The 56,185-nt window shown below is 68.7% G+C and carries 54 protein-coding genes and 2 tRNA genes (2 of these 56 only partly in view); 30 read left to right on the forward strand and 26 right to left on the reverse strand.

Translation table 11 applies throughout. The features are described 5' to 3' along the window. Nucleotides 1–483 carry the end of a tetratricopeptide repeat protein gene (locus K0817_RS09040; RefSeq protein WP_219981132.1) on the forward strand. 483 nt of this gene lie to the left of the window's left edge, so only the last 483 of its 966 coding nucleotides appear in the window; its start codon lies off the left edge, out of view; the stop codon is at nucleotides 481–483. Nucleotides 484–526: 43 nt separating this feature from the next. On the opposite strand, the gene glgB is transcribed toward K0817_RS09040, so the two are convergent. The 3 genes from glgB to glgX all read right to left on the reverse strand — a co-directional run bounded on the left by glgB (nucleotide 527) and on the right by glgX (nucleotide 6,931). After that, a complete protein-coding gene (gene glgB / locus K0817_RS09045; protein WP_219981133.1) occupies nucleotides 527–2,704 on the reverse strand; it encodes a 1,4-alpha-glucan branching protein GlgB in 2,178 nt (725 codons plus the stop codon). Beyond that, on the reverse strand, nucleotides 2,701–4,785 hold the full coding sequence (locus tag K0817_RS09050) for an alpha-1,4-glucan--maltose-1-phosphate maltosyltransferase (protein ID WP_219981134.1): 2,085 nt from the start codon (nucleotides 4,783–4,785) through the stop codon (nucleotides 2,701–2,703). Before K0817_RS09050 ends, glgB begins: the two co-directional genes overlap by 4 nt. 61 nt (nucleotides 4,786–4,846) lie before the next feature. Continuing rightward, on the reverse strand, nucleotides 4,847–6,931 hold the full coding sequence (gene glgX, locus K0817_RS09055; RefSeq protein WP_219981135.1) for a glycogen debranching protein GlgX: 2,085 nt from the start codon (nucleotides 6,929–6,931) through the stop codon (nucleotides 4,847–4,849). Between the two features lie 166 nt (nucleotides 6,932–7,097). Between glgX and K0817_RS09060 the strand changes: the two genes are divergently transcribed. The 4 genes from K0817_RS09060 to K0817_RS09075 are packed head-to-tail and all read left to right on the forward strand — an operon-like array spanning nucleotide 7,098 to nucleotide 12,086. Continuing rightward, entirely contained in the window at nucleotides 7,098–8,282 is a 1,185-nt protein-coding gene (locus K0817_RS09060) for a cysteine desulfurase family protein (protein WP_219981136.1), read from the forward strand. A 9-nt stretch (nucleotides 8,283–8,291) separates the two neighbouring features. Continuing rightward, nucleotides 8,292–9,389 (forward strand): tRNA 2-thiouridine(34) synthase MnmA, encoded by a 1,098-nt coding sequence (mnmA, locus tag K0817_RS09065; protein ID WP_219981137.1) that lies wholly within the window; start codon nucleotides 8,292–8,294, stop codon nucleotides 9,387–9,389. Nucleotides 9,390–9,433: 44 nt separating this feature from the next. Beyond that, nucleotides 9,434–11,767, forward strand: coding sequence for an NAD-dependent DNA ligase LigA (gene ligA / locus K0817_RS09070; RefSeq protein WP_219981138.1), 2,334 nt, complete (start codon nucleotides 9,434–9,436; stop codon nucleotides 11,765–11,767). 1 nt (nucleotide 11,768) lies between these two features. Beyond that, entirely contained in the window at nucleotides 11,769–12,086 is a 318-nt protein-coding gene (locus tag K0817_RS09075) for a YciI family protein (RefSeq protein ID WP_219981139.1), read from the forward strand. A 19-nt stretch (nucleotides 12,087–12,105) separates the two neighbouring features. Here K0817_RS09075 and K0817_RS09080 read toward each other — a convergent pair whose 3' ends face one another. Continuing rightward, nucleotides 12,106–13,809, reverse strand: coding sequence for a long-chain-fatty-acid--CoA ligase (locus K0817_RS09080; RefSeq protein ID WP_219981140.1), 1,704 nt, complete (start codon nucleotides 13,807–13,809; stop codon nucleotides 12,106–12,108). Between the two features lie 66 nt (nucleotides 13,810–13,875). Between K0817_RS09080 and gatC the strand changes: the two genes are divergently transcribed. From gatC to K0817_RS09110, 6 genes are all read left to right on the forward strand, one after another. Next, nucleotides 13,876–14,175: an Asp-tRNA(Asn)/Glu-tRNA(Gln) amidotransferase subunit GatC gene (gatC, locus tag K0817_RS09085; protein WP_219981141.1), complete on the forward strand. Its 300-nt coding sequence runs from the start codon at nucleotides 13,876–13,878 to the stop codon at nucleotides 14,173–14,175. A gap of 9 nt (nucleotides 14,176–14,184) precedes the next feature. After that, a complete protein-coding gene (gatA, locus tag K0817_RS09090; protein WP_219981142.1) occupies nucleotides 14,185–15,705 on the forward strand; it encodes an Asp-tRNA(Asn)/Glu-tRNA(Gln) amidotransferase subunit GatA in 1,521 nt (506 codons plus the stop codon). Further along, a complete protein-coding gene (gene gatB / locus K0817_RS09095; protein WP_219981143.1) occupies nucleotides 15,705–17,234 on the forward strand; it encodes an Asp-tRNA(Asn)/Glu-tRNA(Gln) amidotransferase subunit GatB in 1,530 nt (509 codons plus the stop codon). The genes gatA and gatB overlap by 1 nt, the downstream gene beginning before the upstream one ends. Nucleotides 17,235–17,309: 75 nt before the next feature. Continuing rightward, on the forward strand, nucleotides 17,310–18,602 hold the full coding sequence (gene dinB, locus K0817_RS09100; protein ID WP_219981144.1) for a DNA polymerase IV: 1,293 nt from the start codon (nucleotides 17,310–17,312) through the stop codon (nucleotides 18,600–18,602). A 75-nt stretch (nucleotides 18,603–18,677) separates the two neighbouring features. Beyond that, nucleotides 18,678–18,998: a hypothetical protein gene (locus K0817_RS09105; RefSeq protein WP_219981145.1), complete on the forward strand. Its 321-nt coding sequence runs from the start codon at nucleotides 18,678–18,680 to the stop codon at nucleotides 18,996–18,998. A gap of 22 nt (nucleotides 18,999–19,020) precedes the next feature. Beyond that, the gene (locus K0817_RS09110) at nucleotides 19,021–19,566 is read left to right on the forward strand and encodes a hypothetical protein (protein ID WP_301339843.1); all 546 of its coding nucleotides are present in this window, start codon (nucleotides 19,021–19,023) and stop codon (nucleotides 19,564–19,566) included. A gap of 22 nt (nucleotides 19,567–19,588) precedes the next feature. Here K0817_RS09110 and K0817_RS09115 read toward each other — a convergent pair whose 3' ends face one another. The 6 genes from K0817_RS09115 to K0817_RS09140 form a co-directional block, all read right to left on the reverse strand. Beyond that, a complete protein-coding gene (locus K0817_RS09115; RefSeq protein ID WP_219981147.1) occupies nucleotides 19,589–20,080 on the reverse strand; it encodes a DUF2017 family protein in 492 nt (163 codons plus the stop codon). Then, on the reverse strand, nucleotides 20,077–20,385 hold the full coding sequence (gene clpS, locus K0817_RS09120) for an ATP-dependent Clp protease adapter ClpS (RefSeq protein ID WP_219981148.1): 309 nt from the start codon (nucleotides 20,383–20,385) through the stop codon (nucleotides 20,077–20,079). The genes K0817_RS09115 and clpS overlap by 4 nt, the downstream gene beginning before the upstream one ends. Further along, a complete protein-coding gene (locus tag K0817_RS09125; protein WP_219981149.1) occupies nucleotides 20,376–20,747 on the reverse strand; it encodes a metallopeptidase family protein in 372 nt (123 codons plus the stop codon). Before K0817_RS09125 ends, clpS begins: the two co-directional genes overlap by 10 nt. 34 nt (nucleotides 20,748–20,781) lie before the next feature. Beyond that, nucleotides 20,782–20,857 (reverse strand) — tRNA-His (locus K0817_RS09130). A 37-nt stretch (nucleotides 20,858–20,894) separates the two neighbouring features. Further along, nucleotides 20,895–21,521, reverse strand: coding sequence for an oligoribonuclease (orn, locus tag K0817_RS09135; protein ID WP_219981150.1), 627 nt, complete (start codon nucleotides 21,519–21,521; stop codon nucleotides 20,895–20,897). A 58-nt stretch (nucleotides 21,522–21,579) separates the two neighbouring features. Beyond that, nucleotides 21,580–21,652 (reverse strand) — tRNA-Arg (locus tag K0817_RS09140). 105 nt (nucleotides 21,653–21,757) lie between these two features. On the opposite strand from K0817_RS09140, the gene K0817_RS09145 reads away from it, so the two are divergent. Then, the gene (locus K0817_RS09145) at nucleotides 21,758–21,970 is read left to right on the forward strand and encodes a methyltransferase (RefSeq protein ID WP_219981151.1); all 213 of its coding nucleotides are present in this window, start codon (nucleotides 21,758–21,760) and stop codon (nucleotides 21,968–21,970) included. A gap of 39 nt (nucleotides 21,971–22,009) precedes the next feature. Here the strand turns inward: K0817_RS09145 and K0817_RS09150 are convergent, their stop codons facing one another. Then, nucleotides 22,010–22,624, reverse strand: coding sequence for a YitT family protein (locus K0817_RS09150; protein WP_219981152.1), 615 nt, complete (start codon nucleotides 22,622–22,624; stop codon nucleotides 22,010–22,012). Between the two features lie 61 nt (nucleotides 22,625–22,685). Here K0817_RS09150 and K0817_RS09155 point away from each other — a divergent pair, with 61 nt between their 5' ends. Further along, nucleotides 22,686–24,110: a PLP-dependent aminotransferase family protein gene (locus tag K0817_RS09155; protein WP_219981153.1), complete on the forward strand. Its 1,425-nt coding sequence runs from the start codon at nucleotides 22,686–22,688 to the stop codon at nucleotides 24,108–24,110. A gap of 19 nt (nucleotides 24,111–24,129) precedes the next feature. Here K0817_RS09155 and K0817_RS09160 read toward each other — a convergent pair whose 3' ends face one another. Then, nucleotides 24,130–24,396: a hypothetical protein gene (locus K0817_RS09160; RefSeq protein WP_219981154.1), complete on the reverse strand. Its 267-nt coding sequence runs from the start codon at nucleotides 24,394–24,396 to the stop codon at nucleotides 24,130–24,132. Nucleotides 24,397–24,615: 219 nt separating this feature from the next. Between K0817_RS09160 and K0817_RS09165 the strand changes: the two genes are divergently transcribed. From K0817_RS09165 to K0817_RS09180, 4 genes are all read left to right on the forward strand, one after another. Further along, nucleotides 24,616–25,167, forward strand: coding sequence for a single-stranded DNA-binding protein (locus K0817_RS09165; protein ID WP_219981155.1), 552 nt, complete (start codon nucleotides 24,616–24,618; stop codon nucleotides 25,165–25,167). Between the two features lie 86 nt (nucleotides 25,168–25,253). Beyond that, nucleotides 25,254–25,742 carry a hypothetical protein gene (locus K0817_RS09170; RefSeq protein WP_219981604.1) on the forward strand — a complete coding sequence of 163 codons (489 nt, stop codon included), beginning with the start codon at nucleotides 25,254–25,256 and terminating at the stop codon, nucleotides 25,740–25,742. Nucleotides 25,743–25,803: 61 nt separating this feature from the next. Further along, nucleotides 25,804–27,483: an energy-dependent translational throttle protein EttA gene (gene ettA / locus K0817_RS09175; protein WP_219981156.1), complete on the forward strand. Its 1,680-nt coding sequence runs from the start codon at nucleotides 25,804–25,806 to the stop codon at nucleotides 27,481–27,483. A 49-nt stretch (nucleotides 27,484–27,532) separates the two neighbouring features. Beyond that, a complete protein-coding gene (locus K0817_RS09180) occupies nucleotides 27,533–28,015 on the forward strand; it encodes a thioesterase family protein (RefSeq protein WP_219981605.1) in 483 nt (160 codons plus the stop codon). A gap of 20 nt (nucleotides 28,016–28,035) precedes the next feature. Here the strand turns inward: K0817_RS09180 and K0817_RS09185 are convergent, their stop codons facing one another. Next, the gene (locus tag K0817_RS09185; protein ID WP_219981157.1) at nucleotides 28,036–28,929 is read right to left on the reverse strand and encodes an acyl-CoA thioesterase II; all 894 of its coding nucleotides are present in this window, start codon (nucleotides 28,927–28,929) and stop codon (nucleotides 28,036–28,038) included. A gap of 57 nt (nucleotides 28,930–28,986) precedes the next feature. Here K0817_RS09185 and K0817_RS09190 point away from each other — a divergent pair, with 57 nt between their 5' ends. Further along, nucleotides 28,987–29,658, forward strand: coding sequence for a hypothetical protein (locus tag K0817_RS09190; protein WP_219981158.1), 672 nt, complete (start codon nucleotides 28,987–28,989; stop codon nucleotides 29,656–29,658). A gap of 4 nt (nucleotides 29,659–29,662) precedes the next feature. Here the strand turns inward: K0817_RS09190 and K0817_RS09195 are convergent, their stop codons facing one another. From K0817_RS09195 to pepN, 8 genes are all read right to left on the reverse strand, one after another. Continuing rightward, on the reverse strand, nucleotides 29,663–31,327 hold the full coding sequence (locus K0817_RS09195) for an FAD-binding dehydrogenase (RefSeq protein WP_219981159.1): 1,665 nt from the start codon (nucleotides 31,325–31,327) through the stop codon (nucleotides 29,663–29,665). A 36-nt stretch (nucleotides 31,328–31,363) separates the two neighbouring features. After that, nucleotides 31,364–31,852 (reverse strand): globin, encoded by a 489-nt coding sequence (locus K0817_RS09200; RefSeq protein WP_219981160.1) that lies wholly within the window; start codon nucleotides 31,850–31,852, stop codon nucleotides 31,364–31,366. Next, on the reverse strand, nucleotides 31,849–32,949 hold the full coding sequence (locus K0817_RS09205; protein ID WP_219981161.1) for a mechanosensitive ion channel family protein: 1,101 nt from the start codon (nucleotides 32,947–32,949) through the stop codon (nucleotides 31,849–31,851). Before K0817_RS09205 ends, K0817_RS09200 begins: the two co-directional genes overlap by 4 nt. A gap of 55 nt (nucleotides 32,950–33,004) precedes the next feature. After that, the gene (locus tag K0817_RS09210) at nucleotides 33,005–33,703 is read right to left on the reverse strand and encodes a response regulator transcription factor (protein WP_253735275.1); all 699 of its coding nucleotides are present in this window, start codon (nucleotides 33,701–33,703) and stop codon (nucleotides 33,005–33,007) included. Next, nucleotides 33,700–34,986 carry a sensor histidine kinase gene (locus tag K0817_RS09215; protein ID WP_219981163.1) on the reverse strand — a complete coding sequence of 429 codons (1,287 nt, stop codon included), beginning with the start codon at nucleotides 34,984–34,986 and terminating at the stop codon, nucleotides 33,700–33,702. Before K0817_RS09215 ends, K0817_RS09210 begins: the two co-directional genes overlap by 4 nt. Nucleotides 34,987–34,996: 10 nt before the next feature. Then, nucleotides 34,997–35,803, reverse strand: coding sequence for an ABC transporter permease (locus K0817_RS09220; RefSeq protein WP_219981164.1), 807 nt, complete (start codon nucleotides 35,801–35,803; stop codon nucleotides 34,997–34,999). After that, nucleotides 35,800–36,711, reverse strand: a complete 912-nt coding sequence (locus tag K0817_RS09225; RefSeq protein WP_219981165.1) for an ABC transporter ATP-binding protein — start codon at nucleotides 36,709–36,711, stop codon at nucleotides 35,800–35,802. The genes K0817_RS09220 and K0817_RS09225 overlap by 4 nt, the downstream gene beginning before the upstream one ends. A gap of 81 nt (nucleotides 36,712–36,792) precedes the next feature. Beyond that, nucleotides 36,793–39,339, reverse strand: coding sequence for an aminopeptidase N (gene pepN / locus K0817_RS09230; RefSeq protein WP_219981166.1), 2,547 nt, complete (start codon nucleotides 39,337–39,339; stop codon nucleotides 36,793–36,795). A gap of 166 nt (nucleotides 39,340–39,505) precedes the next feature. On the opposite strand from pepN, the gene K0817_RS09235 reads away from it, so the two are divergent. From K0817_RS09235 to K0817_RS09265, 7 genes are all read left to right on the forward strand, one after another. Further along, nucleotides 39,506–40,684, forward strand: coding sequence for a ferrochelatase (locus K0817_RS09235; protein ID WP_219981606.1), 1,179 nt, complete (start codon nucleotides 39,506–39,508; stop codon nucleotides 40,682–40,684). Between the two features lie 40 nt (nucleotides 40,685–40,724). After that, nucleotides 40,725–41,270: a ribose-5-phosphate isomerase gene (locus K0817_RS09240; RefSeq protein WP_219981167.1), complete on the forward strand. Its 546-nt coding sequence runs from the start codon at nucleotides 40,725–40,727 to the stop codon at nucleotides 41,268–41,270. Nucleotides 41,271–41,276: 6 nt separating this feature from the next. Further along, nucleotides 41,277–42,335 (forward strand): Fpg/Nei family DNA glycosylase, encoded by a 1,059-nt coding sequence (locus K0817_RS09245; RefSeq protein WP_219981168.1) that lies wholly within the window; start codon nucleotides 41,277–41,279, stop codon nucleotides 42,333–42,335. 31 nt (nucleotides 42,336–42,366) lie between these two features. Next, nucleotides 42,367–43,011 (forward strand): FMN-binding negative transcriptional regulator, encoded by a 645-nt coding sequence (locus tag K0817_RS09250; RefSeq protein WP_219981169.1) that lies wholly within the window; start codon nucleotides 42,367–42,369, stop codon nucleotides 43,009–43,011. After that, nucleotides 43,008–44,513, forward strand: coding sequence for an amidohydrolase family protein (locus tag K0817_RS09255; RefSeq protein ID WP_219981170.1), 1,506 nt, complete (start codon nucleotides 43,008–43,010; stop codon nucleotides 44,511–44,513). The genes K0817_RS09250 and K0817_RS09255 overlap by 4 nt, the downstream gene beginning before the upstream one ends. Nucleotides 44,514–44,708: 195 nt before the next feature. Continuing rightward, nucleotides 44,709–46,118, forward strand: coding sequence for a sensor domain-containing protein (locus tag K0817_RS09260; RefSeq protein ID WP_219981171.1), 1,410 nt, complete (start codon nucleotides 44,709–44,711; stop codon nucleotides 46,116–46,118). Nucleotides 46,119–46,138: 20 nt separating this feature from the next. Beyond that, entirely contained in the window at nucleotides 46,139–46,801 is a 663-nt protein-coding gene (locus tag K0817_RS09265; RefSeq protein ID WP_253735276.1) for a response regulator transcription factor, read from the forward strand. 50 nt (nucleotides 46,802–46,851) lie between these two features. Here the strand turns inward: K0817_RS09265 and K0817_RS09270 are convergent, their stop codons facing one another. Then, nucleotides 46,852–47,337 (reverse strand): Dps family protein, encoded by a 486-nt coding sequence (locus K0817_RS09270; RefSeq protein ID WP_219981173.1) that lies wholly within the window; start codon nucleotides 47,335–47,337, stop codon nucleotides 46,852–46,854. A gap of 167 nt (nucleotides 47,338–47,504) precedes the next feature. Between K0817_RS09270 and K0817_RS09275 the strand changes: the two genes are divergently transcribed. The 3 genes from K0817_RS09275 to K0817_RS09285 are packed head-to-tail and all read left to right on the forward strand — an operon-like array spanning nucleotide 47,505 to nucleotide 50,555. Next, nucleotides 47,505–49,652, forward strand: a complete 2,148-nt coding sequence (locus tag K0817_RS09275) for an acyltransferase family protein (RefSeq protein ID WP_219981174.1) — start codon at nucleotides 47,505–47,507, stop codon at nucleotides 49,650–49,652. After that, nucleotides 49,649–50,188 carry a gamma carbonic anhydrase family protein gene (locus tag K0817_RS09280; RefSeq protein ID WP_219981175.1) on the forward strand — a complete coding sequence of 180 codons (540 nt, stop codon included), beginning with the start codon at nucleotides 49,649–49,651 and terminating at the stop codon, nucleotides 50,186–50,188. The genes K0817_RS09275 and K0817_RS09280 overlap by 4 nt, the downstream gene beginning before the upstream one ends. A 4-nt stretch (nucleotides 50,189–50,192) precedes the next feature. After that, complete coding sequence (locus K0817_RS09285) at nucleotides 50,193–50,555, forward strand: hypothetical protein (protein ID WP_219981176.1); 363 nt, start codon at nucleotides 50,193–50,195, stop codon at nucleotides 50,553–50,555. A gap of 6 nt (nucleotides 50,556–50,561) precedes the next feature. On the opposite strand, the gene K0817_RS09290 is transcribed toward K0817_RS09285, so the two are convergent. Beyond that, nucleotides 50,562–51,470 carry an alpha/beta fold hydrolase gene (locus K0817_RS09290; RefSeq protein ID WP_219981177.1) on the reverse strand — a complete coding sequence of 303 codons (909 nt, stop codon included), beginning with the start codon at nucleotides 51,468–51,470 and terminating at the stop codon, nucleotides 50,562–50,564. A 507-nt stretch (nucleotides 51,471–51,977) separates the two neighbouring features. On the opposite strand from K0817_RS09290, the gene K0817_RS09295 reads away from it, so the two are divergent. Next, nucleotides 51,978–52,751 carry a hypothetical protein gene (locus K0817_RS09295; RefSeq protein WP_219981178.1) on the forward strand — a complete coding sequence of 258 codons (774 nt, stop codon included), beginning with the start codon at nucleotides 51,978–51,980 and terminating at the stop codon, nucleotides 52,749–52,751. Between the two features lie 10 nt (nucleotides 52,752–52,761). Here K0817_RS09295 and K0817_RS09300 read toward each other — a convergent pair whose 3' ends face one another. Beyond that, a complete protein-coding gene (locus tag K0817_RS09300; RefSeq protein WP_219981179.1) occupies nucleotides 52,762–52,977 on the reverse strand; it encodes a hypothetical protein in 216 nt (71 codons plus the stop codon). A gap of 957 nt (nucleotides 52,978–53,934) precedes the next feature. Further along, nucleotides 53,935–54,426 carry a hypothetical protein gene (locus K0817_RS09305; RefSeq protein ID WP_219981180.1) on the reverse strand — a complete coding sequence of 164 codons (492 nt, stop codon included), beginning with the start codon at nucleotides 54,424–54,426 and terminating at the stop codon, nucleotides 53,935–53,937. A gap of 80 nt (nucleotides 54,427–54,506) precedes the next feature. Between K0817_RS09305 and K0817_RS09310 the strand changes: the two genes are divergently transcribed. Then, nucleotides 54,507–55,220 carry a DUF4145 domain-containing protein gene (locus K0817_RS09310; protein ID WP_219981181.1) on the forward strand — a complete coding sequence of 238 codons (714 nt, stop codon included), beginning with the start codon at nucleotides 54,507–54,509 and terminating at the stop codon, nucleotides 55,218–55,220. A 473-nt stretch (nucleotides 55,221–55,693) separates the two neighbouring features. On the opposite strand, the gene K0817_RS09315 is transcribed toward K0817_RS09310, so the two are convergent. After that, on the reverse strand, nucleotides 55,694–56,185 hold the 3' portion of the coding sequence (locus K0817_RS09315; RefSeq protein WP_219981182.1) for a hypothetical protein. The gene runs 468 nt beyond the window's last position; the window shows 492 of its 960 coding nt (coding positions 469–960); its start codon lies off the right edge, out of view; the stop codon is at nucleotides 55,694–55,696.

Below are 56,185 nucleotides of genomic sequence, written 5' to 3' on the forward strand. Positions count from 1 at the left end.
GTCACGGGGACGGCGACCCCCGACGCCGCGCCTGCACCGGAGGCCGCGGAGGATCCGGCGGAGCCGCCCCTGCCTCCTCTCCACGCCGAGGCGTTCGCCGCGATCGAGGCGGGGGACTATCCGCGTGCGATCACGGCCTATGAGCGTGCACTGGCCGAGAACCCGCGCGACGAGGAGGCTCGGGCGGGGCTCGGTCAGGTCCGGCTTCTCGACCGTGTCCAGGGCGCAGATCTCGACGCGGCGCGCGCTGCGGCGGCTGCGGCCCCCACCGATGTGACGGCCCAGCTGGCCGTGGCCGACCTGGATCTCGCGGGCGGCCACGTCGAGGACGCCTTCGCACGGCTGCTCGATCTGTTCGGGCTGCTGCCTTCGGACGAGCGTGGGCCGGTGCGTGAGCGACTCCTCGAGTTCTTCGCGCTCGTCGGCGACGCCGATCCTCGCGTGATCACGGCGCGCCGCCGCCTGGCATCCTTGCTGTTCTGACGCCGCCCGGCTCAATTCCCGTGCGGCGCGGGCGGACTCGAACTCAACCGCGCGAAGGCGAGGGGATGTGCGCCTGCGGGTCGTGCCGCAGCCACAGGACCCCGAGCGGCGGCAGCACGAGCGATGCTCTTCCGTCGTCCGCCGCGTGGACGACTCCGAGGTTGCCCACGCCGGAGCCGCCGTACTGCTGAGCGTCGGTGTTGAGGATCTCGTGCCACACACCGGCCTCCGGCAGATCGAGCTCGTACGAGGTCACCGGGGCTCCTGAGAAGTTCGCAGCGACGACGACGGAGTTGCCGTTCCAGTCGCGACGCGCGAAGGCGATCACGTTCGGGTTCCAGCGCGGAGCGCCCAGGCGTGTGAACGCCGCGCCGTCGCTGTCTCGGGACCACAAGGCGGAATGATCGCGGTAGACGCGGTTGAGTACGGCGACGAAGTCGTGCAGCTGCGTGTGGGAGGGCTGATCCAGCAGCCACCAGTCGAGTGAGCGGCCTTCGGACCACTCCGAGAGCTGCCCGAACTCCTGTCCCATGAACAGCAGTTTCTTACCGGGATGGCCCCACATGTAGGCGAGGAACGCGCGCATGTTCGCGAGCTTCTGCCAGTGATCACCCGGCATGCGCGCGAGCAGGCTGCCCTTCCCGTGCACGACCTCGTCGTGGCTGATGGGCAGCAAGAAGTTCTCGCTGAACGCGTAGACGAACGAGAAGGACATCTCGCCTTCGTGGTGCGATCGGTGGATGGGGTCGCGCTGGATGTACTGCAGCGAGTCGTTCATCCAGCCCATGTTCCATTTGAAGCCGAAACCCAGCCCGGCCCGGCTGGTCGGCGCCGTCACGCCCGGGAAGCTGGTGGACTCCTCGGCGATCATCGAGATGCCGGGATACCGCTTGTAGGCGGTCGCGTTCACCTCCTGCAGGAACCGGATGGCCTCGAGATTCTCGCGGCCGCCGTGCACGTTCGGCGCCCATTCGCCGTCTTCCCGCGAGTAGTCGAGATAGAGCATGGACGCCACCGCGTCCACGCGCAGCCCGTCGACATGGAACTCCTCGAACCAGTACAGGGCGTTGGCGACGAGGAAGTTGCGCACCTCGTTGCGGCCGTAATCAAAGATGTACGTACCCCAGTCGCGGTGTTCGCCCCGACGAGGATCCGGATGCTCGTACAGCGGCTCGCCGTCGAAGCGGGCCAGCGCGAAATCGTCTTTCGGGAAATGACCCGGGACCCAGTCCATGATCACGCCGATGCCGGCCTGATGCAGCCGGTCGATGAGGTACCTGAGGTCGTCGGGGTGGCCGAAACGGCTCGTCGGGGCGTAGTAGCCGGTGACCTGGTAGCCCCACGATCCGCCGAAGGGATGCTCAGCCAAGGGCAGGAACTCGACGTGGGTGAACCCCTGCGCGTCGACATAGTCGATCAGCTCTTCTGCGGCATCGCGATAGGAGAGCCCTTGGCGCCACGACCCGAGGTGCAGTTCGTAGACCGACATGGGGCGTGTGACTGACGACGTCCGTGCGCGCTCCGCAAGCCAGGCAGCGTCGCGCCAGGAATGGGAGGCCTTCACCACGACGGATGCTGTCGCCGGCGGTACCTCCGCATGCCGGGCCATCGGGTCGGCCTTCACGACCCACTGTCCGCGCCGGCTCAGCAGCTCGAACTTGTAGCGCGTCCCTTCGCCGATTCCCGGGATGAACAGCTCCCACACCCCGCTGCCCCCCATCGAGCGCATCGCGTGGCCTTGGCCGTCCCAGCCGTTGAAGTCGCCGATCACCCGCACCGCGCGGGCGTTGGGAGCCCACACCGCGAAAGCGGTGCCGGACGAACCGTCGTGCGCCCGCACATGCGCACCCAGCACGCGCCACAGCTCCTCATGACGCCCCTCGCCGATGAGATGCAGGTCGAGCTCGCCGATGGTGGGCGCGTGGCGGTACGGGTCGTCGGCCGTGTGGTCCGGCCCTTCCGGATAGCTCGCCACCAGTTCGTACGGTCGCAGCGATCCCGCTCGCGTCCCCTCCCAGATGCCCGCGTGGACGTGTTCGAGGGGCGCGCGGGTGCCGTCGTCGAAGACCGCCGTGACGCTGCGGGCCAGAGGGCGGCGCGCGCGGATCGTCCAGGTGTGCGTGCCCTCGGCGTCGGTGTCGGGATGGATGCCGAGCACGGCGTGAGGATCGTGGTGCGACCCCGCCGCAACGGCGTCGAGGACCTGCTCGGTGGGTGTCATCGCCGCTCCTTCACGTGCAGGATATGGACGGGTTCGGTGAACGCGTCGAGCATCACGTAATTGTGGTCGGACCAGGTCCAGCGTGCGCCGGTGATCAGATCTTCGACGTCGTACGGCTCGCCGGGCTCGACGCCCCAGACCCGGGTGTCGAGGTGCACCATCGTCTGCCGGACGGAATGGGCGTCGGTGTTGATCACGACGATGATCGTGTCGCTCCGTCCTTCCGGCGAGAGGGCGGCCTCGAGGTGCTTGGCGTACACGAGGATCGCATCGTCGTCGCTCCAATGGATGCTCAGATTGCGCAGCTGGCGAAGGGCGGGGTGTGCCCGCCGGATCTCGTTGAGCCGCGTGAGGAACGGCGCCAGCGAGTCGCCGCGTTCGATCGCCCCCGCCCAATCACGGAACTTGTACTCGTACTTCTCGTTGTCGATGTTCTCTTCCGAGCCCGGACGGGCGACGTTCTCGAAGAGCTCGTATCCGGCGTACACGCCGTACGTGGGAGCGGCGGTGGCCGCGATCGCGGCCCGGATCCGGTATGCGGCGCGGCCGCCGTACTGCAGGTACTCGGTGAGGATGTCGTGGGTGTTCACGAACAGGTTGGGTCGCATGTAGTCCGCGGTCTCATGCGCGATCGACGAGAGGAACTCTTCCAGCTCGGCCTTGGTGTTGCGCCACGTGAAGTACGAGTAGCTCTGCTGGAATCCGACGGCGGCGAGGCTCTGCATGACGGCTGGGCGGGTGAAAGCCTCGGAGAGGAAGATCACGTCGGGACTCTCCGCGTTCACCGTTGCGATGAGCCATTCCCAGAACTGCAGCGGCTTGGTGTGCGGATTGTCGACCCGGAAGATCTTCACGCCCTGGGCCACCCAGTGCCGGACGATCCTGAGGACTTCGGCGTAGATCCCCGCGGGGTCGGTGTCGAAGTTGACGGGGTAGATGTCCTGGTACTTTTTGGGCGGGTTCTCGGCGTAGGCGATCGTCCCGTCGGGGAGCACCGTGAACCACTCCGGATGCTCTGCGACCCAAGGGTGGTCGGGGGAGGCTTGAAGCGCCAGATCGAGTGCGACCTCCATCCCCTCCCTCTCCGCCGCCCGTATGAAGGCGCGGAAGTCCGCCGGACTGCCGAGCTCGGGGTGGATGGCGTCGTGGCCGCCTTCCGGTCCGCCGATGGCGTACGGTGAGCCTGGGTCGCCGGGGAGCGCCTCCAGCGAGTTGTTGCGGCCTTTGCGATTGGTAAGCCCGATCGGGTGGATAGGCGGCAGGTACACCACGTCGAAGCCCATCGCGGCGACGTCGGGCAGCCGCTTCATCGCGGTGCGGAAGGTTCCGCTCTTGACCGAGCCGTCCTTCTTGCGTCGAGCGCCTTCCGAGCGCGGGAACAACTCGTACCACGCACCGACGCCGGCGCGCTCGCGCTCCACCAGCAGCTCGAGGTCCTTCCCGACGGTGACGAGTGACATGACTGGGCGGGACCGGAAGTACTCGGCGATCGCGGGATCTCGCACGATCTCCAAGGCGCCGGCGTCATCGAGCGTCGTCTGGCGAAGCGTGATCGCGGCCGCTGCGAGGCTCCGGCGCTCGGCCGCCGGGCGTTCCTTGTCGGCAGAGGCGGTGTCGAACAGGCGAGCGCCGAGCTCGCGCATGAGTGCGGCATCCACTCCCGCCGCGATCTTGACGTCTGCGGCATGCCGCCAGGTCGCGAAGTCGTCGCCGAATGCTTCGAACCGGAATCGCCACACACCGTGCTCGAGCATCGCGACCTCGGTCTGCCACTGGTCCCAGCCGTCCGCGAGGGGCCGCAGGCGGTGCAGCGACTCTTCGCCGGTCGGCGCGACCAACCGCAGCTGGACCCCGATCCGGTCATGGCCCTCGCGGAAGGCGGTGACGCGGAAGGGCACGGCTTCGCCGGCGAACGCCTTGGGGCGGAAGTCGCCCCAAGGGACCGACGGCGCGAATCTGGCCAACGGAATGCGGCCCGAGGTCGTCTGGGGCTCGGTCAGCGGAGAGCGGGCGTCGCGGACAGGAATGGCCGAGGCGCTCCGCCACAGGCGGGAGCGCGCGGAGCGCGTCGTCGTGACCACGTTTCGAACCTACCTTGCGTCAGGGCGAGGCGACAGGCGCCGCGTCCGGGTCACGGTCCGATCACTCCACGCGGAACAGGCGCATCGAGGTGCCGGCAAGCTCGACGAGGTCGCCGCACGCGTGTTCCGTGCCGGCCTCGGTGGGGCTCTCGTCGGCACTGGACCACAGGGACACGTAGCGCGTCACGCCGTCGATGCGGGGGAGTGTGATGTCGATCGCGCGCTCGTTGCCGTGGACCATCAGCAGCACCCGGTTGAACTGTTCGAGTTCGGGGGTGGATGCCGCCACATACTGCAACGTGCGGTGGGAGGGGTCCGTCCAACGGTCGATCGACATCGTCTGGCCGTGTTCGTCGTACCACTCCATCACCGACGCGGACGGCGTGCGCTCGCCCCATCGCGCGAACCGCATCGGACGCAGCGCCGGGTTCTCGCTCCGCAGGCGGATCAGCCGCTGCACGTGGGCGTGGAGGTGCCGCTGCCACGGAGCGTGTTCCCATGACAGCCACGTGAGAGTGGAGTCGTGGCAGTACGCGTTGTTGTTCCCGCGTTGCGTCCTGCCGAACTCGTCACCGGCCGTGAGCATCGGCACACCCGCCGACAGCAGGAGAGTGCCGAGCAGGTTGCGCATGGCCTTACGGCGCGTCGCGAGGATGGACTCGTCGTCTGTCTCGCCTTCGGCGCCGTGGTTGAACGACCGGTTCGTGTCGGCGCCGTCGCGATTGTGCTCGCCGTTGCCGAGGTTGTGCTTGACGTCGTAGCTGACCAGGTCGCGCAACGTGAAGCCGTCGTGGGCGGTGACGAAATTGACACCGGCCAGCGGGCCGCGCTCGGCGCTGAACGTGTTCGCCGAACCGGCCAGGCGGTGCGCGAAGCCGCCGACGCCGACGGGTGAGGTCGACGCTCGGCGGGCGTAGTCGACGTCGCTCAGCCAGAAGTTGCGGACCCGATCGCGGTAGCGGTCGTTCCACTCCGTCCAGCCGTCGCCGAAGTTGCCGGTCTGCCAGCCGCCCATTCCGACGTCCCACGGTTCGGCGATCTTCTTGACGTCGGCCAGGGCGGGATCGTCGATGATGGCGCGCAGCAGCGGGTGGTCGGGGGTGAAGGTGTGGTCCGCGTCGCGCCCGAGGGTGGCGGCCAGGTCGAAGCGGAAGCCGTCGATCTGCACCTCTTGCGCCCAGTAGCGAAGCGAGTCCAGTACCAGGCGGGCCGCGGCATCCGTCGAGGTGTTCAGCGAGTTGCCGCAGCCCGTGACGTCGATGTATGCGCCGTCATCCGCCTGGCGGTAGTAGGCACGGTTGTCGATGCCGCGCAGGCTCGAGCGCGGGCCGCCGATGCCTTCCTCAGCGGTGTGGTTGTAGACGACGTCGAGGATGACCTCGAGCCCCGCTTCGTGCAGCAGCCGCACCATCCCCTTGAACTCCCGCAGGATCGCCTCGGGACCTTGGCGGCGTGCTTCCTCGGTGGCATAGGCGGCATGCGGTGTGAAGAAGTTGAGGGTGTTGTACCCCCAGTAGTTCGTGAGGCCGTGCTGCAGCAGTCGCGGCTCGGTCGCGAACGCGTGGACGGGGAGGAGCTCGATGCTGGTGACACCCAGTTTCAGGAAGTGCTCCACCATCGCGGGGTGCGCGAGCCCGGCATACGTGCCCCGCAGGGCCCCGGGGACGTCGGGATGGCGCTTCGACAGGCCCTTGAGATGTCCCTCGTACAACACCGTCCGATCCATCGGCACCGCGGGCTTGGTGACCCCGCCCCAGTCGAAGGTGCCCTCCACGACGACCGATCGCCAACCGTCGTACCCGGTGCGGACGAGTCCTCGCGAGTAGGGCTCGAGCAGCAGCGTTCCGCGGTTGAACGTGTTGCCCGGGGCATGCGGGCCGTCCACCCGCACCGCGTACCGGGCGCCGGGGCGCAGGAGTGGCGTCGTGGTGGTCCACACGCCGTCGTCGGCCGGGACGAGGGGGACGGTGCCGGTGATCCAGTCGAGGTCCGTGTCGTCGAAGACCACGAGCTCGACGGATTCCGCCGCGTGCGACCACACCCGCAGCGTGCCGCCGTCGGGGCCGAGTGTGACTCCGAGGTCGTCGAAACGTGCGCTGAGCATGTCTGCGGGCGCGATCGCGAGGGCGGAGTCCGGGCTGACCATGCGGACTACCATAACCATGGAGTGAGTCGGCGACGTTACGGGACCCGGTTCCGGGCGCGTCGGCACTCCGGCCCACCCCGGGGCCACACCGCGGCCAGACCCCGCGCCCCATACCGCGTCCCGCGGGTGGGGCCGGCGCCCCGGCGACGATCGAGGAGGAGAGCGGATGGCCGTGTATCTCGACCACGCCGCGACGACGCCGCTGCGGCCGGAGGCGCGGGCGGCATGGCTCGAAGCCGCTGACGCACTCGGCAACGCGTCGTCGATCCACGGCCCCGGCCAGCACGCCCGACGGCTCCTGGAAGAGGCGCGTGAGCGGCTGGCGGCCGTGCTCGACTGCGATGCGGTCGAAGTGATCTTCACCGCGGGTGGCACCGAGGCGGTGAATCTGGCGATCAAGGGTCTCTGGTGGAGCCGCGACGGGGGAGGGGACGCGATCGTCCTGCCGGATGGCGAGCACCACGCCACGATCGACGCCGTCCAGTGGCTCACGGCTCAGGGCGCCGTGGTCCGGGCCGTGCCGCTGGACGCGCATGGCCGCATCGGCCTCGACCGCTTCGCGGCGGCCCTCCCCGGCGCCGCTGTGGCCACGGCGCTCGTGGCCAACAATGAGGTCGGCACGGTGAACGACGCCGCAGCGCTGTCGGCCGCGGCCGCCGACGCCGGCGTGCCGCTGCACCTCGATGCCGTGGCCGCGTTCGGACACGTGCCGGTGGCGTTCCGAGAATGGCGCGGCGATCGTGCGTCCGCCGGCGGGCTGGGGGCCATGAGCGTCTCGGCGCACAAGGTCGGCGGCCCGGTCGGCGTGGGCGCCCTCGTGGTCTCGCGCGCGGTGAACCCGGCGGCTCTTGTGCACGGCGGGGGCCAGCAGCGGGGCCTGCGTGCCGGCACCCAGGATGTCGCGGGCGCCACTGCGTTCGCCGTGGCCGCCGAGCTTGCCGAGTCCGAACGCGAGGCCGAGGCGCAAAGGCTGGCCGCTCTCCGGGACCGGCTGGTGAGCGGCATCCGCGACAGCGTCTCCGGCGCTGAGCTGCTCGGTGATCCTGTCGAGCGAGTGCCCGGGAATGCCCATGTGCTCTTTCCCGGGGCGTCGGGCGAGACCCTGCTGTTCCTGCTGGATCGGGCCGGCGTCGCGGTCTCGACGGGTTCGGCGTGCCAGGCCGGGATCCCCGAGCCCTCGCATGTGGTGACCGCGATGGGACGAACGGCTGCCGAGGCGCGGCAAGTGCTGCGGTTCACGCTCGGCCGCACCAGTGATGACGAGGACATCGCCACGGTGCTCGCCGCCCTCCCCGAGGCGGTCGAGCGCGCGCGTGCGGCGTCCGGCCCGCGTCCAGGCGCCGGTTCGTAGACTGGACCCATGCGGATCCTTGCGGCCATGAGCGGTGGCGTCGACTCGGCTGTCGCGGCCGCGCGGGCCGTCGAGGCGGGGCATGACGTCGTCGGCGTGCATCTCGCGCTGTCGCGCGCCGGCGGCACGCTGCGCACCGGCAGCCGCGGCTGCTGCACCATCGAGGACGCGATGGATGCGCGACGCGCGGCCGATCGCCTGGGGATCCCCTTCTACGTGTGGGACTTCTCGGAGCGTTTCCGCGACGATGTGATCGACGATTTCATCGCCGAGTACCAGGCGGGTCGGACGCCGAATCCCTGCATGCGCTGCAACGAGAAGATCAAGTTCGCCGCGCTGCTCGAGCGGGCTCTGGAACTCGGTTTCGACGCCGTGTGCACCGGTCACTACGCGACACTCGTCGACGGACCGGAGGGTCTGGAACTGCACCGGGCCTCGGATGCCGCCAAGGACCAGTCGTACGTGCTCGGGGTGCTGACAGCCGAACAGCTGCGGCACACCTACTTCCCGCTCGGCGCGACGCCCTCGAAGGCGGTCGTGCGCGCCGAGGCTGAGGCGCGCGGACTGACGGTCGCCCACAAGCCCGACAGCCACGACATCTGCTTCATCCCCGACGGCGACACGCGCGGGTGGCTCGCAGACAAGGTGGGCGCAGCCCAGGGCGACGTCGTCGATCGTGAGGGAGCGGTGGTCGGAACCCACGAGGGCGCACACGCCTTTACCGTGGGTCAGCGGCGCGGGCTGTCGCTGGGGGTGCCGGCTCGGGATGGCAAGCCACGGTTCGTGCTCGAGGTGCGACCAGTGTCGAACACCGTGGTGGTCGGTCCCAAGGAGGCGCTGGCCACCGCAGAGATCGCGGGGGAGCGCTTCTCGTGGGCGGGGCGTGCACCTGAGTCAGCCGCCTTCGCGTGCCACGTGCAGATCCGCGCGCACGCCGAACCGGTTCCTGCGGCGGCGCGACTGGAGGACGGACTTTTGACCGTGGTGCCCGAGTCACCATTCGACGGGGTCGCGCCGGGACAGACCGCCGTCCTCTACGAAGGCACGCGGGTGATCGGCCAGTTCACGATCGACCGCACGGTCTCCGCCGTCCCGGTAGACGCGTGAATCGAGCCTGAGCGCGCGTCGGAGCCCGCTTCTAGACTGGCGGGGTGACGGATGCCCCACTTCCCGCCGACCCTGGTCTCGAGGGCGCGCGAGCCGAGTCCCTGCAGCTGATCGAGCGCATCATCGAGGCGCGCGACGCCTACTACGGGCGCGACGCCGAGATCGTCGACGACGCCACGTACGACGCCTGGATGCATCGCCTCGAAGAGCTCGAGCGGCTGCACCCCGAACTGCAGGGGCAGGATTCGCCGACGCAGACCGTGGGGGCCGCCGAGAGCTCGATGTTCGCGCCTGTCGAGCACGCCGAGCGCATGTTGAGCCTCGACAACGTCTTCAGCCCGCAAGAGCTGCGGGAGTGGTGCGTCAAAGCTCGGGCCTCCGCGGGCCGCGAGGTGCGGTGGCTCACCGAGCTCAAGATCGACGGCCTCGCCATCAGCCTCCGGTACGAGCGGGGGATCCTCACCTCTGCCGCGACACGCGGCGACGGGCGGATCGGCGAGGATGTCACAACGAACGCGCTCCGGGTCGTAGGCATCCCGCAACGACTGTCGGGCACGGGGCATCCCGACCTCGTCGAGGTGCGCGGAGAGGTCTTCATCCCGGTCGCCGCCTTCGAGAAGCTCAATGCGCTGCAGGCCGACATGCGCGACCGGATCGTCGAAGATGCTCGAGCCCGCGCCCGGGGGTTCGACGAGGCGAAGGCCCGCGTGAGTGCCGAGAGGCGTTTTCCCTCGTTCGCCAACCCGCGCAACGCGGCGTCGGGTGGTTTGCGCCAGCAGCTCGACAAGAAGGACGGGCTCGAGCGCGAGGCGGGCCAGGCGCGACTGGACTCGCTGCGGCTGTTCGTGCACGGGATCGGGGCATGGAGTCGTCCGCCGGTGTCGTCGCAGAGCGAGGTCTACGCGTTGCTAGGCGAGTGGGGACTGCCCACGAGCCCGTACTTCCGCACGTTCGACGACATCGATGGCGTACTCGAGTTCGTCGAGTACTACGGCGAGCATCGCCACGCCGTCGAGCATGAGCTGGACGGCATCGTCGTCAAGGTAGATGAACTCGAGCTGCACGACGAACTGGGCGCCACCAGCCGGGCCCCGCGCTGGGCGATCGCCTACAAGTACCCGCCGGAGCAAGTCAACACGAAGCTGCTCGACATCGTGGTCTCGGTGGGCCGCACCGGCCGCGCGACCCCGTTCGCGGTCATGGCCCCCGCGCGCGTCGCGGGCTCGGTGGTGCGCCAGGCGACGCTGCACAACCAGGACGTCGTGCGGGCCAAGGGCGTCCTCATCGGCGACACCGTCGTGCTGCGCAAAGCCGGAGACGTGATCCCCGAGATCCTCGGTCCCGTGGTCGAGCTGCGGGACGGCACCGAGCGCGAGTTCGTCATGCCGGCCGACTGCCCCGAGTGCGGTTCGCCGCTGGCCCCTGCCAAAGAGGGCGACATCGATCTGCGCTGCCCCAACACGCGTGCCTGCCCGGCGCAGGTCCGCGGCCGGGTGGAGCACATCGGCTCGCGGGGAGCGCTCGACATCGAGGCCCTCGGCGAAGTCACCGCCGCGGCGCTGACGCAGCCCTCGGTGCCCGAGACGCCGCCGCTGGAGACGGAGGCCGCTCTTTTCGAACTGACCCTCGAGCAGCTCGTACCCATCGAAGTGGTGGTGCGCGATGCCGAGACCGGTGAGCCTCGCGTCGACGCGAAGACCGGCGACATCGTGCGCCGGGCCCCGTTCCGACGCAACCCCAGCCCGGCAGAGAAGAAGGCGGGCAACACCGGACCGCAGCCCTCGGCGCAGGCGCTCACCCTGCTCGATCAGCTCGAGCGCGCCAAGACGAAGGAGCTCTGGCGGTTTCTCGTCGCGTTGAACATCCGGCACGTCGGCCCGGTCGCCGCCCGGGCGCTGGCGCAGTGGTTCGGATCGGTCGACGCGATCCGCGCCGCCACCCGCGACGAGCTCGCCGGGGTCGAGGGGGTCGGCGGGATCATCGCAGACTCGCTCACCGACTGGTTCGAAGTCGACTGGCATCGCGAGATTCTCGATCGATGGTCCGCTGCCGGAGCGCAGCTGAGCACCCCTCGTCACCCCGGTCCGGGCGCTGCCGCAGCCTCGGGCGGCGTTCTGGACGGACTCACGATCGTCGCGACCGGGTCACTCGAGGGCTACACGCGTGAGGGCGCCCAGGAGGCGATCCTCAACGCTGGCGGAAAGGCCGCCTCGAGCGTCTCGAAGAAGACGGATTTCGTGGCGGCCGGCCCCGGAGCGGGCTCAAAGCTCGCGAAGGCCGAGGAACTCGGCCTCCGGATCCTCGATGCGGCTCAATTCCATCTCCTGGTGACGCGAGGTCCGGCGGCCCTCGACGGCGGAGAGCCCAACGCGGAGTGACATGGCGGTGTCGCAGTGGCTCTACCGAATCGTCCCGACCCGCGCCGGGATGGTCGCCGACCCAACATCCGACGAGCAACGGATCGTCGGCGCGCACTTCGCCTACCTGCTCGAACTGAAAGAGCGCGGGATCCTGATCCTGGCGGGCCGCACCCAGGAGACCGTCGGGACGTTCGGTCTCGTGATCTTCGAGGCAGACGACAGGGCCGCTGCCCGCACGGTGATGGGCGACGACCCGGCGGTCGCGGCGGGCCTGTTCGCGGCATCCCTCCACCCGTACGCGGTGGCCGTCGCTCGAGACGGGCTCGCGGAACAATGAGCGCGCGAGCGTGGCAGGCCTACGACCCCGTCGTCAGCGTGAGCAGTCGCTCGCGCACCTTACGGCGCAGCACCTTTCCGATCAGGGACTTCGGCAGTTCGTCGACCACAAAGACGCGACGTGGCACCTTGTACGGGGTCAGGATGCCGCGGGCGAACTCGCGCACCGCCTCGACATCCACATCGCCGGCGTCGGGGGCGCACACGATCGCCGCGACGACCTCCTCGCCGGAATGCTCGCTGGGCAGCCCGACGACGGCGACGTCTTCGACCATCGGGTGCTGCCGCAAAGCGCTCTCCACTTCGGTGGGCGCGACGTTGAAGCCGCCGGTGATGATGAGCTCTTTGATGCGATCGACGATCCGCACGAAGCCGGCGTCGTCGATCGTGACGATGTCACCAGTGCGGAACCACCCGTCCGCGAGCACGGCCTCGGTCTCTTCCGGCTTGCCGTAATACCCGCCGAAGACCTGGGGGCCGCGTACCAGGAGCTCGCCACGATCGCCGGGGGCGACATCCTGCGTCGGGTCGTCGGGGTCGACCACGCGGCACTCGGTGCCCGGCAGCGGCAGTCCGACCGTGCCGGGCACGCGATTGTCCGCTACGGGATTGGCCATCAGTACGGGCGAGCATTCGCTCAGTCCGTAGCCCTCGACCAGATATCCGCCGGAGGCCTCCTCGAACGGCACGACGAGCTCGTGCGGCAGCGCCATCGCCCCCGAGATGGCCACCTGCGTGCCGGCCAGTGAGATGCCCTTCTCGCGGGCGGGCTTCAGCAGGCGATCGGCGATCGGCGGGACGAGCGGCAGGAAGGTCGCCGGATGCTTCTTCGTGACCTCCAGCACCATGTCGGGGTCGAAACGGGGGAAAAGAACCAGGCGGGCGCCCATCGACATCGCGAACGTGAGGCACAGAGTGAGGCCGTACGCGTGGAACATCGGCAGCACGGCATACACCACGCATCCGTCGCCGCGCACGATCGAGGGGACCCAGGCACGCGCCTGCGCCGCGTTGGAGAGCAGGTTGCGATGCGTCAGCGATGCTCCCTTCGGGCTGCCGGTCGTGCCGCTGGTGTACTGGATGAGCGCGAGATCGTCCGTCGCGGGCTTCGGATGCGTGGGCGGCAGCGGGGCGGTTCCGACGACGTCCTCCCAAGCGACGGCGCCGGTCACCCGTTCTGTCAGGGCGGCACGCGCCTCGCGGGCCTTGGCGATCGGCAGGCGCAGCGCCGCACGCGTGCGGAAGGGCATCGCCGTAGTGATGTCGACGGTGATGATCGTGGTGACTGCGAGATCGGACGGAAAGTCCTGCACGGTCTTGACGACCTTGCTCCAGACGATCGCGTGCTTCGCGCCGTGGTCCTCGAACTGCTTGCGCAGTTCCCGCGGCGTGTAGAGCGGGTTGTGCTCGATCACCACGGCGCCCAGACGCAGGACGGCGTAGAACGCGACGATGTGCTGCGGACAGTTCGGAAGGATGATGGCGACGGGGTCGCCGGCGCGCACGCCGCGGTCGCGCAGACCCGCGGCGGCCCGCTCGATCTGCTCGTGGAGCGAATGGTACGACGTCGTGCGTCCGAAGAACTGCAGGGCGGCGGCATCCGGATAGTCGCGCGCCGATGCCTCGACGATGTCGACCAGGGAGCCCGATACCGGCGGCAGATCCGCTGGCACCCCCTCGGCGTAGCTGGCGATCCAGGGGCGCGGCGGGTCGTAGGTCGTCACGGGCCAAGCCTACGCCGGGGCCCCCGCGCCCCCGGAGGTGCCTCGCACTCCGAATAGACTGGCGTGGTGTCTGAAATCACCCCTGATCTCGTGCGCCATCTCGGTGTGCTCGCCCGGATCCAGCTCAGCGACGAGGAGGTCGAGCGCCTGACCGGCCAGCTCGACGTCATCGTCGACAACATTGCCAAAGTCTCAGAGGTCGCCACCCCGGACATCGCGGCGACGAGTCACCCGATCGCGCTGCAGAACGTCTTCCGCCCCGACGAGGTGGGCGACCTCCTCACCCCGGCCCAGGTGCTGCAGAATGCGCCCGAAGCCGCGGACGGGCGATTCCGCGTCACCGCGATCCTCGGCGAAGAGCAGTAAGGGGCACCCGTGACCGACCTGACCAAGCTGAGCGCTGCCGCGCTCGCAGACAAGCTCGCCTCGCGCGAGGTCTCCAGCGTGGAGGCGACCCGGGCGCACCTCGACCGCATCGCGGCCGTGGACGGCGACATCCACGCCTTCCTCCACGTGAGCGAGCGGGCACTCGACGTCGCGGCCGGCATCGACACCCGCCGTGCGGCGGGCGAGCAGCTCGGGCCACTGGCCGGCGTGCCGCTGGCGATCAAGGACGTGCTCGTCACGACCGACATGCCGTCGACCAGCGGTTCGAAGATCCTCGAGGGCTACATGTCGCCGTTCGACGCGACGGTCGTGGCGCGCGCCCGCGTGGCCGGACTCGTGCCCCTGGGCAAGACCAACATGGACGAGTTCGCGATGGGCTCGTCGACCGAGCACTCCGCTTACGGGCCCACCCGCAACCCGTGGGATCTCGAGCGCATCCCGGGCGGCTCCGGCGGTGGCTCGGCCGCCGCCGTGGCTGCGTTCGAGGCGCCCCTCGCCCTCGGCTCCGACACCGGCGGCTCGATCCGCCAGCCGGCGCACGTGACCGGGACCGTCGGGATGAAGCCGACCTACGGCGGGGTGAGCCGCTACGGTGCGATCGCACTGGCCTCGTCCCTCGATCAGGTGGGGCCGGTCACCCGCACCGTGCTGGATGCCGGCCTGCTCCATGACGTCATCGGCGGGCATGATCCGCACGATTCGACCTCGCTCGCCGAGGCCTGGCCGTCCTTCGCCGCGGCCGCGCGTGAGGGCGCCACCGGCGACGCGCTCAAGGGCCTGAGGGTCGGCGTCATCAAGGAGCTGCCCGACAGCGGCTTCCAAGCCGGTGTGTCGGAGTCGTTCCGTGCGGCGCTGGACGCGATGCAGGCGCACGGTGCCGAGATCGTCGAGATCAGCGCACCCCACTTCGAGTACGGCGTCGCCGCCTACTACCTCGTTCTGCCCGCCGAGGCATCCAGCAACCTGGCGAAGTTCGACTCCGTGCGCTTCGGAATGCGCGTCGACGTGCCCGGCGGCACGGTCGAGGACGTCATGGCGGCCACGCGTGACGCGGGCTTCGGGGATGAGGTCAAGCGACGCATCATCCTGGGCACCTACGCGCTGTCGGCCGGCTACTACGACGCGTACTACGGCTCGGCCCAGAAGGTGCGCACCCTCATCCAGCGCGACTTCGACGAGGCCTTCGCGCAGGTCGACGTGATCGCCACGCCGTCCGCGCCGACGACCGCGTTCAAGCTCGGTGAGAAGATCGACGATCCACTGCAGATGTACCTCAACGACGTCACGACGATTCCCGCGAACCTCGCGGGCGTTCCCGGGATCTCGATCCCGTCCGGTCTGGCCGCCGAAGACGGACTGCCCGTCGGCATCCAGTTCCTCGCTCCGGCGCGAGAAGACGCGCGTCTGTACCGCGTAGGCGCGGCGCTCGAGGCCGTGCTCCTCGACGAATGGGGTGGACCGCTCCTCGACAGGGCGCCGATGCTCGACTCGATGGGAGGCGCCCGCTGATGGCGAAGGACGCGCTGATGGACTTCGACAAGGCACTCGAGCTGTTCGAGCCCGTGCTCGGCTTCGAGGTTCACGTCGAGCTGAACACCGAGACCAAGATGTTCTCGGCCGCGGCGAACCCGGCGAACTCCGCCAACCATGCTGCCGGGCCGAACACCCTGGTCGCCCCGGTCGACATGGGGCTGCCCGGCGCGCTGCCCGTAGTCAATGAGACGGCCGTGCGCTACTCGATCAGTCTCGGGCTCGCCCTCGGCTGCTCGATCGCGCCGTCGAGCCGGTTTGCCCGAAAGAACTACTTCTACCCCGACCTGGGAAAGAACTACCAGATCTCGCAGTACGACGAGCCGATCGCCTTCGAGGGCCACGTCGACGTCGAACTCGCCGACGGCACGATCGTGCCGGTGCCGATCGAGCGGGCCCATATGGAAGAGGATGCCGGCAAGCTCACCCACGTCGGTGGGGCAACCGGGCGCATCCAGGGCGCGGAATACTCGCTGGTGGACTACAACCGCGCCGGCGTGCCGCTGGTCGAGATCGTCACCAAGCCGATCTACGGCACCGAGCACCGCGCGCCGGACGTCGCCAAGGCCTATGTGCAGACGATCCGCGACATCGTCCTGAGCCTCGGGATCTCGGATGCCCGCATGGAGCGCGGCAACCTGCGCTGCGACGCCAACGTGTCGCTCCGCCCGCGCGGCCAGGAGAAGCTGGGCACGCGCACCGAGACCAAGAACGTCAACTCCATGCGGTCGGTGGAGCGGGCGGTGCGCTACGAGATCCAGCGTCAGGCGGCGATTCTCGCCGCCGGCGGAAAGATCACGCAGGAGACGCGACACTGGCACGAAGACACCGGGACCACCTCGCCGGGGCGCCCGAAGTCCGACGCCGACGACTACCGGTACTTCCCTGAGCCGGATCTGCTTCCCGTCGTCCCCGCGCCGGAGCTCATCGAGCAGCTGCGTGGCGCACTGCCGGAGCCGCCCGCCGCACGTCGTCGCCGTCTGAAGGCCGAATGGGGCTTCACCGACCTCGAGTTCCAGGACGTCGTCAACGGCGGGCTTCTCGCCGAGGTCGAGGCAACCGTCGCCGCGGGTGCCGCGCCGGCGTCCGCCCGCAAATGGTGGACGGGCGAACTCACACGGATCGCGAACGCGACGAGTGCGGAGGGCACCGGACGCGAGGCATCCGATCTCGCTACTCCCGCCCAGGTCGCCGAGCTGCAGTTGCTCATCGACGAGGGGACGCTGACCGACAAGCTCGCGCGTCAGGTGCTTGAGGGCGTGGTTGCGGGCGAGGGCTCACCCAAGGACGTCGTCGCCGCTCGCGGACTGGCGGTCGTTTCGGATGACGGTGCGCTCATCGCCGCGATCGACGAGGCGCTGGCCTCGCAGCCCGACGTGCTCGAGAAGATCCGCGACGGAAAGGTGCAGGCCGCGGGAGCCATCATCGGCGCGGTCATGAAGGCCATGAAGGGTCAGGCCGACGCCGCACGCGTGCGCGAACTGGTTCTGGAGCGCGCGGCGCAATAGTACGGCCTCTCGTGCTCCGGGTCGGCTGACGGCCCGGAGGCGCGGGATGTCGGCGGTGCGACGCAGAATGGATCCATGGGGCGCGGCGACGGATCTGGCCGGCTCGTATCACCCGAAGGTGCCGACGATGCCGGTACCGGGATCCTTCATGTCGACATGGATGCGTTCTACGCATCGGTCGAGCAGCTCGACGACCCATCGCTGCGGGGCAAGGCGATCATCATCGGGGCGCCCGACGGCCGCTCCGTCGTCTCGAGTGCCTCGTACGAGGCGCGCCGGTTCGGCGTCCGTTCGGCGATGCCGGTCGGCCAGGCGCTCCGCCTCTGTCCGCACGCGATCGTGGTGTTGCCGCACTTCGACCGCTACCTGGAGATGTCCGCGATGGTGATGCGGATCTTCCGCGAGATCACGCCGCTGGTGGAGCCGTTGTCGATCGATGAGGCATTCCTCGATGTGCGGGGCGCGCGCAGGCTGTGGGGATCGCCGGGAGAGATCGCGCGGATGCTGCGCGCTCGTGTTGTCGAAGAGACCGGGCTGACCTGCAGCGTGGGCGTGGCGGCGACGAAGCACGTGGCGAAGATGGCGTCGACCATCAGCAAGCCCGATGGGCTGCTCATCGTTCCCGATCGCGAGACGGACGCCTTCCTGCGGCCGCGCCCCGTGCGCGCGCTCTGGGGTGTCGGGCCGAAGACGGCGGAGGCGCTCGAGGGACGCGGCATCCGCACCGTGGCCGACGTGCTCGACACACCACGGAACGTGCTCGACCGGGTTCTCGGCGACGCGATGGGCGAGCGGCTCTGGCAGCTGTCCCGGGGAATCGACCCGCGACCGATCGACACCCACCGTGTGGAGAAGAGCATCGGGCACGAAGAGACCTTCCTCGAAGACATCGCCGACGACTCCATCCTGCGCGCCGAGCTGCGTCGCCTCGCCGATCGCGTCGGAGCGCGGCTTCGAGCGGGGGAGTGGGAGGCGGCGACGATCGCGATCAAAGTGCGGTTCGCGGACTTCACCACCATCACCCGCTCGCAGACCCTGTCAGAGCCGACGGCGGTCGGCCAGCGGATCGGGGATGCCGCGCACGAGTTGTATGGTGCGATCGAACGGCGCCTGCCGGTGCGCCTCATCGGCGTCCGCGCCGAGCGCCTGCGCCCGGCCGGCGGTGGCGCCCCGGCGCTGTGGGACGACGACGAGGAATGGCGCCGCGTCGAGGATGCGCTCGACGGTGCGGCGGCGAAGTTCGGGCGAGGTGCGATCACACGTGCCACGCTGCTCGGCCGCGGGCGCGCCAGTGGCACCCTGCCCTCGAAGCCGCCCGCGCCGCGGGATACGGGAGCACCGACCGGGGCGGAACAGACGCCGGACTGAACAGACGCGGGACTGATTGGACGCGTGGCCGAAGAGAGGCTGGGCAGTCGCGTGCGCGCCCGCTACCGTGGAGCCATGCCCAATATCGCACTCGAACTCGGCAAGCAGTCCGCGACTCTCGGCGTCAAGAGCGCCTACGGGGAGCAGCAGGATGTCGACGGCGTCCGTCTCATTCCCGTCGCACTGACGTGGTCGGGCTTCGGTGGTGGCTCCGACGAGGCGGGGAACGGCGGAGGTGGGGGAGGCGGCTACGCGATCCCGGTCGGCGCCTACATCCGGCGCGGGGACGACGTCCGCTTCGAACCGAACATCGTCGCCCTTCTGGCCGTCGCCGTGCCGTTCGTGTTCTTCGCCGGCCGTGCGCTCAGTCGTGTCATCCGCGCCCTCAAGAAGTAGCCCGGATCCTGTCGCGGCGTCGCTGGAGTCTGCGGCGGGGGACCTCGTCTCGGCGATCACGCGGACCGCAGCATCCAATCCCGTCGTGCTCGTCGATGGTCGCAGCGGAGCCGGCAAGACCTCGCTGGCCCGGGGGCTCGTCACACGATGGCCGCTGCGCGGTCGCGTGCAGCTCGTGGCGCTGGACTCCATCTACCCCGGGTGGGACGGTCTCGATGACGGTGTGAAAGCCGCGCGGGAGCAGATCCTCGTGCCCCACGCCCGCGGCATCGTCGGCGTATGGCAGCGCTGGGACTGGGAGCTTCAGCAGCCCGCCGAAGCCCACGCCGTCGATCCTTCCCTGCCGCTCATCGTGGAGGGAGCCGGGCTTCTGACGCCGGCGACGGCGCGCCTCGGCGACATCCGCGTCTGGCTGGAGTCGCCCGACGGCTCGCGACGACACCGCGCGCTGACGCGCGACGGTGATGCCTACCGGCCGCACTGGGAGCGCTGGGCGAAGCAGGAGCAGCGCCACATCGAGCGCGACGAGCCCACCCGGCTCGCCACACACGTCTTCCGCGTTCCGTGAACGGGAGTGTCGAGTCGGCGAATCACATGTCGCCGTCGAGGGCGGCGACGAGTCCGTCCAGGCGGTATCCGAGCCACTCGTAGATGCCGAAGCGCGGGTCGTCGGGGTCGTAGTCCTGCGGACCGGTGATCTCGAGCCTGGTGGCCAGCACGAGGCGGACGGCCGCCAGCGTGCGCAGCCAGGCCTGCGCCGCGTCGGGATCCAGGCGCACCTCGACAGGTTCCATGAGAGCGGGATCCTCGGGGTCGTCGGGGATCTCGGCCGCGCCCGCGAGAGAAGCCAGCACCAGACCGGCGTCGGTTCGTCGGCGATCGAGCAGATGCGCCTGCGTGAGATCCCGGAACTCGCGAGCATCGGCCGCGTCCGCATAGGCCGGCGGCACGAGCCTGCCGATCGCGGGGTCGCCGGCTTCGGGCGCGGTGTCTGCGACGAGATCGAGGAACTGACCGACGATCCCGGCCAGGTGAGCAGCCTCGAGCCGGGCGAGCTCGACGACGATGATGCGCGCCGTCATTGCGGCTCCTGGCGCACGGTCGCCCACAGCCCGTAGTCATGCATCGCCTGAGCGTGCAGCTCCATGCGCTCTCGCGCGCCGACCGCGACGACGGCATGCCCCTCGTTGTGCACAGCGAGCATCAGACGCTCCGCCTCGGCGTGCGGCAGCCCGAAGTACTCGCGGAAGACATGGGTGACGTAGCTCATGAGGTTCACCGGGTCGTCCCAGACCACCGTCTGCCAGGGGCGGTCCGCACTGATGCTCTCGCGCGTCTCGGATTCCCGTTCCAGTGCTGGTGCCGCCGACGCCCCCATCACGCCCACCCCAGTTCGTGCAGGCGGGCATCGTCGATGCCATAGAAGTGCGCGATCTCGTGCACCAGCGTCGTGTGCACCTCATCGCGCAGGGCGGCCTCGTCGTCGCAGGCCGCCAGATGCGCGTCGCGGTACACGATGATTCGGTCAGGCAGCTCACCGCCCCCGTACCGGTCGCGCTCGGTGAGCGCCCATCCGTCGTAGAGGCCGAACAGGTCGAGGCCGCCGTCCTCGGAGCGAGCCTCGACCACGAAGACGACGTTGTCGAGCCCCTCGACCATGTCATCGGGGAGGGCGTCGAGCTCGTCGATCACGAGCTGCTCGAACGTCTCGGCATCCATCTCCATCATGATGCCTCGGTTCGCCGACACGCAGGGCCGCTGGCGAGACCTCGATCCGACTGCTTGGGGTGAGTAACGGGACTTGAACCCGCGGCCCCCTGGACCACAACCAGGTGCTCTACCAACTGAGCTATACCCACCATGTCTCCCGCCTGAGCGGGCAACCAGAAAATTCTCTCACACCTCAGGGGCAAACGACGAAACGACGGCGGCCGCCGCGGCGCGCGCCCCGTCGCTGGTCGGACCCGGCTCCGGCACGAACACCGCCTGGCGGTAATAGGCCAGCTCTCGGATCGATTCGAGGATGTCGGCGAGAGCGCGATGACCCCCGTCTTTCGCGGGGGCGTGGATGTACGCGCGGGGGTACCAGCGACGCGCCAGCTCTTTGATGCTCGACACGTCCACATTGCGGTAATGCAGCCACCGGTCCACTCGCGGCATGTACTTCGCGAGGAACATCCGGTCGGTGCCGATGGTGTTCCCGGCGAGGGGAGCTCTGCCCTCGAGCGGCACGAAGCGCTGAATGTACTCGAGCACCTGGAATTCGGCATCCGCCACGGTGACGCCGTGGGGGATCTCGTCGATCAGCCCGGACGTGCGGTGCATGTTCGTGACGAACTCGTTCATGTTCGCCATCGCCGAGGCATCGGGTTTGATGACGACGTGGAACCCCGGGTCCAGAGCGCGCAGCTCGAAGTCGGTCACGACGACCGCGATCTCGACGAGTTCGTCGACCTCGAGATCGAGTCCGGTCATTTCGCAATCGATCCACACCAGGCGATCGTTCTCAGAAGCCCCCACCATGCGGTCCATCCTATTGATGCCCCCGACAGCGGGCCCGGCGGTGCCGCCGAGCCCGGAGCCCCTCCGGGAGGATTCGAACCCCCGACCTTGCGGGTAGAAACCGCTCGCTCTGTCCCCTGAGCTACGGAGGGAAGGGTGGGTGACCAGATTACCCGGTCGCGCGAGAACCTACGGCTCTGGCGTGTCCGCGCGTCACGGCGTAGCGTCGGCACCGGAGGCATCGAAAGGAGTTCACCATGAACACCACGCAGACGCGTCACCCGCTCTGGGTGGCCTACGGCGCTTCGGGCGTCGTCGGCAGCATCCGCAAGGACGATGAGGGCTATATCGTCACGATGGCCGGAGCCGACTCCGTGCTGGGAGCGTTCCCCACCATGGAGGTCGCCAAGAGCGCGCTGCACGCTCATATGACGCCCGGCAGCGACTGGCCGCAGTTCCGGGAGCACTGACGCCGGCGCACGGTTCGAGCGACCCGGCGGTGCACGGGATCAGTGCACCGCCTGGGCTGCCGGCGCCTCCCCACGCGCCGCCCGGCGCGTGTCGAGCAGTGGCAGTGCGACATGCACGAGCGGTCCGATGAGAAGCGCGAACAGCACGGTGCCGATGCCGACCGTTCCCCCGAGCAGCCAGCCGATCAGCAGTACGGTCAGCTCGACGAGCGCGCGGCACGCCCAGATGGGCCAGCCGAGCCGAGTGTTCATGCCGGTCATGAGTCCGTCGCGCGGCCCCGGCCCGAACCGCGCCCCGATGTAGAGCCCCGACGCGAGTGCCACGGTGACGATACCGCCCAGCAGGAGGGCGATCTGAGAGGCGATCCCGACCGCCGGGGGAATGAGCCACAGCGTGACCTGCATGCTGGTGCCCACCAGGAGGATGTTGGCGATCGTACCGACTCCCGGCTTCTGTCGCAGGGGGATCCAGAGAAGCAGGACGAAGAATCCGAGGATGTTCGTGATCCACCCGATGCCGACCTCGGTGTGGAGCGAGAGGCCCTGCGCGAAGACGGTCCATGGATCCACCCCGAGGCCCGCTTGGATGGTGAGGGCGCAGCCTGCGCCGTAGAGGAGCAGGCCCACGAACAGCTGCATGACGCGACGGGGCATGTGCCCATCCAATCGCATGATTGGATCGTGGTGACCGGTCCAATCCCGCTAAGGTGGCTGGATGGATTCACGGATTTCGGCTCGGGCGCTGTCCGCGGCGTTGGGTGGGTGGCGCACGAAAGAGCCGGTGTACGAAGCGCTGGCCGACGGCATCCGGCTGCTGTGCCTCGATAACCGGCTTGCTCCGAGGACCGCTTTGCCGGCCGAGCGCGAGCTCGCGGGCGCACTGGCGGCGAGTCGCAGCACCGTCGCGGCCGCGTACCGGAGCCTGCGGGATTCCGGCCACATCTCGAGCCTGAGAGGATCCGGTAGTGTGACGCTGCCGCTCGGGCGCCACGATCTCGGCCGTGCCGCTGCGGCGGACGGCACGATCGATCTGCAGCAGGCCAGTCCTCCCGCGTGGCCCGGACTGGCGGGGGTGATGGGCGACGTGGCGCAGTCCGCGTCGACGCTCGTCGCTCGTGTCGGCTACGACGTTCTGGGACGCATCGAGCTGCGCGAGGCGATCGCTCGCCACTACGAGCGCCGTGGGATCCCGACCCGCCCGGACGAGGTCCTCGTGACGACCGGAGCGCAGAGCGCCATCCATCTCGTGGCGTCGGTGCTGCTCGGGCGCGGCGATCGCGTCCTGGTCGAGACGCCGACGTACCCTCATGCGGTCGATGCGCTCCGGCGAGCCGGCTCTCGACCTGTCGGGGTTCCGGTCACGACCGAGGACGGGTGGGACCTGGACCGGGCCGAGCAGGCGTTCGCGCGGACGCTGCCGGTGATGGCGTATCTGATGCCGGACTTCCACAACCCGACGGGCCGCTCCATGACCCCGGAGGAGCGCGACCTCTTCCTTCTCGCGGGGGAGCGGGCCGGTTCGGTGCTCGTGCTGGATGAGACCACCTCCGAGCTCGACATCGACCGCGGCGCCGTCGCGCCCGGATTCGCCACCGCCGAGCCGGGGACCGTCGTGCGCGTCGGCTCGATGGGCAAGACCGTCTGGGGAGGGCTGCGCGTCGGCTGGGTCCGGGCGGAGGGGGACCTGATCCGGCGGCTCGTCGCCGCGCGTCCTGCGCAAGATCTGGGCACGCCGGAGTTCGAGCAGGCCGTCGTGACGCGCCTCCTCGACGATCTCGACGGGATCCTCGCGCAACGCTCGAGCCTCCTCCGGTCCGGACGGGACGCGTTGGTCAGCGCGCTGGCCGAGCACCTTCCGGAGTGGCGGGTCCCCGCGGTGAACGGGGGCGTCTCGCTGTGGATCGAGCTGAACGCGCCCCTCAGCTCGGCGGTGGTGATCGACGTGCGATCCCGCGGAGTGCTGCTGTCGGCGGGACCACGCTTCTCGGTCGAGGGGGGCCACGAGCGCCACCTGCGGGTACCGTTCACCGCGCCCCCTGAGGAGCTGGTCCGTGCCGTGCGAGAGCTCGCGCAGTCGTGGCGCTCCGTGCGTGCCGGGGCGCCGGCCACAGCGGTCGACCGCGTGGGGGCTGTGGTCTGAGAGGTCGGCGCCCTGCTCGTCAGGTCGCGAAGCGCAGGCAGTCGATCGCCTCGCCGATCCGCCAGAACTCGCCGAGATCGAGAAACGCGCGTGAGGGCGGGTGAAAGCGGCGGACTCGATACCGGATGCCGTCGGCCTCGGACAACGCCTGCAGGTGACCGACCACGCGTCCGCTCCGGTCGATCACACGCCACAGCGCCGGCGCGGCGGCCGCGAGCCGCAGGGGTATTCCGGAGGGGACTCTCGGCGTGGCCAACTCAGCATCACGTCGCACTGTCTGGTCCATATCATCTCCCTTCCCTTCGAAGATATGTGCGACGTACGACATTCCACGATCGGCGCTTCCTCCCCAACGCGACGCTGCGACGGACTTTCCCCAGAACAGTCCGCGACAGCCGACCGCGCGGTGTGACAGGCCCAAGCTGAATCCGCCGCCGGCGTTCACCGGGCACGGGCGCCGGCGGCACCGGGGACGGTCCCCGGACTGTCACGAAGGGAAAGCCACATGAACGAGACGATCACGATCACCGGGAACATCGCGACCGAACCGGAGTTCAAACGCATCGGCAACGGGGTGCCGGTCATCAACTTCCGCGTCGCGAGCGGACAGCGGCGATACGACCGAGCCACGAACACGTGGGTGGACGCAGGGACGAACTGGTATTCCGTCTCAGCGTTCCGCGGGCTCGCCGAGCACGCGCTCGATTCGCTGCACAAGGGCGACAGGGTGCTGGTCACGGGTCGTCTGAGGCTGCGGGAATGGGACACCGGGACGAAGCGCGGGGTGGCGGTCGAGATCGACGCCGAGGCCATCGGTCACGACCTGCTGTGGGGAACGAGCACGTTCTCCAAGTCCAGCAGGTCGTCTGCGCGCTCCGAGCAGGAGGGCAGCACGCGGGAGCCGAGTGAATCGGACTCGTGGGCGGCGCCGGGGATCGATTCCGCCGGTGGTGCGTCCCAACCCGTCGGAGGAACACCCGATTCATCGCTCGTGGCCGTCGGGGCGGACGTGTCGAGCGAGACGCGGGTCCTCGCGGGTGCCGATTCGCCGTTCTGACGTACTCAGGCCGCGTTCGGGATGCCGGGCCATAGACTCTCCCCGTGCCCCGACATCCCGAGCCCGCCCCTCCGCGGAGTGTGATCGTGACCTCCCGGGGGGCACGCCTCCTCCTCGCCGCAGCGGGCGTCGCGCTGCTGGCCGGCTGCACCGCGCTGGCTCCCGCGCCCGATGAGACGACCGGCGGGACGGCCGCGCCGACTTCGTCGCCCGAGCCCTCGACAAGCTCGGCACCGCCCGAGCCCGTCCTGGTCGTCGGGGGCTCGGCGGAGGACAACCTGCCGGTGTTCGCAGCAGTGACGAACTCCGTGTGGAGTTCGGTGCAGTATCCATCGGGCCGCGCTTACATCGACGCACTGGTGGCGGCCGGGTTCGACAAGGCGGCGATGCAGGTCACGGAGGACATCTCGACCGTGGGCAATCCGGCCGAGAGCATCCAGTTCTCGGTGCGATGGGCAGACGAGTGCCTCATCGGACAGGTGGGTCCGGCGACGGGCGAACCGGTGGCTGTGGTCGCGCCGGTGCTGGCCGAAGGGACCTGCCTCATCGGCCAGACGCGCCCCATCGACTGGTGACCCTGGCCCGCGGGTAGGCTGGGACGCTGACGTCCGTACTCCAAGGAGAGCAGAAACCCGCATGGCTGAGTACATCTACTCGATGGTCCGCGCGCGCAAGGCGGTCGGCGACAAGCTGATCCTCGACGACGTGACGATGGCGTTCCTTCCCGGCGCGAAGATCGGCATGGTCGGCCCCAACGGCGCCGGAAAGTCGACGATCCTCAAGATCATGGCGGGCCTGGACACGCCGTCGAACGGCGAAGCCAAGCTCTCTCCCGGCTTCTCGGTCGGCATCCTCATGCAGGAGCCCGAGCTCGACGAGACCAAGACGGTGCTGGAGAACATCCAGGACGGCATCGCCATCAAAGCGAAGGTTGACCGCTTCAACGAGATCTCCGGTCTGATGGCCGACCCGGACGCGGACTTCGACGCGCTGCTCGCCGAGATGGGCACGCTCCAGGAAGAGATCGACGCGGCGGACGCGTGGGATCTCGACTCGCAGCTCGAGCAGGCGATGGACGCTCTGCGCACCCCGCCCGGCGACGCCGAGATCGGGCCACTCTCCGGCGGTGAGCGGCGTCGCGTCGCGCTGACGAAGCTCCTGCTGCAGAAGCCCGACCTGCTGCTGCTGGACGAGCCCACGAACCACCTCGACGCCGAGAGCGTCCTGTGGCTCGAACAGCATCTGCAGAAGTACCCCGGCGCGGTCATCGCCATCACACACGACCGGTACTTCCTCGACAACGTCGCCGAATGGATCGCCGAGGTCGACCGCGGGCGCCTCATCGGCTACGAGGGCAACTACTCCACGTACCTGGAGAAGAAGGGTGAGCGCCTCGCGATCCAGGGCAAGAAGGACGCGAAGCTTGCCAAGCGTCTCGCGGAAGAACTCGACTGGGTGCGTTCGAACGCCAAGGGACGTCAGGCGAAGTCCAAAGCGCGGCTCGCGCGTTATGAGGAGATGGCCGCCGAGGCCGACCGCACGCGGAAGCTCGACTTCGAAGAGATCACGATCCCACCCGGGCCGCGCCTGGGCAGCATCGTCATCGAGGCCAAGAAGCTCCAGAAGGGCTTCGACGGCCGCTCCCTCATCGACGGGCTGAGCTTCAGTCTGCCGCCGAACGGCATCGTGGGCGTCATCGGGCCCAACGGCGTGGGCAAGACCACGCTCTTCAAGACGATCGTCGGCCTCGAACCGCTCGACGGCGGCGATCTGAAGATCGGCGAGACCGTCAAGATCAGCTACGTCGATCAGAGCCGCTCGAACATCGACCCCAACAAGTCGCTGTGGGAGGTGGTCTCCGACGGACTCGACATCATCACGGTCGGCAAGACCGAGATCCCCTCGCGCGCATACGTCTCGAAGTTCGGCTTCAAGGGCCCCGATCAGCAGAAGAAGGCGGGTGTGCTGTCCGGTGGCGAGCGCAACCGCCTCAATCTCGCTCTGACGCTCAAAGAGGGCGGCAACCTGCTGCTGCTCGACGAGCCGACGAACGACCTGGACGTCGAAACGCTCCAATCGCTCGAGAACGCCCTGCTGGAGTTCCCCGGCTGCGCCGTGGTCATCACGCACGACCGGTGGTTCCTCGACCGCATCGCGACTCACATCCTCGCGTACGAGGGCACCGACGAGGATCCCGACAAGTGGTACTGGTTCGAGGGCAACTTCGAAGCGTACGAAGAGAACAAGATCGAGCGCCTCGGCCCGGAAGCGGCCAAACCCCATCGCTCGGCGTACCGCAAGCTGACGCGTGACTGAGGTCGGTGCGGGCAGCGTGACGACCGCGTCCGGCCCCGAGCCGGACGCGGTGCCCCGTCGCCTGCACCTGCCGATCCACCTGCGTTGGGGCGACCTGGACGCCTTCAACCATGTCAACAACACCGCGATGCTCAAGCTGCTCGAAGAGGCCCGCGTCCGCGCGTTCTGGGCGCCGCAGCCGGGCGAGGACGCGCCCGAGACAGCGCTGCTGGACTCGAGCATCTTCAGTGGCGTGCTCACGCTCATCGCCCGGCAGGAGATCGAGTACCTCGCGCCCGTGCCCTACCAGCGGCATCCGCTCGACGTGCAGATGTGGTTCGGAAAGCTCGGCGGCTCGAGCATCGAGGTGTGTTACGAGGTGTTCAGTCCGATCGAGACCGCCGCGCCCGATCAGACCCTCTACGCGCGCGCCACGACGGTGGTGGTGAAGGTGGACGCCGCAACAGGCCGGCCGCTGCGGCTGAGCGCAGAGGAGCGCGCTGCGTGGTCGCCGTACCTCGGCGCGCCGATCGGCTACGCGCATCGCCGCTGACCGCGCAGAGCTCGTGCTGATCAGTGCCCGTCGGGCACGCGCACCATGATCTCCTGTGCGACGCTGGCCAGCAGCACGCCGTCGGCCGAGTACACGCGGCCCGTCGCCAGGCCCCGGCCCCCGCGCGCGCTCGGCGATTCCTGGACGTACAGCATCCACTCGTCGGCGCGCCCGGATCGGTGCCACCACATGGCATGGTCGAGGCTGGCGACCTTGAGACCTGGCGTGGCCCACGCGATCCCATGCGCACGCAGGATCGACTCCTGGATGGTGAGATCGCTCAGGTACGCCAGCGCCGCCCTGTGGATGCCCGCCGCATCGGGCAATGGCCGGCGTACCCGCATCCACACAGCCTGACGCGGTATGCGCTCGCCCTGCACACTCGCGTAGATGGGCGAGGGGATGTGACGCACGTCTACCGGGCGATCGGTGAAGAGCCGCTTGGACATCGGGTGCAGCCCGTGGAGGTGCGATTCGACGTCGGGGAGCTCGTCCGGCCCCGGCACGTCGTCCGGCATGGGCTCTTGATGTTCCAGGCCGGGGTCGTCGTCCTGGAACGACGCGATCATCGAGAAGATGGGCACGCCATCCTGAAAGGCCTGCGTGCGACGCGTCGAGAACGACCGGCCATCGTGGATGCGGTCCACCGCGAACGTGATGCCCTTCGCGGAGTCGCCCGGGCGCAGGAAGTAGCCGTGCATCGAGTGGACGATGCGCCCTTCGGGTATGGTGCGCTCGGCCGCCACGATCGACTGCGCGAGCACCTGCCCCCCGTAGACGCGCCCCAGGGGCATGGACTGCGACGTGCCGGTGAAGATGTCTTCGCTCGTGCGCGCATCCGAGCCGTTGAGGTCGAGCACCGCGAGAAGCGAGGCGACCGGATCGGGTTCGACGGTCGGCTCGGCGTGGTCCACGGGTGCTCCTTTCCGGGGGCGGCGTCCGCCCGTCGATCTGCTTGGTAGCTTAGGGCGATGTCTCCGCGCCTGCTGCTCGCCGACCCTGCCACGGCAGCGGACGCCCTCACCTTCGCACGGCGGGCGGCTCGCTTCACGACCGAGGGCGTCCGCCTTCAGGCTCGTGGCGGTGTTCTGGCGATGACGGCCGCGCCACTGGCGCCGAAGGGAATCGGCGACGCCACGCCCACGGTGCTCGCGATGCGGACTCTCGCAGCGGATCCCGAGCTCGTGTGCGACCTGGTGGTCGAGGCATCCGTGCTGTCCGTCGCGCTCGGCGAGCCGAGCGCCCTGAGCCTTCCCGAGACGGCACTGTCACCGGCGTGGGCGGGCATCGCTCCTCCCCGCAGCGGCTGGGAACCCCGGGCGTCGCTCGATGCCGCCCTGGTCGCTGCCAAGGCGCAGGGCGGGATCGCGCGCGTCGCGGAGGAGGTGCCGACGGATGCCGGCGAAGACGCGGTGCGCGCCGTCCGCGCTCACGTGTGGGGGGCCCCGGACGATGAGCTCGGCGGTCTGCCGTTGGGCGCCGCGTTCGCCGCCCTGAGCATGGGCTTCATCAGCGGCAGCGAGTCCGCGCAGGTCCTGGTGAGCGGGGCATGGACGCGCGTCAGTCTTCGTCGCGGCCACGTGCTGGTGCGGGGGCCGGTCGCGAGCGGGCTGGGCCCGGTGCGCCGCACCGGGGGACGCTGAGCCGTCAGAGGGCTGCCGCGACGGCGCGGCCTGCCACCCGCCCGGAGAAGAGGCATCCGCCGACGAACGTCCCTTCGAGCGCGCGATAGCCGTGCACGCCGCCGCCGCCGAACCCGCTCGCTTCTCCAGCTGCGTAGAGACCGGGGATGGGTTCGCCCGTCGCACCGAGCGCGCGGCCGGACAGGTCGGTCTCGATCCCGCCGAGAGACTTGCGCGTGAGCACATGCAGCTTCACGGCGATCAGAGGGCCGGCATCGGGATCGAGGATGGGGTGCGGGTTCGCGGTGCGGATGAGGCGATCGCCTCGGAACGCGCGGGCCGAACGCAGCATCGCGATCTGGGCGTCCTTGGTGAAGTCGTTCGCCACTTCGCGGTCACGCGCCTCGATCTCGAATCGCACGCGTGCGGCATCGAGGACGTCGCCTCCCGGCAACGCCCGCATACCGGCGATGAGGTCGTCCAGCGAGTCGCGCACCACGAAGTCCGCGCCGTGGTCCATGAACGCCTGCACGGGTCCCGAGGCGCCCTTGCCGAGCCGGGACTTCGCGAGAAGACGTACATCCTTGCCGGTGAGATCGGGATTCTGCTCGCTGCCCGAGAGCGTGAACTCCTTCTCGATGATCTTCTGCGACAGCACGAACCACGAGTGGTCGTAGCCGGTCGCCCGCAGGTGGGCCAGCGTGCCGAGAGTGTCGAACCCCGGGAAGAGCGGGACGGGAAGACGTGATCCGGTCGCGTCGAGCCACACCGAGGAAGGACCGGGAAGGATCCGGATGCCGTGGTCCGGCCAGACCGGATCCCAGTTCTGGATGCCCTCGACGTAGTGCCACATGCGATCGCCGTTGATCAGCCGCGCGCCGGCCGCCTCGGTGACCCCCTGCATCGAGCCGTCGACGTAGGCGGGGACGCCCGTGACCATGGACGCCGGCGGAGTCCCGAGGCGTTCTGGCCACCATCTGCGCACCAGCTCGTGATTGCCCCCGATGCCGCCGGACGACACGATCGTCGCCTCCGCGGTGATCGCGAATGAGCCGACGGTCTCGCGCGAACTGACGGTGCCACGGGCCGCGCCGGAGGGCGCGAGGATGTCGCCCTCGGCTCCGACGACCACCCCCGCGTTGGTGGTGAGTGAAGTCACCTTGTGGCGAGGGAGGATCGTGATGCGACCCCGCCTCTCGCCCTCCTCGACAGCGGCCTGGAAGGGCGCCACGATCCCGGGACCGGTGCCCCACGTGATGTGGAAGCGCGGCACGGAGTTGCCCGGGCCTGTCGCGGTGTATCCGCCGCGCTCGGCCCAGCCCACGATGGGGAAGAACCCGACGCCCTTCTCACGCAGCCATGACCGCTTCTCTTCGTGCGCGAACTGCAGGTAGGCCTCGGCCCACCGCCGCGGCCACAGATCTTCTTCGCGATCGAAGCCCGCGTTGCCGAACCAGTCCTGGCGTGCCAGCTCGAGCGAGTCCCGCACGCCGAGCCTGCGCTGCTCGGGGGAGTCGATGAAGAACAGCCCGCCGAACGACCACCAGGCCTGCCCGCCGAGGTTCGAGCGCGGCTCCTGATCGACGATCGTGACCCGCTTTCCGGCGGCAGCGGCCTCTCCCGCCGCGACGAGCCCGGCCAGACCCCATCCGATGATGAGGACGTCGGTGGAGTGGGGGGTGCGAGGCATGTCGACTCCTTCGTCGGCGGGGGTGGCGGGTTGGGATCAGCGGGGCTCGTCGGGAGACGCCGCGGTGACGGGGAGGGCTCCTACGGCGCGGCCGTCCGCGGCGGGCCCGATCCCCGAGGGCTCGAACGTGTTCACCATGGCCATCGCGGCACGCTGGAGGTAGTCCCACAGCGTCGTCTCGTGCAGGGGCGGCAGGTTCAGCTCGTCGACGGCCGTGCGCATGTGAGCGAGCCAGCGGTCGCGCGCGTCGGGATTGACGTGGAAAGGCGAGTGGCGCATGCGCAGTCGGGGATGGCCGCGCTGCTCGCTGTACGTCGTCGGTCCTCCCCAGTACTGCTCGAGGAACATCGTGAGGCGCTCTTTCGCAGGGCCGAGGTCCTCCTCGGGGTACATCGGCCGCAGCACATCGTCGTCGGCGACTCCGCGATAGAAGGCATCGACGAGCCGGACGAATGTGTCGTGACCGCCCACTTCGTCGTAGAAGCTCAGCGGCGTGGCGCCGGATGAGGTGTCGTTGTCTGTCATGGCGTCTCCTCAGGGGTGCCCCCGGGCGCGGCGGCCTCGTCGTTCCGCTGCTGCGACTTCTTGCTCGTGCGCTTGGGTCTCCACACCGGGCGCTCGGACGCCGCCGGCGCGACCGGGGTGGGTTTCGTCTTCGGAGGATTCGCCCCGCGCACGCGCTGCGCGCCCTCGATGCCCGTCGGCATGATCGTGTTGAGGGCCGGAAGGGTGATGCCCAGCTCATCGACGGCGCGCTTCAGGCGCATCCGGAGTTCTCGCGCGACGTCGTCTCTCGCGTTGGCGCGGGTCTTCATCACGAGGCGGATGACGAGCGCATCGCCCGAGATCGACTCGAGCCCCCACACCTCGGGCTGTTCGATGATGCGGGTTCGCCACTTGTGGTCCTTCGCCAGACCCTTCGCGGTGTCGAGCATGGCCTTCTCGACCTCCTCGATGTCGGAGTCCACGGCCACCGACAGGTCGATGATGACGCGCGACCACCCTTGCGAGAGGTTGCCGATGCGCGTGATCTCGCCGTTGCGGACGTACCAGAGTGTGCCGTTGACGTCGCGCACGTGCGTCACGCGAACGCTGACGTACTCGACGATGCCGGTGGCAAGGCCGACGTCCACGACGTCGCCGATGCCGATCTGGTCCTCGGCCACGATGAAGATGCCGTTGAGCACGTCCCTGACGATGTTCTGCGCGCCGAAGCCGAGCCCCGCGCCGACCGCCGCGGTGAGCAGGGTGAGCGAGGCCAGAGCATTGGGCGCGAACACGTTGACGATCAGGAGCAGCGCGATCACGACGATCGCCACGTTGACGATGTTGTGCAGGATGGAGCCCAGCGTGCGGGTGCGCTGCACGAGACGCACCGAGGCGAGCGGGGAGCGCTCGAGAGCCTGAGTATCGTCGACGTTCGCCTTGGACTTCGCCCCGCTCACGATCCGGTTGACGACGCGGTTGATCACCACGCGCAGGATCCACACCAGGAAGATCGCGCCGAGGGTGATCCCGGCGACGGCAACCAGGTTCCACCCGGCTCTCGCCGAGAATTCACCGATCTGCTGCCACAGCGACGGTTCGGCGGGTTCGATGGGGTCGAGGGGAACGCGGATCATCGTCACGATCCTAACGACGCATCCCTCCGCCTCGGCTGAACGCCGGCCCGCCGCATCATGGAGTGCGGCTGTCGGGTGGCAGGGGCGCCGAGGCATCCACGAGCCGATGCCGATGCGCGAGGATCACGGCATGCACGCGGTCGCGCGCGCCGACCTTCGCCAGGACGCGGCCGACGTGGGTCTTCACGGTGGACTCGCTCACGAAAAGGCGGCTGGCGATCTCGGCGTTCGTCAAGCCCTGAGCGATCGCGAGGAACACATCGCGCTCTCGATCGGTGAGTTCGGCGGTCGGATCCGGTGTTCCTTCATCGATCGCCGGCCCTGGTACGGCGCGCAGGCGCTCGACCAGTCTTCGGGTGACCGGTGGCGCGAGCACCGCGTCGCCGCGGTGCACGGCCCGGATCGCCGAGGTCAGCTCGGATCGCTGCGCGTCCTTCAGCAGGAACCCGCCCGCGCCGGCATCGAGTGCTCCGAATGCGTACTCGTCGAGATCGAACGTCGTCAGCACCAAGACCCGCGTCCCGGGCCGTGCGCGCACGATCTCGCGGGTCGCGGTGATGCCGTCGGTGCGCGGCATCCGGATGTCCATGAGCACCACATCGGGGGAATGTGCCAGGACCGCGCGCAGCGCCTCGTCACCGTCTGCGGCTTCGCCGGTCACCTCGATGTCGGGTTCGGCCTCGAGGACGAGACGGAATCCGAGGCGGATGAGTTCCTGGTCGTCCACGAGAAGAACCCGGATGGTCTCGCTCACGATGGTTCGCCCTCGAGAGGCGCGCGAGGGCGGGGGAGGGATGCGCGCACGATCCATCGGTCGTCGTCGACCAGGCCCGCCGACAAGGAGCCACCGACGTGGGCGACTCGCTCGTGCAGGCCCGGAATGCCGTATCCGCCACGCGCGCCGGGCTCGACGGGTCGTCCCGCCTTCTTGGCGCCGTCGTTGACGACGAGGACGTCCACGGCCTCCTCCCGTACGACGACTCGCACGTCGATGATCGTGGCGAGGGGCGCATGGCGCATCGCGTTGGTGAGAGATTCCTGCACGATACGGGTCAGCGCCAGGCGCAAGTCGGCGGGAAGAGCGTCCAGGTCGCCTTCGGTGTGCAGGACGACCGGATAGCCGGCGCGCTGTGCCGCCTCCGCGGCAGCGGCGACATTCGCCGAATCCGCGGGTGCCAGCAGTGCTCCCGGTGCGGTGTCGGGGTCGCGCAGCACGCCGAGCATGGAGCGCATCTCGGTGAGCGCCCCACGAGCCGTCGTGGCGATCTGCTCGGTGGCGGCGCGCGCACGCTCGGTGTCGGGCGTGGCGGTGGCGCCTTCGGCGAGGGCGACGACGACGGTGAGGTTGTGAGAGACGATGTCGTGCATTTCACGTGCGATGCGCGTGCGCTCGGCGGCGGCCGCGAGCCGAGCCTGCTGGTCTCGCTCCACCATCAGCTGGCGGGACCGGTCGATGAGCGCCTCCAGATAGCGACGCCGATTGCCGACGTTCGTGCCGATGAGGCCGCCGATGAGCAGAGCGACGACCGCCGAGACCAGCGACGACACGAGGAAGGGCAGTTCGGAAGGGAGGGTGATCGTGGCCACGGAGGTGTAGATCGCCAGTGCGCCGCACGCGACGCCGAAGGCCGCCCAGCAGGCCCGTACCGAGCGGTACACCGCGACGGCGTAGAGGGCGAAGGCGGGGATCAGGTGGGCTGCCGGCACCAGGCTCGGCGGCAGCAGAAGCGCCGGCGCCATCGTCGCGACGAAGACGGTGAGGGGATGTGCGCGACGCAAGACGAGCGTGCCGCACGCCACGATCACCAGGACGACCGCGAACCAGGTCTGAGCAGGCGTCGGCACGATCGCGAAGTCGGTGCGGATCGTCGCGGCCGGCGCCGACAGGAGCAGAGCAAGCAAGACCACGAGCACATCGGCGACTCGCGGATGCCGGGCCCAAAAGCGGCGCAGCACGCCCGGCGGTCGCGGCAGACGCAGGCCGTCGTCGGTGCCGGGAAGGGCACCGACGACGGCCTGCGGCTCGGGACGGGACATCCGCTCGACTCTACGCGTCGCGTGTCCGCAGCACGCCCCAGCCGATCACCATCGGAGCGAGCACCCAGGCGCCCAGCGCCAGCAGCGGAGCCGTCAGATCCTCGGTGCCGGGCGAGGCGATGGCGGCCGCCGCGTTCATGGGCAGATACTCGGCGAGGTCGACGATCCAGCGCCAGTCCTCACCGGCCATCGAGAACAGGCTGAAAACGATCGGGAGTACGAACAGAACGCCGACGGTGACGGCGATCGCGCCGGCGCCGTTTCGCACCATGAACCCGAACCCGAGCCCGATCAGGGTGAAGGCGACCATGGACAGGACACCCAACGCCAGAGGAACGATGGACTGGGACGGCTCAGACCAGTCGATTCCCTCGGCGAGGATGGGTGCCGTCGCCGCAATGGCGACCCCATAGATCACCACGCTGGCGACCGCCATGAGCCCGGCGATGACGACCGCCTTGGCCAGCACGACCGCGCCACGGCGAGGTTCGGCTGTGAGAGTCGAGCGGATCATGCCGGTCGAGTACTCACCCGTGATCACGATCGCGCCCAGCACGCCCGCGACCAGCATCGTGAACTGCGTCGGCGACAGGATGGCGCTCACAGCCGGATAGCCGGGTCCGAAGTTCTCCGATGCAGCGGCGATCATCATCGAGATGCCGATCGAGAGGACCGCGGCGACACCGAGCGACCACCACGTGGAGCGCAAGGTGACGATCTTGATCCACTCGCTGCGGAGCAGATGGGCGAAGCTGAGCCGGTGGGTCGAGGGGCGGGCGTCCGAGCGTGTCAGCGGCTGCGCGGTGAGGACGGTCATGCGATCTCCTTGGTCTTGTACTCGACGGACTCTCCCGTGAGGGCGAGGTACGCCTCTTCGAGGGAGCCGCTGCGTGAAGTGAGCTCGTGCACCGGGATGCCGAGCGAGGCGGCGAGGTCGCCGAGAGCCGCCGCGGTGACGCCGGTGATCTCGGCCAGGCCGGGCTCCGACGCCGTCACGGTGATGTCGGGGCCCGATACGGCCGCGACCAGCTCGCCCAGTCTCGGCGAGCGAACGACGACGGCGTTGCTGGTCCATGCCCGCACCAGCGCCGACAGATCAGCGTCCGCGAGCACCTGACCGCGTCCGAGGACGATGACGTGATCGGCTGTCTGCGCCATCTCGCTCATGAGATGACTCGACAGCAGCACTGTGCGTCCTTCGGCTGCCAGATGCCGCACGAACTGGCGCACCCAGCGCACGCCCTCGGGATCGAGCCCGTTGACGGGCTCGTCGAGGATCAGCGTGTGGGGATCGCCGAGCAGCGCCGCCGCGATGCCGAGCCGTTGGCCCATACCCAGCGAGAACTTGCCGGCGCGCTTGCCTGCCACCGACCCGATGCCGGTGAGCTCGATCACCTCGTCGACGCGCGTGCCGGGTATGCCGTGGGTCGCGGCCATCGCCCGCAGATGATTGCGGGCCGTGCGCCCGGTGTGGACGGCTTTGGCGTCCAGGAGCACCCCGACCTCGGTCAGGGGCGAGCGCAGCTGGGCGTACGGACGCCCGTTGACGGTGACGCGGCCGCCGGTCGGGCGGTCCAGGCCGACGATCATGCGCATCGTGGTGGACTTTCCCGCGCCGTTGGGGCCGAGGAAGCCGGTGACCTTGCCCGGCTGAACGGTGAAGCTGACATCGGCGACGGCCCGCTTGGCGCCGAAGCTCTTGCTGAGATTCTCTGCGACGATCATGGTGTCGACGCTACGGAGAGACCCCCCTGTGGCGCATCGGCCGACAGGAGGGTCTTCTCGGATGCGGGTGGTACCGCGGTACTACTCGGAGTCGCGGGCCTGTACCGACAGGGCGCGCTCCACGCCCGCGAGGTTCTCGGCGACGAGACGGCGCAGCGCCGGCGCGGCGTCGGCGTTGGCCTCGAGCCACGCACGGGTCGCATCACGCAGCGCGACGCTCGCGAGCGGCGCGGGGTAGAGGCCTGCGATCAGGTACTCCGCGATCTTGTACGTGCGCGAATCCCAGATCGGCAGCAGGGCGTCGAAGTAGCGCGGAACGAACGCCTGGAGGAGGTCGCGACCGGCGGGGTGGACGAAGCCGAGCGCGGCCGAGCGGACGATCGTGTTGGGCAGTTCGTCGCTGTCGACCAGTGAGGCCCATGCGGCCGCTTTCGCCTCAGCGTTGGGCAGGGCGGCCTTCGCCTGCGCCGCGAACTCGCCGCCCTTGGCCGTGTTGTCGGACGCGAGTGCGTCGTCGATGTCGGCGGTGGTGACGAGCCCGCCGGCGGCGAGCGAAACGAGCAGCTGCCACGAAAGGTCGGTGTCGATCTCGAGTCCCTCGAAGACGACCTCACCGTCGCGCACCTGGCGCACCTTCTCCCACTGCGCGGAGGTCGCCGCGGCGCTGGCGAAGGCGGTGACGAACTGCAGCTGGCTGTCGCTGCCCGCCTCGGCGCTCTGCGCGAGCTCCCACAGGGCGTCGGCGACCTTCTCACGCGTCGCGTCGCGCGTCTCGGGTGCGACGTAGGAGTTCGCCGCGAGCTGCAGCTGGGCGAGCGTCGTGCGGACCGTGGTGGACTCTGTCTCGGTGCCGATGTTGCGCAGCACCAGATCGACGTAGTCGGACGCCGAGCCCTCCGCATCCCTCGTCTGGTCCCACGCGGCGCCCCACACCAGCGACCGGGCGAGCGGGTCGCTGATATTGCCCAGGTGCTCGATCGCGGTCTGGAGCGAGCGCTCGTCGAGACGGATCTTGGTGTACGCGAGGTCGTCGTCGTTCAGGAGGACAAGATCCGGACGCTTGCGTCCCTTCAGCTCGGGCACCTCGGTGAGGTCGCCGTCGACGTCCAGCTCGATGTGGTGAACGCGAACCAACGCGCCGCCGTCAACGTCGTAGAAGCCCACGCCGAGGCGGTGGGGCCGGATCGTCGGGTAGTCGGCCGGGGCGGTCTGCACGATCGCGAAGCGTGTGATGGTGCCGTCGACATCGGTCGCGATCTCGGGGGCGAGGGTGTTGACACCCGCTGTCTCGAGCCACTTCTTCGACCAGGTCGACAGCTCGCGCCCGCTCGTCGTCTCGAGTTCGGACAGCAGGTCGCTGAGCTCGGTGTTGGACCACTCGTGCTTCTTGAAGTACGCGGCCACTCCGGCGAAGAACTGCTCGATGCCCACCCACGCGGCCAGCTGCTTGAGCACCGATCCGCCCTTGGCGTACGTGATGCCGTCGAAGTTGACCTGGACGTCTTCGAGGTCGTTGATCTGCGCGACGACCGGGTGCGTCGAGGGCAGCTGGTCCTGGCGATAGGCCCAGGTCTTCTCCATCGCGTTGAACGTTGTCCACGCTTCGGTCCACTCGGTCGCTTCAGCCGTGGCGATCGTCGACGCCCACTCGGCGAACGACTCGTTCAGCCACAGGTCGTTCCACCACTTCATCGTCACGAGGTCGCCGAACCACATGTGGGCCAGCTCGTGCAGGATCGTGACGACGCGACGCTCCTTGATCGCGTCCGTCACTTTGCTGCGGAAGACATAGCTCTCGGTGAAGGTCACGGCGCCGGCGTTCTCCATTGCGCCCGCGTTGAACTCGGGGACGAAGAGCTGGTCGTACTTCGCGAAGGGGTACGCGTAGTCGAACTTCTCCTCGAAGTAGGCGAAGCCCTGGCGCGTCTTGTCGAAGATGTAGTCGGCGTCGAGGAACTGCCACAGGCTCTTGCGCCCGTAGACCCCGAGGGGGATCACGCGGCCCGAAGCGCTCGTGAGCTCCGAGAACGTGGCCTCGTACGGGCCCGCGATGAGCGCGGTGATGTACGACGAGATGCGCGGCGTCGGCTCGAAGCGCCACGTCGCGGTGCCGTCGCCGTGCTTCTTGGGTTCGGGCGTGGGTGAGTTGGAGACGACCTTCCACGGCTCGGGCGCCGTGACGGTGAACTCGAACGTGGCCTTCAGGTCGGGCTGCTCGAACACCGCGTACACGCGGCGTGAATCGGGAACCTCGAACTGCGAGTACAGGTAGACCTCTTCATCGACGGGGTCGACGAAGCGATGCAGTCCCTCACCGGTGTTCGTGTACAGGCAGTCCGCGTCGACGACGAGTTCGTTCTCGGCTGAGAGCTCATCGAGCGCGATGCGGGAGTCGGCGAACGCGGTGGCCGGGTCGATCACCCGGCCGTTGAGCGTGATCTCGCGGATCTCTCGTGCGATGAGGTCGATGAAGGTGGACGCACCGGGGGTCGCCGTGAAGCGGACGACGGTGCGCGATCCGAAGACCTCGGCGCCCTTCGTCAGATCGAGCACGACCTCGTACGACTGTGTGTCGACGGTCGTGCGACGCTCCTGCGCCTCGATGCGGGTGAGGTTCTCTCCAGGCACTAGTTCTGCTCCCGTAGGTGGAGGGTGGCGGCGTCGTCGTCCGGTGCGGATGGCTCCGGCGACAACCGTCCAAGCCTATGCCAGCCCACCCCGGCGGGCAGTGCCTGTGGATGAACGACACCACGAGCGGTGTCAGGATGGAGTGGTGACTTCTGGTGAGCAGCACATGGTCCCCTTCGCGTCCTCGGCCGCGGCATCCGGCAGCCCTCACGTCGAGCAGCCCGTCGCGTACGACGCGCTGCTGCTCGCCGGTTTCGGCGGTCCGGAGGGCCAGGATGACGTCATCCCGTTCCTTCGGAACGTGACGCGCGGACGCGGCATCCCCGATGAGCGGCTGGAGGAGGTCGCGCACCACTACCGGCACTTCGGCGGCGTGAGCCCCATCAATGCACAGAACCGCGCGCTGAAGGCGGCCCTGGAAGCCGAACTGGCGCGCCGTGGCATCGACCTGCCGGTGTACTGGGGCAACCGCAACTGGGCGCCGTACCTGGAGGAGGCGGTTCAGGATGCCGCCGCCGCCGGCCGCACGAAGCTGCTGGCACTCGCGACGAGCGCTTACTCGTCCTTCTCGAGCTGTCGGCAGTATCGCGAGGACTTCGCGCGGGTGCTCGGTGAGACGGACCTGTCGGGAACGGTCACGATCGACAAGGTCCGCCAGTTCTTCGATCACCCCGGATTCGTGCAGCCTTTCGTGGACGGCGTCCGCGATGCCGTCTCGACTTTCCTGGCCGAAGGCATCGCGCCGGGCGCCGTGCGCGTGCTGTTCTCGACGCACAGCATTCCGACCGCCGACGCCGAGCGGTCGGGCCCGCGGGAGGGCGACGACCTCCACCGCGGGTTCGGCGAGGGCGGTGCGTACGCCGCCCAGCACCGCGCGGTGGCCGAGGTGGTCATGGCCGCGGTCGCGGCGGAGGTCCCCGGCGCGCAGGACGTGGGTTGGGACCTCGTCTACCAGTCGCGATCGGGCCCGCCCAGCCAGCCGTGGCTGGAACCCGACGTCAACGACGTCATCGCTCAGCTACCCGCTGCGGGTGTCGAGGCGGTGCCGATCGTGCCGCTCGGCTTCATGAGCGATCACATGGAGGTGCTGTGGGACCTCGACACCGAGGCGATGGATGCTGCGGCCGAGGCGGGGCTGCGTGCCGTGCGCACGCCGACGCCGGGGATCGACCCCGCGTTCGTGGCGGGGCTCGTCGATCTCGTGGAAGAGCGCCTGCACGGGACTCCCGCGGCCGAACGGCCACACGCGACCGAGCTCGGCCCGTGGTTCGATGTGTGCCGTCCGGCGTGCTGCGAGAACGTCCGCGCAGGATTCAAGCCGGCGGCGGCCGGCGTCGCGCCGTGACGGTCGGCTGAAGCCGCCCCGCGTCTCTAGGATTGTGCCCATGCGCATCCACATCGCGACCGATCACGCCGGCCTCGAGTTCTCGACGCAGCTGCAGCATCACCTCGCCGAGTCCGGCCACGAGGTGATCGACCACGGTCCCGTCGAGTACGACGCCCTCGACGACTACCCCGCGTTCTGCATCCGGGCGGCCCAGGCGGTCGTGCGCGACCAATCGGCCGGCATCGAGACGCTCGGGGTCGTCTTCGGCGGCTCGGGCAACGGCGAGCAGATCGCCGCGAACAAGGTGCTCGGCGCCCGGGCGGCGCTGGTGTGGAGCATCGCGACGGCAGAGCTGGCACGTGAGCACAATGATGCCAACGTGATCGCCATCGGCGCCCGCCAGCACACGTTCGAAGAGGCCGCCGCGTTCATCGACCGGTTCATCGCGACACCCTTCTCGGGCGAGGAGCGCCACGCCCGCCGCATCGCGCAGCTCGCAGCCTATGAGCAGGACGGCACGCTCGAACCGGACCCGCGCGCCCCGAAGCCGCGGCCGGACGTCCTCGCCGCCGACGACAGCTCGTTCGATCCCGAAGCGGGCTGAGGCGCGATGCCAGAGGGCCACTCCGTCCACCGGATCGCGCGCCAGTTCGATCGCAACTTCGTCGGCCGGACTGTTCAGGCTTCCAGTCCGCAGGGGCGGTTCGTCGAGGGTGCGCAGGTCATCAGCGGACGCTCGGCGACACAGGTCCGCGCGGTGGGGAAGCAAATGTTCCTCGAGTTCGACGACGACCTGTGGTTGCGCGTGCACCTCGGGATGTACGGCGCGTGGGACTTCGCGGGCGAGATCCTGGTCGACCCGACGATCGCCTCGGCGAACGGGCGCAGGGCCCACGCGCCCGGAGGCTCCGCCCGACGCGCCAGCGGCGAGCGGAGTGGGCGTGGGGAGGGTCAGACCAACCAGCGCGGTACCGCGGTGGAGGAAGCGATCCACGACGACGCCGGCGAGAACTCGCTGACATCGATCGGCGCGCCCCGGCGCGCCCGGGTGCACGTGCGGATGTCGGAGCAGACGACCGGGCTGGCGGATGAGGGCGACCAATGGCCGCCTCCGGTCGTCGGGCAGGTGCGGCTGCGGCTGCTCACCGCGACGACCTGTGCGGATCTGCGCGGCCCGACCGCGTGCGAGCTGCAGACACCCGACGAGGTCGCCGCGACGATCGCGAAGCTCGGACCCGACCCTCTCGTCGACGACGTCGCCGAGGGGGAGGAGCGGTTCACCGCCGTCGTCCGCCGCAAGCCGACGCCGATCGGCCTGCTGCTGATGGACCAGAGCGTGGTGAGCGGCATCGGCAACGTGTATCGGGCCGAACTGCTCTTCCGGGCGCGCCAGAATCCCCACACGTCCGGCCGCGACGTGCCTGAGGACGTGGTGAGAGCGCTCTGGCGGGACTGGGTGCGGCTCATCGCGATCGGGGTAGACACCGGGCAGATGATGACGATGGACGATCTCGATCCGGCGTCCTATCGCAAGGCGATGGCCAGTCGCGACGACCGGCACTGGGTCTACCACCGCGCGGGACTGCCCTGCCGCGTGTGCGGGACGTCGATCGTGGTGGAAGAGGCGGCGGGCCGCAAGCTCTACTGGTGCCCTCGCTGTCAGGCGTAGCGCAGCAGACGAACCCTCATAGGCTGAACACATGCGCCAGAACCCCAGCTTCGCGATGACAGATGTGGCCGAGATCCGTCGGCTGATCGCCCAGAACCCGTGGGTCACGATCGTGAGCTCGACCGACACCGGCATGGTGGCCTCGCACTACGCCGTGCTCCTGGACGACGAACGTGACGATCTCACCGTGGTCGGCCACGTCGGCAAGCCCGACGACCTGATCCATGGCCTCGGCGAGCGCGAGCTGCTGGTGGTCGTGCAGGGGCCGCACGGCTACATCTCACCGGGGTGGTACGGCGACACGCCCAGTGTGCCCACCTGGAACTTCGTCTCGGCGCACCTGAGCGGCATCCCCGAGATCCTCACGCCCGAAGAGAACCTGCGCGTGCTCGACAAGCTTGTCGCGCACTTCGAGAATGGGATGCCGCAGCCGCGCCTGCTGTGGGAGCGCCCCAACGATCCCGACTTCGTGACGAGGCTCGAAAGGGGCACAGTTGGATTCCGGCTGACCCCGACGCACGTCGTGGCCAAACGGAAGCTGAGCCAGAACAAGTCCGATGAGGTTGTCGAGACCGTTATCGCGGGGCTCGAGGCCGGCGGCAGCGGCGCATACGCCGACCCGCGGCTCGCCGGCGAGATGCGACGCGACTTCGAAGCCCGCACGTCGGCACGGTGATCCCTTCCCAGGGTGAAACGCCCGACATCATCGCCGGCGTGCGGCTGACCGGTGTCGCGCGGACCGACCCCTTCGGCGACGAGCCCGTCGATGTGCACCTCTCCGAGGGTGTCGTCGCCGATATCGCGCCCGCGGGGGCCGTACCGCGGCGCGGACTCGTGCTCGAGGGCGACGGCCACTGGCTGATCCCGGGCCTGTGGGACCACCACGTGCACGTGGTGCAGTGGGCGCTCGTGGCGCAGCGCGTTGCTCTCGGAGGCGCGACTTCGGCCGCCCAAGCCGCCGCGATCATGGGCTCCGCGGTGCCGCTGCCCGATGGGCGCCGGGTCGGAACGGGATTTCGCGACGCGCTGTGGGCCGACGCCCCCAGTCTCGCCGCGCTCGACGCGGCGACCGGCGAGACCCCGACCTACTTGATCAACGCCGACGTGCACAGCGTGTGGCTGAACTCCGCCGCCCTCCGCCGCGAAGGCTTCGAGCCCGACGGGGTGGGCATGCTCCGGGAAGAGCCGGCGTTCGAGATCTCCCGCCGGCTCAACGCGCAGCCATCCGAGTCGACCGACCCGCTGGTCGCGCGCATGGCGCACGAGGCCGCGGCCCGCGGCGTGGTCGGCATCGTCGACCTCGACATGGCGTGGAACGAGGATGCGTGGGTGCGTCGTCTGGCGGGCGGATTCGATGCGCTGCGGGTGTCTTTCGGCATCTATCCCGAGTTCCTCGACCGCGCTGTCGCCGAAGGGCTTCGGACGGGGGACGCCGCGCGGGGCGCGGAATCCGACCTCGTCCGTGTCGGGCCGCTCAAGGTGATCACCGACGGGTCCCTGGGCACGCGCACTGCGGCCTGCTCGCGTGCCTACCCCGGCGATCCGCACAATCACGGGGTGCTCACCGTCGACGCCGCGACGCTCGTGGAGCTCATGACCCGCGCGACCGGCGCCGGCATCGCATCCGCGATCCACGCGATCGGCGACGTGGCCAACTCGCACGCTCTCGACGCGTTCACCGCGACCGGCGCATGGGGCACGATCGAGCACGCTCAGTTGGTCGCGCACGCCGACATCCCGCGATTCGGGCGTCTGGGCATCGGCGCCAGCGTGCAGCCCGAGCATGCGCTGGAGGACCGCGACCTGACCGACACCATCTGGGCGGACCAGACGGCGCAGCCGTACCCGTTGCGCACCCTCGCCGATTCGGGTGCCACGCTCCTGTTCGGCTCGGACGCGCCCGTCTCGCCGCTGGATCCGTGGGCGGCGATGGCCTCCGCGGTCTTCCGCACGCGCGACGGCCGTGAGCCCTGGCAGCCGCATCAGAGCCTCGAGCCCGAGACCGCGCTGTCGGCCTCGACCCGGGGTGGATCGACGACGCCGGCGCGCATCGAGCCGGGGGACGTCGCCGATCTCGTCCTCTGCGCGCGCGACCCGCTGGGTGCCGACGAATCCGCGATGCGCAGCATGCCGGTGACCGCGACTCTTCTGGGCGGGCGACTCACGCACCTGGCGTAGGTCGGTTGCGATGTGCGGGGGTCAGCCCCCGTGCGGTTCCGGGAGGACGTCGGATGCCGCGCGGGGGCCCAGACGGCGAGGCTGGAGGCACGTGCAGCCACCACCTGCTGTGGCTCGATGACCAGGGCATGATGGGACAGTTCCCGGTCGTCGATCCGGGCCAGCGGCCCGATTACGCGTCCCGAGGAGAAAGCGATGACCACGACCACTGACGCGGAGCGCGCGCCGCAACCGGCGGGCACCGCCACCCCGGGATTCTGGGCCACCTATACGCAGTGGTGGCTGCGCACACCGGGCAGCGCGCTGTACCTGCTGCTGGTATTCGTCCTGGCGATGCTCTCGATCGGCGTACTCGCGCCGTTCTTCTGGACCGGGGTGGGCCTGCTCGTCCTGGTGATCGGGCTGCCGCTGGTCGTGCTGAGTCTGATGATCGCGCGGGGTTTCGGGATCGCCGACCGCTTCCTGCTGCTGGTCACCGGGCTTCCGCGGATCGCCGAGCCGGAGTGGAATCGCGACAAGACGGATGCGACGGGTTTCTGGGTCACGCTCACGCGACCGGTGCGCAACGCCCACTACTGGGTCTACCTCATCCACGGCATGATCCTGAACCCGATCGTCAGCACGATCTCATTCGCGCTGACGGTCGTCTGGCTCAGCGTGGGGCTGGGCGGCCTCACGTACTGGTTCTGGGGGCTGTTCCTGCCGCGCAACTGGAACGAGGACGGCTCCGGCGGGGAATGGGGTCACTATGTCGCGGATGCCGTGCCGTGGCTGTTCGGGGGCTGGAACAGCTGGGCCGTCGAGGTGGTGCTCTACCTGATCGCGGGCGTATTGTTCACCGTCACGATGCCGTGGGTGCTGGGCGGTCTGGCCCGCGCCCACCATGCGATCGCCCACGGGATGCTGGGGCGGTGGGAATCTGATGATCTGGCGGCCGAGGTGCGTGCCGAGGTCGCGGCTCGCGGCGCGGCCGTCCACGCCGAAGACGTGGCACTGCGACGACTGGAACGCGACATCCACGACGGCCCGCAGCAGAGACTCGTGCGCCTGCAGCTGGACCTCGCGGCGCTGGAGCGTCGCGCGGGAGCAGGTGAGACGGGCGCCGCGGCGGATCTGGCCCGCGAGGCCCGCGAGCACGCGAAGGCCGCATTGGACGAGTTGCGCGCTCTCTCGAGCGGCGTCGCGCCACCCCTCCTGCAGGATCGGGGACTGGCAGCGGCGATCGACGCGGTGGCGGCGGCATGCCCTCTCCACGTGAACGTCGACGTCGATCCCGTGGTCGATCGCGTCGTGGGCCCGGAAGTCGCACGCACGGTGTACTTCATCGTCGCCGAGCTGCTGACGAACGCCGCCAAGCACTCGGCCGCAAGCGCCGTGACGCTCAAGGCGTCGCTGCGGCGACCCTTCCCTACGGCCGCGCCGACGCATCTGGACGTGTGGGTCGTAGACAACGGCCGCGGCGGTGCCTTCGCCGCGGGCGGCCACGGCCTGGAGGGGCTTCAGCAGCGGGTCGCCGGCCTGCGCGGCACCCTGGTGATCGACAGTCCGATCGGTGGCCCGACTTCGGTCGGGGCGCACATCCCGCTGGGTGCGGGGCCGGCATGAGTCATCCGTATCCTGAACGGATGGCGTCGGCACCCGCACCCCTCCGTGTCGTCCTCGTGGAAGACTCCGTTCTCCTGCGCGAGGGCCTGGTGCGCCTGTTCGACGAGGCCGGCTACGTGACGGCAGGAGCCTGGGGCGATGCCGAAGACATCGTGGACCGCGTGCGCCGCGCGCAGGCCGACGTGGCCATCCTCGACGTCCGGCTCCCCCCGGGCTTTCGCGACGAGGGCATCCGGGCCGCGTTGACCCTCCGCGCGGCGTTTCCCGACGTCGGGATCCTGGTGCTCAGCCAGTACGTGGAGGGTGTATACGCCCGCGAGCTGCTCGCCGGTGGTGAGGGAGGGGTCGGCTACCTCCTCAAAGACCGCGTCACGTCGCTGGAGGAGTTCACGGATGCCGTCGAACGGGTCCGTGAGCGCGGCACCGTGCTTGATCCGCTCGTCGTGCAAGGGCTGCTTTCTGCCCGCCCCGACCCGTTGTCGGCGCTGACACCGCGCGAGCGTGACGTCCTCGGGCTCATGGCGGAGGGGCGCAGCAACGCGAGCATCGCCGAGCGCCTGTTCATCGGTGTCGGCGCCGTCGAGAAGAACATCAGCGCCATCTTCGCCAAACTCGCGCTGGAAGAATCCGGCACCGAGCACCGGCGGGTCCTGGCGGTCCTCGCGTTCTTGCAGCACCCCTGACAGCACGAAGGCCCCCGGCAGTGCCGAGGGCCTTCGTGCGACGGGTCAGGTCACTCCGCGAGGTGGGCGAAAAGGAACCAGCGGTCCTTCTCGAGGCTCTCCTTGATGCCGATCGCGATGTCCTGGCTCGTGAGGTCGAATTCGTCGAGACCGTCGATGGCCGTCTGCACATCGGCGATCACGGCGTCCATGTCGCCGATCACGCTGCGGATGATCGACTCCCACTGCGTGAATCCGGCCGGCACCGCCGTCGGCGGCGTCTTCTCGGCGACCGTGGACACACGGGCGTCCACCGGGAGTCCGAGAGCGACGATGCGCTCCGCGGCCTGGTCCGCGCCGTCCTGGGCGTGCGCCACGACCGAGTCGAGAAGCTCGTGGATCGCGATGAAATTCGCGCCGCGCACATTCCAGTGCGCCTGCTTGCCGTTGACGGCGAGGGCCTGAAGGCCCAGCACCACGGGGGTGAGGAACTGCGCGGTCGCGGATGCGACGTCGGGATTCGCCGCGGTAGCGGGGATGGTGTTGATCTTCGTCATATCTGTCGCCTCCAGCTTGGGGAGGGCCGCTGCGATCGGCGGTCGTCCTCCTGTGAGAGCAACGCTACTCAGGCAACGGCATTCCGCAAGCAAGAGAAGGCTGGGCTAAACAGGGGTTTCGCCCTGTCGGTTCGAGCGAGCTCCACGACACCGGCTAACGTCGATTCGTGCCCTCCGCCGACCATGACCTCGGACCGCAGCATCTGGACGTTCCCGCCAAGACGGTGACCAAGGAGCCGCGGGACCGATCGCCCGAACACGCCGAGCCCGCGCGGTTCATCCCGCATGTGCAGGGTCTGCGCGCGATCGCCGTGCTGTGCGTCGTTCTTTACCACTTCTGGCCGGCGCGCTTTCCGGGGGGCTACGTCGGCGTCGACGTCTTCTTCGTGATCTCGGGCTTTCTCATCACCGCGCATCTCATGCGCGAGCTCACCGCCACCGGCACCGTGCGTCTCGGCCAGTTCTGGGCGCGCCGCGCGCGGCGCCTGCTGCCGGCATCGCTCCTCGTCCTGCTTTTCTGCGCTGTCGTGGTGATGTCGCCGTACCTCATGCCGACTTCGGCGCTGCCGAACGAAGTGCGCGAGATCCTCGCGTCGACGTTCTACGTCGAGAACTGGTATCTCGCGCTGACCTCGGCGGACTATCTGAACCACGCCGGCGACCCGACGACCGTCCAGCACTACTGGACGCTGTCGCTCGAGGAGCAGTTCTACGTCATGTGGCCACTGCTCATGCTGCTGGCGGCGTGGATCGGCGTGAAGTGGCTCCGCGGCGCGCGGCGGCGCGCCGTGCTCGTCACGCTGGGCATCGTGTCGATCGCGTCCTTTGCGTTCTGCGTCGTGTTCACGATGACCGACCCGGCCCCCGCGTACTTCGTCACCTTCGCGCGCATGTGGCAGTTCGGTGTGGGGGCGATGATCGCCCTCGTTCCTCTGCTGCGCGTGCGCAACGCGGCGGCGAGCTTCGTGCTGGGGTGGGCCGGGATCCTCGTGCTGGTCTACGTCACCTTCAGCTTCGACGGTCAGACCCCGTTCCCCGGGTACATGGCCGCGCTTCCCACGCTCGGCGCCGCCGCCGTGATCGCCGCATCCAACACCGAGCGGTGGTGGTACCCGACGCGCATTCTCGCGCTGCGCCCCGCACAGTTCGTCGGCGACATCTCGTACTCGCTGTACCTGTGGCACTGGCCACTCATCGTGATCGCCCCGTCCGTGCCGTTCTGGGGCCTCACGATCTACCACCGCGTCGCCCTGCTGGCGCTCTGCTTCGTGCTGGCCTGGCTGACGAAGAGATTCGTCGAAGACCCCGTACGCGGGTGGAAAGTGCTCACGTCGCGCCGGGCACGCGTGACGCTGTGGTCGTCGCTGGCGGCCATGATCGTCGTGGCTCTCGTGGCGTCCACGGCGTGGCTCGTGAACGCGCCGCTCTACAACGCGGGCACGCGCGACATCCAGCAGCTTCAGCAGGACCCTCCGGAGTGCTTCGGTGCGGCATCCGTTCTCGATCCTTCGTGTCAGGGCACCGACTTCGGCGCCTCGATCCTGCCCGCGCCCGGCTTCGCCGGCATCGACAGGCCGAGTGACGAGCAGTGCTTCGTGCAGCTCACCGACGCTCGGCCCGTCTCCTGCGAGTTCGGCTCGGAGGACCCCGAAGCGCCCCGTGTGGCGCTCGTCGGCGACAGTCACGCCTATCAGCTGCTGTCGACCTTTCAGCGCATGGCCGACGAGAACGGGTGGCAGCTCGTCACGTGGTTCAAGGGGGCGTGCCCGTGGAACACGACTCCGCTCGCCACGCCCGGTGCCTTCGGCGACGCCTGCACGCAGTGGCGCAACGGTGTGCAGTCGGCACTTGCCGAGGCCGACCTCGACGCCGTGTTCACGGCCGCCATCGCCACGACCCCGTACTCGTCTGCGGGCTACGACTCGTCGTACGATGCTGCCGTGGCCGGCTACCGGGATGCGTGGAGCACCGTGACCGATCGGGGCGTCCCGGTGATCACGGTCGTCGACAACCCGGTGTGGGAGACCGACCCGAACAAGTGCCTGCGCACGCGTGACGTCACCGAATGCGACGCGCCGCGATCGGAGGTGCTGGTGGCAGAGGACCCGCTGCGGGAGGCGGCATCCGGTCTCGAGAACGTCACGCTCCTCGACTTCACCGATGTGTTCTGCGAGACCGAGTCGTGCTCTCCGGTCGTCGGGGGAGCGAACGTGTATCGCGACCAGGACCACCTGACCGTGACCTTCGCCGACACGCTCGCGCCCTGGTACACCGAGGCGATTCAGTCCGCTCTCACGAGGAGTATCGCACCATGACCATCGCACCCGGTGCTTCTGTGCTCACCGCGGCGGGCAGGACGCCCGTCCTGGATCCCACCGCTTTCGTCGCGGCAGGAGCCCGTGTGGTCGGTGGCGTCACGCTCGGTGCCGGCGCCAGCGTCTGGTACAACGCCGTGCTGCGCGCCGACGGCGACACCATCACGGTGGGTCCTGGGAGCAACCTGCAAGACAACGTGTCGGTGCATGTCGACGCGGGGCGCCCGGTCGTCATCGGAGAGAACGTCTCGGTCGGGCACAACGCCGTCGTGCACGGCTGCACCATCGGCGACGGCTCGCTGATCGGCATGGGCGCGGTCGTTCTGAACGGGGCTCGGATCGGTTCGGAATGCCTCATCGCCGGTGGTGCCGTGGTGCTCGAGGGCTCCGAGATCCCCGACGGATCGCTTGTCGCCGGCGTGCCGGCCAAGGTGCGTCGTGAACTCACTGAGGACGAGCGCGACGGACTGCTGCGCAACGCGGAGCACTACCTGGCGCACATCCAAGAGCACATCGACGCCACACCGGCGGAGTGATCGCATGCGCATCGAGTCGCTGAAGCCCGGGGAGGTCTTCGTCTTCGGCTCGAACGCGTCGGGGTCGCACGGCGGGGGAGCGGCGAAGTTCGCGCTCGACCGGTTCGGGGCGATCTGGGGACAAGCGGAGGGGTTGCAGGGTCAGTCGTACGGCATCGACACGATGTCGGGCCTCGACATCTTGCAAGAGCAGGCGCGGCGATTCCTCGAGTTCGCGCGGGAGCACCCCGAACTGCGTTTCCTCGTGACCGAGGTGGGCTGCGGCATCGCCGGATACACCCCCGAGCAGGTCGCCCGTTTCTTCGCCGGCCCGCCCGAGAACGTCGTGCTGCCGAGGTCGTTCCTCGATGTGATCACGCGAAGGTGAGCCCGTTCAGACCGTCGAACCGCCCTTGGGTTCAGGGTGGTGCCTTCCGCGGTGCACCTCGTACAGTCGCACGTGCCCCGGCCATTGCGGGTCGTTCAGGATCGGCCGGTCGTCCATGAACAGCCGGATGACGTGGGCGAGCTGGTCGGGGTGGCTGAAGTTGATCGCGTGCGCGGCGCCCTCCAGCAGCACGACGAGCACATGGCTGTCGGTCTGGCTCGCGACTTCGTCGACGCGGTGGGCGTGGGGGAGCAGCGGATCCCTCTCGCCGAGCACGACGAGCGTCGGAATGCGCATCTCGAGCAGACGCTGGAGGCTCGGGTATCGCGTCAGTGCCCTGAACAGTCGCATCGTGCTGGGGACGCCGAAGCGCACGTAGTCCGGCACCGCGACCCGCGCCATCCGCGTGGGCTCGCGTATCGCATCCGCGGACAGTTGCCCGATCGCCCGCCGAAGCGGCTGATTGTGCAGGCCGCCGGCCGGCGAGACGAGCACGGCTCGATCGATGCGTTCGGGGTAGTGGTGCGCGAACTCGATGATGACGGGGCATCCCATCGAGTTGCCCACGAGCGTCGCCTTCTCGACGCCGCGATCATCGAAGAATGACGCCGTCGCGTGCGCCAGGTCCGGGATGTCGAGCATGTCCTTGCGCTTGCCGCTGCGTCCGAACCCGGGTAGGTCGGGGACGAAGGTATGGAAGTCGTCCGCGAGCCGCTCGGCAGTCGGCAGCAGATAGCGGCCCGAGAGCCCGAAGCCGTGGATGTGCGCCATGACCCGCCCGTCGACGGGAGGGCGCGGCGACTCTCGGTAGAACACGTCGACGCCGTCGATCCGCGTCCACCTCTCGGCCAGCGCGGACGCGGGCCGGCGTGGCAGCTTGCGCGGCTTCGGCGGCCGGGACGGCGAAGTGCTCATGGCGACTCCTGAAGGCGAGGTCATTGCCGTACCCAGTGTGGCGCGTGCGTCACGTCGCCCGATAGTGCGGATCGCGTGATCTTGGAGGCACGAGATGACCGGAAGCGGCCGCCGCGCCCCGGAGCCCATCGTTCGGACGGCATCCAACGCGAATGCCCCGTCAGGGCGACCTTCGGCCGGCCGAACGGGGCAGTGGAGGGATGCCGGGAATCGAACCCGCACCATCAGTTTGGAAGACGTGTCGGCCCACCTGTTAGCCGTTACAGCCCGCAAGTTTCCGCGAGTTTCGATCGGCTCGGTTACCGAATCCGTGCCCAATCAGATGCGTCTAGGGGCATGCGTCGGGCACGAAAGTCGGACTTTCAAACCCCACCGGGTCAGCCCGTCGAAAGGTCACCCGGTGACTAACGCTCACCGTCTTCTTGTGCGGATGCCGTGCGACAGTTATGTCCCACGAATCGACGTGTCGGCGAGATGTCCCACGACTCGCTATGACAACCTGAACGCATGACGCAGGACCCGGGGCTAGCGAGCGCGGTCGCAATCGCTACAATCATCGCCGCCATTGCGACGACGCTCTCAGCCATCGTGATTGCGGTGCAAGCGTGGTACACCCGCAAGGCGGTCGTGGCGTCCGAAGAGTCGACGGTGGTCGCCGAAAGGGCTCTCCAAGAAACCCAGATCGCACGCATCGAATCGGGCGTCCCACATCTGACGGTCACAACGCCCGGCTACGTAGATGCGACGAAACTGAGCGCGGCGATACCCGGGAGTTGGCAAAAGCGCGCCGTCGCTTCCACCGAGACGTTCGTGCTGCCTCGCGATGCCGATCTGCAACTGAGCCTCAGACACAGCGCGACGCTGCTCAACGATGGGCCGGGAACCGCGATGATTCGAGCGCGGGGAACGGACGGCGGCTCTGCGTATGTCCTCGCTGAGCCGGTTCCTCCTGGAGAGTCGCATGAGTTCGTGTTGACGGTGACTCACACGGTGTCCGAATGGGTCGCGCTCCTTGAGCCAGAGGATGCCGCCGCTAAGCCCTTGAGATACCCAGTGAGCGCACGCTTCTGGCTCACCTACACTGGTCCGCGCGACGCCGACGTGACGGAAACGCACCAGATCGTCATTCGTGGTTCAGCGCTGCTCGCGGTGGACGGCGCGAACGGCACGTGGCGCGCAGAGACCTCCGAAGACTTCGGAACAACGCTAGGAGCGCAAGTGCTCCCCGCAACGCGCACATACTGGCGCTCACGGTCGGCCAACGACAAGTTCGACGTTTAGCCCGCGACCGCTACGCGCTCGGATTCGCCAGCAGGCGGTCCCATTCTTCGTGCGTGAAACGGAAGCCGAGCGTGACTTCGAGCGTCCGGAAGTTGGTGTTTCCGGTCGGTACGTCAGCCTTGAAGCCGACAAGATGCACGTTGTCGGGGATGACCAGAGAGGGACGGAGTTCGCTGATGCGCTCCATCAATTCGCCTTCTTCGTACTCGCGCGTGATGTAGGTCATGCGCCCGAACGTATCGGCTCCATCTATCCGCTGCCCAGAACTTAGGCTGGACCTATGGAAATCCTCGGCCAGCCAAGATGCCCGAAGTGCGGCACCGTGCTTCGCGACGCTCCGGGTGGCTTCGAGTGCAAGACTTGCGGGCTGTTCTTCCTGCCTAACTCCGTCTAGAACACTGGCAAGGCGGGTTGGCAAAGAGAAGCCCTGACCACCCGTGTCGGTGGTCAGGGCATACTCTAGGTACTGCGTTCAGCGAATGAGGATAGAGAAGATCACTAGAACGATCACCGGCTGGGCTAACAGCGCGTTGATCTGAGTGATGATCTGGACGGTTGATGATTGCTCGTTCATAGGCATCGTCTCCTCGTTTGAGTGGGGTCCCAGAGTCCGTGTGGCTCTGGGACCCTCACGATAAACGAACCGGGCGACACCCGAGTCGCGATACGCCGGGCATCGGCCTCCGTGATTGCGGTCGCGCGTGACAAATCCCAGCGGAAACTAGCGTGATACCGCACCCTCGGAGTCTGTAAGTCGTGCACTCGTTCGTGTCGAGGATGTCGTGTCGGATTGCGACATGTCCTTGACGCCCTAAATCAGGCCGCGTTCTCGATAGCCCTCTACCCGCGCTTCGTACGCGATCCGCCGCGCACGCTGATACGGGGTCCACCGCTCAGGTTGATCGGTTATGTCTTGCCCGTCCTGGTGGGGGCGCTCCCACTCTGGATCAGACCCAGAGCGGAGGTAGGTGAGTTCGAGCACTTCGTTCACGCCGCGCTCTAGGTACTCGTACGCGCGAAAGTCGAGGTCAGATGAGACGCGTTCGCCTCGTGGCATCGGTCGGTCCTTTCAGGACTCGGAACCGGCCCCCGAGACCGTCGAGATTACTCCGGTCGGACGACAGAGCCGACCAAGCGTTGGGCGATCGTCGTGGAGTCTTCGTCAAGAGCGTCCGCGCTGGCCTTAGTTGTTCTGGATCCAGCCGCTCTTGCGCACCTTGCCGGTCGCGAGTTCAACATCCACCCAGTACCGAGGTAGGCCATAGAACGGTGCGGTCGGCGAGATGTCCGCTTCGAGTTCGAGACTCGATTGTGGCTCCAACCGATACGGCTTGACGTCCGCCAATGGTTCGCCGGGTCTACTGCCAAGGAACATCGCAGGTGCTTCTCTATCCGGCTGTCGGCCGCGACCCGAGGCGAACAAGAGTACATAGTTCACGGTGATCGCGGTCCGTCCGTGATTGCGGATCGAAGTGTGGATGCGCTGTGTCGTCGGGCTGCGCCAGGCGGTGCCCGAAACGTCCACCCTCGCCCCTGAGTGCCGCCACTCTCGTATCGTCCACCAGAGCGCGACGATGGAGACCACGAAGGTCAATGCCGAGATACCTAATGCCCACTGCGATATCACCAGAGCGACTGCAGCATACGGGTCATCGTCTTTGGCCACGAAGATCACGCCCAGACACTAGCGGCACATCACGGCGCGCGGCGGTTCTGTCCCACGAAATCCCATTCGTTGCTGCCAGCATTGGCCCCATGGCATCAACGACGTGCGGCTACTGCGGTCGCTTCTCACACATGACCCGCGTATGGGTGAACTACATCGAGACCCTCATTCCCGCGTCGTTTATCGAGCACGTCGGCACGCTCCCCGCACGCATTGCCTACACGATTCAAGGAGCCGCGACATGCGACAACTGCGGCCGCGTGTCAGTGGCCTTTCGCCAACTCGCGAGCAATGAGGCTCCGTCTGCGGCTGACGAGACCTTTGGCCGGCCAGGTCTGACGTGGCACCCGCCGCAGCAAGCGCCCGACTTTCCCGACGTCCCCAACGCGATCAGACGCGCAGCCAAGGAGGCCCACACGGCTAGCGCGGTCGGGGCGGGGATGGCGGCGATTCTGATGGCTCGAACGGTCGTAGAGGCAACGGCGAAGAACAATGGAATCAACACGGGCGCGCTTGTCGCCAAGATCGATGCCCTCGCATCTCGCAATCTCATTCGGCCGAGCACACAAGAGGCGGCGCACGAGATACGGCATTTCGGCAACGACATGGCGCACGGCGACATTGACGACGAGCCCACCTCAGAAGACGTGGCCGATGTGCTCGCATTCATGGATGAGGTGCTTCAAGAGGTTTTCATCGGCCCCAAGCGCATTGCTCGATTGAAGGAGCGCCGTGAGGCACGTCGCGATGCCGACGCCGGAGGCGAAGCAACTCTAGATGGTTCTGCCGATCAGGACGATTGACGATGCGCGGCGACTCGGCAGCGTGCCGAGCAGTAGACGGCATCTGACCGATAGCCCTTGAGCGATTCGCCGCACCACTGGCAGGGACGGTCTTCGCTCGCTGTCTTCGCGCTCTTGTCGTGGCTGATCTTGCAAGTGTCGCCGACGATCACATGACCGCCGACTGAGCACCATCGATGGCTACCGGCAGGTACGTGTGCCCCGCAGTAGAGAGTGCCGTTCTCGTCGCAGGGTGTGAACTTGCGGGCGTCGAACACGTCGCCGCACTCTGCGCACGTGTAGGTCCAGACGAGGACTGTTCCCGGCTTGGCAGACGGGTGCGGCTGCGCAGAGTGACCGACCCGAAGAACCATGTAACGACTCTACGGCGCGCCCCTACACGGCAGAGATGTTTCAAGGGGATGCCCTCGCCCACTCCGTCCGCTAGAGCGCTACGCGCGCCGCCGCGTGAGTTCAGGCATCCCCGGTCTCGCTCACCAGGTAGCGGCCTCCTGACGAATCTTCTCGCTACTCGCTTCTGCCGTCATGGCGGCGAACTCGACGCGGCGACGCTGTTCAAACCCTTCGCGGCGGTGCTCGGGCGCATATGCCGGATGCCGCGTCCAGACTTCTTCGATGTACTGACGCAGCCCGTCCGACCAGGACCACGATTCGGTTAAGCCCGCAGGATCAGCCGACCGCGACTCCGCGAACAGCCGAAACAACGGCGGGGCGCTGTTGCCAAGAGGCACCGGCCAGCCGGTTGCGGCTTCCACGCCAACCCGGCGCAGGTCATCGATATGCGACGGCCCACCGCGCCGATCCCAGACCGCCGCGCACGCGGCGCAGAACGCCGTGCGTGAGCCGTCAGGCCAGCGCAGGGTGTCGGGTGCCCGCCACCAGTCGCCTACGGCTTCCGCGCGGCCACACATGCCACAGCCGCCCCATTGCGAGGGTCGCGGACTCCGCGCGGCGATGAGGGTCGC

Source organism: Microbacterium sp. HD4P20, from assembly GCF_019449275.2.
In the GTDB taxonomy this organism is placed as follows: domain Bacteria; phylum Actinomycetota; class Actinomycetes; order Actinomycetales; family Microbacteriaceae; genus Microbacterium.

Coding starts and splice junctions, on each gene's coding strand:
- glgB (WP_219981133.1), bottom strand. CDS start 2,704: ATGACACCCACCGAGCAGGTCCTCGACGCCGTTGCGGCGGGGTCGCAC.
- K0817_RS09290 (WP_219981177.1), bottom strand. CDS start 51,470: ATGAGCACTTCGCCGTCCCGGCCGCCGAAGCCGCGCAAGCTGCCACGC.
- orn (WP_219981150.1), bottom strand. CDS start 21,521: ATGGTGGGGGCTTCTGAGAACGATCGCCTGGTGTGGATCGATTGCGAA.
- K0817_RS09150 (WP_219981152.1), bottom strand. CDS start 22,624: ATGCCCCGTCGCGTCATGCAGCTGTTCGTGGGCCTGCTCCTCTACGGC.
- K0817_RS09300 (WP_219981179.1), bottom strand. CDS start 52,977: ATGACCTACATCACGCGCGAGTACGAAGAAGGCGAATTGATGGAGCGC.
- K0817_RS09295 (WP_219981178.1), top strand. CDS start 51,978: ATGACGCAGGACCCGGGGCTAGCGAGCGCGGTCGCAATCGCTACAATC.
- K0817_RS09260 (WP_219981171.1), top strand. CDS start 44,709: ATGACCACGACCACTGACGCGGAGCGCGCGCCGCAACCGGCGGGCACC.
- K0817_RS09225 (WP_219981165.1), bottom strand. CDS start 36,711: ATGATCGTCGCAGAGAATCTCAGCAAGAGCTTCGGCGCCAAGCGGGCC.
- K0817_RS09235 (WP_219981606.1), top strand. CDS start 39,506: ATGGTCCCCTTCGCGTCCTCGGCCGCGGCATCCGGCAGCCCTCACGTC.
- K0817_RS09105 (WP_219981145.1), top strand. CDS start 18,678: ATGCCCAATATCGCACTCGAACTCGGCAAGCAGTCCGCGACTCTCGGC.
- K0817_RS09285 (WP_219981176.1), top strand. CDS start 50,193: ATGCGCATCGAGTCGCTGAAGCCCGGGGAGGTCTTCGTCTTCGGCTCG.
- dinB (WP_219981144.1), top strand. CDS start 17,310: ATGGGGCGCGGCGACGGATCTGGCCGGCTCGTATCACCCGAAGGTGCC.
- K0817_RS09270 (WP_219981173.1), bottom strand. CDS start 47,337: ATGACGAAGATCAACACCATCCCCGCTACCGCGGCGAATCCCGACGTC.
- K0817_RS09280 (WP_219981175.1), top strand. CDS start 49,649: ATGACCATCGCACCCGGTGCTTCTGTGCTCACCGCGGCGGGCAGGACG.
- mnmA (WP_219981137.1), top strand. CDS start 8,292: ATGCGGATCCTTGCGGCCATGAGCGGTGGCGTCGACTCGGCTGTCGCG.
- K0817_RS09265 (WP_253735276.1), top strand. CDS start 46,139: ATGGCGTCGGCACCCGCACCCCTCCGTGTCGTCCTCGTGGAAGACTCC.
- glgX (WP_219981135.1), bottom strand. CDS start 6,931: ATGGTCAGCCCGGACTCCGCCCTCGCGATCGCGCCCGCAGACATGCTC.
- K0817_RS09155 (WP_219981153.1), top strand. CDS start 22,686: ATGGATTCACGGATTTCGGCTCGGGCGCTGTCCGCGGCGTTGGGTGGG.
- K0817_RS09115 (WP_219981147.1), bottom strand. CDS start 20,080: ATGACGGCGCGCATCATCGTCGTCGAGCTCGCCCGGCTCGAGGCTGCT.
- K0817_RS09200 (WP_219981160.1), bottom strand. CDS start 31,852: ATGACAGACAACGACACCTCATCCGGCGCCACGCCGCTGAGCTTCTAC.
- K0817_RS09060 (WP_219981136.1), top strand. CDS start 7,098: ATGGCCGTGTATCTCGACCACGCCGCGACGACGCCGCTGCGGCCGGAG.
- K0817_RS09310 (WP_219981181.1), top strand. CDS start 54,507: ATGGCATCAACGACGTGCGGCTACTGCGGTCGCTTCTCACACATGACC.
- K0817_RS09145 (WP_219981151.1), top strand. CDS start 21,758: ATGAACACCACGCAGACGCGTCACCCGCTCTGGGTGGCCTACGGCGCT.
- K0817_RS09215 (WP_219981163.1), bottom strand. CDS start 34,986: ATGTCCCGTCCCGAGCCGCAGGCCGTCGTCGGTGCCCTTCCCGGCACC.
- K0817_RS09205 (WP_219981161.1), bottom strand. CDS start 32,949: ATGATCCGCGTTCCCCTCGACCCCATCGAACCCGCCGAACCGTCGCTG.
- K0817_RS09220 (WP_219981164.1), bottom strand. CDS start 35,803: ATGACCGTCCTCACCGCGCAGCCGCTGACACGCTCGGACGCCCGCCCC.
- K0817_RS09245 (WP_219981168.1), top strand. CDS start 41,277: ATGCCAGAGGGCCACTCCGTCCACCGGATCGCGCGCCAGTTCGATCGC.
- gatB (WP_219981143.1), top strand. CDS start 15,705: ATGGCGAAGGACGCGCTGATGGACTTCGACAAGGCACTCGAGCTGTTC.
- K0817_RS09165 (WP_219981155.1), top strand. CDS start 24,616: ATGAACGAGACGATCACGATCACCGGGAACATCGCGACCGAACCGGAG.
- K0817_RS09240 (WP_219981167.1), top strand. CDS start 40,725: ATGCGCATCCACATCGCGACCGATCACGCCGGCCTCGAGTTCTCGACG.
- ettA (WP_219981156.1), top strand. CDS start 25,804: ATGGCTGAGTACATCTACTCGATGGTCCGCGCGCGCAAGGCGGTCGGC.
- K0817_RS09075 (WP_219981139.1), top strand. CDS start 11,769: ATGGCGGTGTCGCAGTGGCTCTACCGAATCGTCCCGACCCGCGCCGGG.
- K0817_RS09250 (WP_219981169.1), top strand. CDS start 42,367: ATGCGCCAGAACCCCAGCTTCGCGATGACAGATGTGGCCGAGATCCGT.
- K0817_RS09195 (WP_219981159.1), bottom strand. CDS start 31,327: ATGCCTCGCACCCCCCACTCCACCGACGTCCTCATCATCGGATGGGGT.
- K0817_RS09190 (WP_219981158.1), top strand. CDS start 28,987: ATGTCTCCGCGCCTGCTGCTCGCCGACCCTGCCACGGCAGCGGACGCC.
- K0817_RS09160 (WP_219981154.1), bottom strand. CDS start 24,396: ATGGACCAGACAGTGCGACGTGATGCTGAGTTGGCCACGCCGAGAGTC.